A 57,671-nucleotide genomic window follows, 5' to 3' on the forward strand; every position below is an offset into this window, starting at 1 on the left:
ACGTACGCAGCCTACAGGTCGCCGAAGTAATGTTGCAGCAGCGTCAGTGCCACCACCGGGGCGGTTTCGGTGCGCAGGATGCGCGGGCCGAGGGTGAGCGGCTGGAAGCCGGCATGCTGCGCAGCGGCGACCTCGGCGTCGGTGAGGCCGCCTTCGGGGCCGATCAGCAGCGCGGCGCTGTCGACCGCCTCGGCCTGGCGCCAGCTGTCGTCGGTGGCGGGGTGGAGCACCAGACGCAGGCGCTCGTCACGCGCGGCGAGCCAGGCGTCCAGCGTCTGCGGTGGATGCACCGCTGGCACGCTGGCGCGCCCGCACTGCTCGCAGGCGCTGACCGCCACGCCCTGCCAGTGGGCGAGCTTCTTGGCCTCGCGCTCTCCCTTCAAACGCACATCGCCGCGCTCGACGTAGAGCGGGGTGATCGCCGCCACACCCAGCTCCACCGCTTTCTGGATCGCATAATCCATGCGGTCGCCCTTGGAGATCGCCTGCCCCAGATGCACCGCCAGCGGTGACTCGCCGCGGCCGGATGCGAGCGACTCGACGCGCGCGACCACGCGCTTGCGCCCGGCCTCGATCAGGCGGGCGTGGGCTTCGAGCCCGGCACCGTCGAAGAGCTTGAGCGGCGCGCCCTCGCCCAGGCGCAGCACCAGCGCCACGTGGCGCGCGGCCCCCTCGGGCAGAACGACGTCGCCGCCGACCCGGAAGTCGGCGGCGACATGAATACGCGGCATGGCCATGGCGCGCTTACTGCGTGGTGTCGCTGGCCTGAGCGGCGCGCTGCTGCTTCTGGGCGTACATCGCCTCGAAGTTGACCGGCGCCAGCATCAGCGGCGGGAAGCTGCCGCGCCCGACCAGGCTATCGATGCACTCCCGCGCATAGGGGAAGAGCACATTGGGGCAGAAGGCGCCCAGGGTGTGGTCGAGCTGCGCGCCGTCGAGGCCCGCGATACGGAACAGGCCGGCCTGCTCGACCTCGACCAGGAAGGCGGTGGCGTCGTCTTCGTTGTTGGAGACCTGAGCCGTCACCTTGACCACGACCTCGTAGAGATCCTGGCCGACCGACTCGCTGGTGGTGTCCAGATCGAGACCGACCTTGGGCTTGAACGGCTGCTGGAACACGCGCGGGGAGTTGGGGGCCTCGAACGAGATGTCCTTCACGTAGATGCGCTGCAGGGAGAACTGGAGCTGCTGTTCCTGCGTGCCCTGCTGATTGTTGTCTTCCGCCATGGTGCGTTTCCTTTGGATGAGATCGGAGCGGTTGGCGTGTGGCCCGCGGACGGGCGCGTATCGGGTCGGCTCAGCGCTTGACCACCGGCAGGCTGTCGGCCTGCCACTGGGCCATGCCGCCCTTGAGCTTGTAGACCCGCGAGAAGCCCGCCTGGCTCAGCTCGGTGACCGCAGCCGCCGAGCTCTGGCCATGCTTGCAGACCACCACCACGGGCTGGTCCTTGTGCTTCTCCAATTGGCCCAGGCGCTCCTTGAGGCGGGCCTGGGGCACGTTCTTGGCGCCGGCGATATGGCCGGCCTTGAACTCGGCGCTGTCGCGGATATCGATGACGACGCCATCTTCGCGGTTGATCAGCGTGGTCGCTTCGCTGGTGGAGACGCCGGAAGCGCTGCCCCGCTTGGCCTCGAACGCCAGCCACGCGAGCAGCACGACCAGGAAGGCGCTGACCAGCAGCGGATGATTTTCAATGAATTCGAACAACTGATCGATCATGGGTCTGCCGACACTCTCAAAGCGGGAATGCTGGGGCCGGGAAGCGCCGGGCCGCAAGACGCGGCGGCGCGATTCCTGGCGCGCGTGACCAAGCGCTGGCGCGGCACCTGAACCCAGGCAAGAGCACCACGCTGGCTGAAACTCACGGCCCGTTTTCGGGCGCCGGCCATTATACACGAGGCGGCAGCCGAGACGAGGCGCACGCCGGCCGAGCCGATGCCGCGGGTGCGCTATCTCCCGTGGGTGCGCTATGCTGCGAGGCCGGGGCGTGCCCGCCGCGCCGCCCTGCGTATCGTCACCCTGTGTGTTTTTCGTTCATCCGATCTTACCGAGGCTTGTCATGGCAGAGACTTCCACGCCGCGCCCCGTGGCGCTCTTGATTCTCGACGGCTACGGCCAGAACGACGATAGCGCCGCCAATGCGGTCGCCAGGGCCGAGACGCCGGTGATGGATCGGCTCAAGCGCGACTACCCCAATACCCTGATCCACACCGACGGCCCCTATGTCGGTCTGCCCGAGGGGCAGATGGGCAACTCCGAAGTGGGCCACATGAACATCGGCGCCGGGCGCATCGTCTATCAGGACTTCACCCGGATCACCAAGGCGATCGAGGATGGCGAGCTGGGCGAGATCGCGGCGCTGACCACGCCGATCGACGACGCCGTCGCCAATGACCGCGCGGTGCATCTGATGGGGCTGCTCTCGCCGGGTGGCGTACACAGCCACGAAGATCACCTGCTGGCGGTGGCCGAGCTCGCCGCCGCCCGCGGCGCCAAGCGTATCTACCTGCACGCCTTCACCGATGGCCGCGACACTGCGCCCAAGAGCGCCGGCGCCTCGATCGAGCGCGCCAATGCCAAGCTTGCCGAGCTGGTCGGCGGCGACAACGGCTTCGTCGCCTCGCTGGTGGGCCGCTACTACGCCATGGACCGCGACAACCGCTGGGACCGGGTCGAACAAGCCTACCGTCTGGTGGCCCTCGGCGAGGCCGAGCAGGTCGCCGAGAGCGCCGAGGCGGGGCTGGAAGCGGCCTACGACCGCGGCGAGACCGACGAATTCGTCAGCGCCACCGCGGTACGCCCGAACGGTGACAAGCTCGCCATCGCCGAGGGTGACGCCGCGCTGTTCCTCAACTTCCGCGCCGACCGCGCGCGCGAACTGACCCGCGCCTTCGTCAATCCGGATTTCGACGGCTTCGACCGCGGCGAGCGGCTTAAGCTCGCGGGTGAGGGGCTGGTGATGCTGACCCAGTACGCCGACGACATCGATGCGCCGGTCGCCTTCCCGCCCAAGGATCTGGTCAACACCCTGGGCGAAGTCGCCGCCAGCCACGGGCTCAAGCAGCTGCGCATCGCCGAGACCGAGAAGTACGCTCATGTCACCTTCTTCTTCTCCGGCGGCCGCGAGGAGCCGTTCGACGGCGAGGATCGCGAGCTGATCCCCTCGCCCAAGGACGTCAGAACCTACGACGAGAAGCCGGAGATGAGCGCTTATGAGCTGACCGACACCCTGGTCGGCGCGATCGAAAGCGGCAAGTACGACCTGATCATCTGCAACTACGCCAACGGCGACATGGTCGGCCACACCGGCGATCTCGACGCCGCCACCAAAGCGATAGAGGCAGTGGATGTCTGTCTCGGCAGGGTGGTCGAGGCGATCCAGAAGGCCGGCGGCGAGTGCCTGGTCACCGCCGACCACGGCAACGCCGAGCTGATGACCGACCCCAAGACCGGTAACCCGCACACGGCGCATACCACCTTCATGGTGCCGCTGGTCTACGTGCATCGGGATGGCCAGGACGACGCGGCCACGCTGCAGGCGGATGGCCGCCTGTGCGATCTCGCGCCGACGCTGTTGCATATGCTGCACCAGCCGGTTCCCGAGGAGATGACCGGCAACGTGCTGATCAAAGGGGCCTGACGCGGGCATGGCGGCAGTGCAACGTGACACCGCAGGACCCCGGCGCTCGTGACGCGCGGGGGTCTGCGTTTGGGGGTGATCGTGCTGGCCGGCAGCCTGCTGCTGGCCGGCCCGGCGTGGGGTCAGGCCAACCCGCAGGAGGCGCGCGCGCGTCTCGATAGCCTGGCCACCGATATCGAAGCGCTGCAGGGCAAGCTCAAGCAGACCCAGGCGGCGCGCGGCGACGCCCAGAGCCAGCTCGAGACGGTGGAGACCGCGATCGGCGCGATCCACAAGCGCATGGACGCGCTCCAGGACGAGCGCCACGATCTCGACGACCAGGTGGCCACGCTCAGCGCCCAGCGCCAGACCCTGGACGCCGAACGCCACCGCCAGCGCCAGGCCCTGGCGCAGCAGTTCGATGCGCTCTATCGGCTCGGCACCACGCCGCAGCTCAAACTGCTGCTCAATCAGGACGACCCCGCCGAGGTCGATCGTCTGCAGCACTATCTCAATGCGATCTCGCAGGCGCGCCAGGCACGCCTCGACAAGCTGCGCGATCTCAACCGTCAGCTCGACCAGAACCTCGCCGCGATCGACCAGCGCCGCCAGCGTCTCGATCAGGTGCAGCGCGATCTCGACCAGCAGCGCGAACGCCTGGCCACCAGCCTGCGCGAGCGCCAGACGCTGGTCGCCAAGCTCGACTCGCGCTATGCCAGCGAGCAGTCGCGGCTGGAGGATCTCAACCAGGACCGCGCCCACGTCGAGCGGCTGCTCGATCGCATGCAGCAGGAACTGGCCAAGCTCAAGCAGCCGCCGCCCTCGACCGCCATCCGCAAGACCCGAGGCGATCTGCCATGGCCGGTACAGGGGCGCGTGCTCTCGAACTATGGCGACGGTGATGGGGTCGATCGCAACGGTGTGCTGATCGGTGCCGCCGCCGGCAGCGCGGTCAAGGCGGTGCATGCCGGGCGCGTGGTGTTCGCCAACTGGATGCGTGGCTTCGGCAACCTGCTGATCCTCGACCACGGCGATGGCGTGCTCACCCTCTACGCGCATCTGCAGCAGTTCACGGTCACCCCCGGCCAGCAGGTCTCCAACGGCCAGACCGTGGGTGCCGTGGGCGACACCGGCGGCCAGACCCGCCCCGCGCTCTACTTCGAGGTGCGCCAGAACGGCGAGCCGATCAACCCCAACCGCTGGATGGCCAAGCGCTGAGCCACTCCCGTCTTACGCCGCGTTAACATCCGCCCCGGGAGGCGCTATGCTGGGGTTATCAAACGCCGTTCCATCATCCGGCCAGTCGTATTGACTTAGCGCCGGGTGGCAGCCCCTGTCGGCGCCAGCGGCCCCTCATCCAGCCCGAGTCGCGGAGACCGCATGACACCCACCCGCTCGAATGCCCTGGCTCGTCGCCGGTGGCTCGCCCCAGCCGCATGCGCCCTGAGCCTGGCCCTGGCCATCCCCGGTGCGGCGCTGGCCGCCGAACCGGCCGCGACACGCCAGCCCGCCGACGACGACCTGCCGGTCAAGGACGTGCAGACCTTCGCCGAGGTCTTCGAACGTATCAAGCGGGCCTACGTCGAGGAGGTCGATGACAAGACCCTGCTGCGCAACGCCATGCGCGGCATGCTCAGCCAGCTCGACCCACACTCGGAGTATCTGGATGCCGATGCCTTCGAGGCGCTGCGTGAAACCACCGAGGGCGAGTTCAGCGGCGTCGGCATCGAGGTCGGGCTGCGCGACGACCAGCTCACGGTGATCTCGCCAATCGACGACACGCCGGCGGCCAAGGCGGGTATCCAGCCCGGCGACCGTATCGTCGCCATCGACGGCACGCCCACCGAGAACCTGACGCTGCAGGAAGCGGTCGACCTGATGCGCGGCGACCCCGGCAGCCATATCCAGCTGACCATCCTGCGCGACAGCGAGCAGACGCCGCGCACCTTCGACCTGCAGCGCGAGTCGATCCAGTCGGAGAGCGTCACCCAGCGCGAGCTCGAGCCCGGCTACGGCTACCTGCGCATCAGCCAGTTCCAGAGCCGTACCGGCGACCAGACGCGTGAGGCGCTCGCAGCGCTCACCGCCAAGGGGCCGCTCAAGGGGCTGGTGCTGGACCTGCGCAACAACCCCGGCGGCGTGCTCTCCAGCGCCACCGAGGTCGCCGATCAGTTTCTCTCCAGCGGGCTGATCGTCTACACCAAGGGCCGCCTGGTCGACGACGACATGCGCTTCACCGCCCACGCTGCCACCCTGGCGCCGGACGTGCCGCTGGTGGTGCTGATCAACGGCGGCAGCGCCTCGGCGGCGGAGATCGTCGCCGGTGCACTGCAGGATCAGCAGCGGGCGGTCTTGATGGGCACCCAGAGCTTCGGCAAAGGCTCGGTGCAGCAGGTACTGCCGCTGGGCAACGGCGATGGCCTCAAGCTGACCACGGCGCGCTACTACACCCCCAGCGGGCGCTCGATCCAGGCCGAGGGCATCACCCCGGACGTGCGTGTAGTGCGCGGCCGGCTGGAGGTCGACGACACCCCCGGCTTCCAGCTGCGCGAATCCGATCTGCGCGGCCACCTGCAGAACGCCAGCCCCAGCGCGCAGCGCAACGCCCCGGAAACGCCCATCGCCGCCAACGACTATCAGTTGAGCGAAGCGCTCAACCTGCTCAAGGCGCTCAACGTGGTTCACTCGGCCCGCGCGTCGGCCAAACCAAGCGCAGCCGAGCGCGAGACCGCCGACTGAACCGAGCGCTGGCCGAGCGTCGATCGATGAAGGGGAGCGGGAATGGGAACGGGAGTGAGAGTGGGCGTATAAATGGAGTATATAAAGTAACGTAGAGAGCGTCGTGGAGACGGAGGCGTCGACATGAATCGAAGTGAAACACTACGGCGACTACGCGATCATATGCCCACACTGGTGGCAAAGTTCCAGGTCGAGTCGCTGGCGCTGTTCGGGTCTGTCGCTCGCGACCAGGCGGCGGCGGAGAGCGATATCGACATTCTCGTCAGCTTCCAGGGGCCGGCGACCTCGGCGCGCTACTTCGGTCTGCAGTTCTATCTCGAGGATCTGCTGGGCAGGCCCGTGGATCTGGTCACCGACAAGGCGCTTCGCGCTGAACTCAGGCCCCGAGTCGAGCGCGAGGCGGTGCATGTCCCGGCGCACGCCTGAACGTGAATGGCGTTTCTATCTCGATGACATGATCGGTTTCATCGAGAAGATCACGAGCTATACCCAAGGGCTCGACCAGGCGTCATTCGTCGCCAGCGAGCTGACCTACGACGCCACCCTGCACAATCTAGCCCTACTGGGCGAGGCCGCGACTCGCATACCCGATACAGTCCGCCAGCGCCATCCCGAGATCCCCTGGCGCCTTATCGTGGCGACGCGAAATCGCTTGATGCATGCCTATCTCGGCATCGACGACGACACGATCTGGAGCATCGTCCAGGACGAGCTGCCCAAACTGTCGAATCAATTGGCATCGATTCGCGCCGCGCAATCAGCCACTACCGACACCGCTGTGGCACGTCGCCATATTCGCCCAGCGCCTGACGGATCAGCAGGCGCTTGAGCAGCGGCAGCCGGTCGACCCCGGAGAGCCCCCAGTTGCGCGCCAGCCGCAGCGCAGGCTGACGGCTGCCGAAGAGCCGCTGGAAACCCTGCATGGCGGCGAGCATCGCCGCGTTCTCGCCGCGCCGGCGCCGCGCATAGCGGGCCAGAATGCGCGGGTCGCCGGGCTCGGCCCCGCGCTGGCGGGCGCGTATCCACTCCTCGGCCAGCACCGCGGCGTCCATCAGCCCCAGATTGACCCCTTGCCCGGCCAGCGGATGCAGGGTGTGGGCGGCATCGCCGATCAGCGCCAGGCCCTCGGCGACATAGTCACTGGCGTGGCGCTGCACGATGGGGAAATGCGGCGCGGCATCGATCACCTCGAGCCGCCCCAGGCGCCCGTCGATGGCCCGTTCGAGCTCTCCGGCCAGCGCCGCGCGCCCGCTCTCCTGTTCACCCAGCGCGGTGAGCCGGCGGGCCTCCGCCGGCGTGGTCGACCACACGATCGAACAGTGGTGTGCTGCGCCATCGATCGCCAGCGGCAGAAACGCCAGCGGGCCGCTGGGCAGGAAGACCTGACGCGCGGTGCCCGCATGGCCATGCTCGCAGCGTACACTGGTGACCACCGCCGCCTGGCCGGTATCGCGGGCGGAGAGCGCGATGCCCGCCAGGGTGCGCAGCGGCGAGTGGGCTCCATCGGCGCCCACCACCAGCGGCGCGCGCCACTGCTCGCCGCTGTCCAGGGTGACCACCGCCTGCCCCGCCTCGCGGGTGTAGCCGGTCAGGCGCACGCCGCGCAGGCAGGTGACCTGGGGCAGCGCCTCGAGCCTCGCCTCGAGCCCGGCGACCAGTAGATCGTTCTCGACGATATGCCCCAGCGCCTCGACGCCGACGTCATCGGCATCGAAGCCGATCTCGCCACCGCCCTCACCGTCCCACACCTGCATGCGGCGATAGGGCGCGACGCGCCGGGCGGCGACCCAGGGCCAGACGCCGAGCGACACCAGCAGCCGCTGCGAGGCGGCGGTCAGCGCGCTCACCCGCAGGGCCGGCGCGCCCTCGCCCGGCGGCGTCGCCCGTTCGGCGGGCGGCGCGGCATCGAACAGCGCGACCCGCCAGCCGGCCTCGCCCAGCAGCAGCGCCAGCGTGGCGCCGACCATCCCGCCGCCGACGATCAGCACGTCGCTGGTTGGCTGTGTCATGTCGGATCTCCCGTCTTGCTCATCGTCATCTCTCGAGCCCCATGGCTCGTCTCGCCACCATTCGCTTGAGCGGCGCCAGGGCGTTGAGCCCACTCAGCCCCAGCCCGCGCGCCTGCCCCATCAGCGGGTAGTTCAGGCCGAACAGGCGGATCAAGCCGTCGCTGAAGCGCACGATCTGGCGATAGTCGGCACTGCGCCGCGCCTCGAATGCCGCCAGCACGCTGGCATCCCCCGGCGAGCGCCCCTCGGCCCGGGCACGTTGGATCTCGGCGGCCAGGTCCATCACCCCGCGCAGGGCGAGGTTGAAGCCCTGCCCCGCCACCGGGTGCAGCGCATGGGCGGCGTTGCCGAGCACCGCCAGGCCGGGGCGGATCGTCTCGCGCGCGGTGACCAGCGACAGCGGATAGGCGTAACGCTGGCCGACCCGCTGAAAGCGCCCAGCGCGGTCACCGAAGGCGTGTTGCAGCCGGCTCAGAAAAGCATCGTCGGAGAGCGCCAGCGCGGCCTGTTCGGCGCCCTGCTCGAAGGTCCACACGAGTGTCATGCGCCGCCCCGAGAGCGGCAGCAGCGCGATCGGCCCCTCGCGACTGAAGCGCTCGAAGGCCCAGCCCTGGTGCGCCCGGCTGGTCTCGACCGTGGCGATCAGCGCGCTCTGATCGTAGGCGTGGTGCGCGCTCTCGATTCCCAGACGCTCCTTGAGGCCGGAGCGGCCGCCGTCGGCGAGCACGGTCAGCCCGGCATCCAGCCTCTGGCCGTCGTCCAGGGTCAGCCGATAGCCTTCGGGGGTGGCGTCGAGCGCCTCGACCCGGGCCGGACAGTGCCAGTCGAGTGGCAGCTCGGCGAGCCGGCGGTGCAGCACCCGGCCCATCCAGGCATTGGGGATCACATAGCCCAGCGCCTCGCTGCCGACATCCTCGGCGTGCAGCCGGGTCACCCCCAACTGGCCGCGCTCGCTGATATGGATATGGCGGATCGGCGAGGCCTGCGCCGCCATACCTTCGCCCTCGGCGTCAGACCACAGCGCCAGGCGCTCGAAATGACGCCGCGAGCCGTAGGCGATGGCGCTGGCCCGCACGTCGAAGCTCGGCTGCAACGGCGCCGTATCCGTGGCGGGCAGCGGCTGGGCCTCGACGATCGCGATGCGCAGCCCCTCTTCGCGGGCCAGCTCGCCCAGCGCGCAGGCCAGGCTGGCGCCGACCAGGCCACCGCCGATGATCGCCACGTCGACCTGCACCGGTTGTGTCGCTTCACTCATGGGCACTCGTCTCCTCAGCACGGGCCGGTGCGGCCCGGCCTCTTCGTCACGTCCTGGCCGCCGCCATCAGCGCTTCGATCTCGTCGGTGGCCTTGGGCACGCCGGCGGTCAGTACGTCGCCGCCGTCGGCGGTCACCACCACGTCATCCTCGATACGAATGCCGATACCGCGATAGGCCGCGGGGATATCCTCGGCGTCGGGGATATAGAGCCCCGGCTCGATGGTCAGCACCATGCCCGGTTCGAGTGAGCGCGGCTCGCCGTCGACCCGGTAGCTGCCGACATCGTGCACATCGAGCCCCAGCCAGTGCGAGGTGGAGTGGAGATAGAAGCGCCGGTAGGCCTTGGACTCGATGCACGCGTCGAGTTCACCTTCGAGCAGGCCCAGCGCCAGCAGCCCAGCGGTGAGATCGCGCACCACGCCATCGTGGATCGCTTCCAGCGTGGTGCCCGGTGCGACCGCGGCCACGGCGCGCTCTTCCGCCGCCAGGACGACGTCGTAGAGGGCACGCTGGGCCTCGCTGAAGCGGCCGTTGACCGGGAAAGTGCGGGTGATGTCACCGGCGTAAAGATCGAACTCGGCACCGGCATCGATCAGTACCAGATCGCCGTCGGCGAGCCGCGCGGCATTCTCGACATAGTGCAGCACACAGGCGTTGATGCCACCGCCGACGATGGTGCCATAGGCGGGTGCGCGGGCGCCGTGCCAGGCAAACTCGTGCTCGATCGCTGCCTGCAGCTGATACTCGAAGCGCCCCGGGCGGCTTTCGCGCATGGCGCGGCAGTGCGCCTGGGCACTGATCTCGGCGGCATGGCGCATCAGCGCCAGCTCGCTCTCGCTCTTGGTCAGACGCAGTTCGTGGATCAGCGCGCTGACATCGACGAAGCCGCTCGGGGCCGCCGCGCCGCGTCGCGCGCGCGCCTGCAGCCGGGCACGGATGCCGTCGGCCAGGGTCATGGCGTGGCTATCCGCCAGCGGCAGGTAGAGCGTGCGCCGCCCTTCCAGCAGGTCGGCCAGGTCGTCGCGACTGGCGTTGTCGAAGGCCTGATCCATCCCGTAGTCGCGTACCGCCCCTTCGGGGCCGATGCGAATGCCGGTCCAGGCCTCCTTCTCGGGGTCCTTCTCCTGGCAGAACAGCAGCGCCTCGCCGGCCTCGCGGCCGGGCAGCAGCACCAGCAGTGCGTCCGGCTCGGGAAAGCCGCACAGATAGTGGAAGTCGCTGTGCTGGCGGAAGGCGTAGTCGCTGTCGTGGTTGCGGGTCTTGAGCACGGCACCGGGCAGCAGCAACGCTGCGTCCTGTGGCAGCTCGGCCATCAGGCGCTCACGCCGGGCGGCGTACTCTTCCTGGATGATCGGGGCGGGCCCGGGGCGCAGGTCCTCTGTCGTCACGGCGTCTTGTGTCGAACTCGCGGCTGTCGGCATGCTCTCTCCATAGGCGGGGTGTCCATCGCGCCAGGTGTCGTGCTCTTGGCGGTGCTCGTGGTGATGATCGTCATGGGCATCGCGCTGGCAGCTCAATGCAGTGTCGGCGTGTCGTCGTTGGCGCCAGCGTCAGCCGAAGGGTCCTGGTCGCTCTGCTCGACCTTGGGCTGACCGGGGTGCTGCTCGGTATACAGCAGCATCGCCGCCATGCGCGCGTGCTCGGTGAGCGCGAACAGGTCGTTCTCGTTCTCCGGGTCGTCGTCGATCTCGACCTCGATCGCCGCCAGCTGGCCAAGATCCTCGAGCGCTTCGCGTAGCGGGCTCGACCAGCGTTCGTAGGTTTCGCCATCGACTTCGTTGACCACTTCGGTGAAGCCCTGCACCCACTCCTTGAGCCCCTGAGCGCGCTCGCCCAGCGAGCACAGTTCGTCGGGCAGCAGCGGCTCGAAGTTGAGCTCCGATGCCGCCAGCGCGTCCAGGGTCTGGCGCCGCCAGCCCAGCAGCACATCGGCATCTTCGCGGCTCTCCGGCTGCTCGACGTTGAGCGCCAGGCTCACCTCTTCCAGCCAGCGCTCGGCGCTGAGGTCCTCGAGCGCCAGCTCGGCACACAGCCGCCCGTCGAAGAAAGCCGGCGACTGCAGACTGCCGTGGGCCAGAAAGACATTGGCGACGGTGGAGAAATCGAGTTGCTCGTTGATGATCGACATGTCGGCATCCGTAGTGGCACGCCGCCCTGTGGCCCGCGCCGGCAGCGCGTTGACCGGGTGTGGGCGGCTCTCTATAGTGGCTGGTCAATCGCGGCGCCAGCGGTGCCGGCGGCCATCAGCATAGCCGCTGACGTGCGAATCCCCCCATTTTACCCGATCGGTCTTCAAGGCCCACCCCGGAGCGAACCATGAGCGACACGTCTCGCCCGACCACCGAAGTGACCCTCTTGGGCAAACCCTACGTGATCGCCTGCCCGCCGGAAGAGCAGGAACAGTTGAAGCGCGCCGCGCGCTATCTCGACCGCGCCATGCACGGCATCCACTCCCGCGGCAAGGTACTGGGCGCGGAGAAGATCGCGATCATGGCGGCGCTCAACATCACCCACGAGCTGCTCAGTGCCTTGGATGCCAACCGCGCCGGCGAGCAGAACTTGAGCGAGCTGGGGGAGCGTCTGGAGCGTGCCCTGAGCGGTATCGGCAACGACACCTCGCAGGCCTCCCGCTGAGCCGGCAGCCCGGCCGTCGCCCCGTCTGAGTCGATTGCGATTGGGCAACGCCGCCCCCTCTGCTACGATAGTGTCGTTCCCTGGGGTGTGCGCCAGTCGTTACAAGTCCCTCGAGCCTATGCGCAGTACCCAGGGGGCCAATAGCTAGGCAGGCCCGTGTGCATGTCCGCGCGACGGAAAGCCTAACGGCCTGCCTGCGGCCACCCACCTTGAACCAATGGGTTCAAGGGCCAGAACGACAGCGGCACTCTGGGGAACTCTGCTTGTCTTCGACGTCGATCACCAGCGCTCTCGATGACGGGTCCACCGCTGACGGACCCAACGCGCTTGCCCTCTCGGGCGATCGGCGTCGCCTGCGGCGCGATCTGCGCCGCGCCCGCCGCGCGCTGAGCCCACACCAGCAGCGCATCGCCTCGCAGGCGCTGTGCAGGCGCCTGCGCCAGTTGCCGGAGCTCCAGCGCGCCCGCCGCGTGGCGCTCTACCTGCCCAACGATGGTGAAATCGACCCCACGCCGCTGATCGCCTGGCTGCGCCGGCGTGGCGCCGAGGTCTATCTGCCGGTACTGCGCCCGCTGGTCGAGAACCGGCTGTGGTTCGTGCGCTACGACAGCGATACGCGTATGCGCCGCAACCGTTTCGGTATTGCCGAGCCGCACACCCGCTTCGGTGCCAAACGCCAGCGCCGGCTGCCGGCGTGGGCGCTGGATAGCGTGCTGATGCCACTGGTGGGATTCGATGGGGCCGGTGAGCGCATCGGCATGGGCGGCGGCTTCTACGACCGCACCTTCGCCTTCACCCGCCTGCGCCGCCCGGCGCCACGCCTGATCGGTCTGGCCCACGCCTGTCAGCGAGTGACGGCGCTGCCGGTGGCCGCCTGGGACGTGCCGCTGGATGCGATCGTCAGCGACCGCGAGGTCCTCCGCCCGCAGCGCACCAAGGGCAGAAACGACGACGGCCGGTAGCGCTCGAAACGCTACCGGCCATCTTGCGATCAGTGCCCCTCGGGCTGTCACTGATCGGGCGTGTCTGGTCTATCTATTACCGACCTATCTACCACTGCCCTATCTACTACTACTTTAGCTACTACTGCGGTCTATCTACTCATCTGGCCTATCTACTAGCCAACATCTAATAGTTACAGACTACTGACTACTACCTGCGAGTTTACTATCCGCAAAGGCTGACCGCGGCCGTTGCCCGCCGTCTTGCCGTATATTGCTAAAGCCTCAAGCGCCGAGCAGCGTCTGCGCATACCCCGTCGCGACCACACCCACGCCGAAAATCAGTACCAGTGCCATGACCAGGTCGGGCTTGCGTTTCATTTCGACTCCCAGAGATTCGGTTCGGTCTCCGCCCCCGCGGCGACGCGCACGACTATAGGGTTAGGCTAAAAGCTTGACAAGACGCTTGCCAGGCGGACTCACCCCTTTTTTCGTTACCGAAGATTATCGGACGTTACCGAAAAAGGTTTAGCTCGAATTGACCCCGAAAAAGGAGCTATTTCATCATCGCCAAAACGCCGCTGACCTCATGCAGAGGCCAGCGGCGTCAGGGGTGGAGGAAAGCAACCTCGGCGGCGTGCTCAGGCCATGAACAGCCGGTAGGCGGTGTTGTCGGTCTCTTTCCAGTAGCGGTAACCGATCCGATCGAAGTGCTCCTCGGCATGGGCCCGGTCGCCATTGGGCATCTGCAGCCCGACCAGCACTCGCCCGTAGGCGGCACCGTGGTTGCGATAGTGGAACAGCGAGATGTTCCAGTCGGCGGGCAGATGGGTCAGGAAGTTCATCAGCGCGCCGGGGCGCTCGGGGAATTCGAAGCGATAGACCTCTTCCGAGAACTCGACCTTGGGCCGGCCGCCACCGAGGTGGCGAATATGCAGCTTGGCCAGTTCGTTATCGGTGAGATCCTCTACGGGATAGTCCGCGTCGCGCAGCTTTTGAATCACCTCGGCGCGATCCTCGCCACCCGGCTTGACTTGCACACCGACGAAGATATGCGCGCGGTCGGCGTCAGCGTAGCGGTAGTTGAATTCAGTCACCATGCGCCGCCCGATGGCGCGGCAGAACTGCTTGAAGCTGCCCGGCCGCTCGGGGATCTCGACCGCCAGAATCGCTTCACGCTGCTCGCCGAGCTCGGTACGCTCGGCGATATGCTGGAGCCGGTCGAAGTTGATGTTGGCGCCGGAGTTGATGCACAAAAGCGACTGGTCGCGCGCCTGGGTCTGCTGTACATACTTCTTGAGCCCGGCCAGCGACAGCGCGCCGGAGGTCTCGGCGACCGCCCGGGTATCATCGAAGGTGTCCTTGACCGCGGCACACATCTCGTCGGTATTGACGGTGATAACGCCATCCACGGTGTGGCGCAGGATCTCGAACGGTGCCTCGCCGATCTGGGCCACCGCGACCCCCTCGGCGAACACCCCGACCTGCTCCAGCACCACCCGCTCGCCGGCGTCCAACGCTGCCTTGAGGCAGGCCGAATCCTCCGCCTCGACGCCGTAGACCTTGACCTCGGGGCGCAGGTACTTGATGTAGGCAGCGACCCCGGCCAGCAGCCCGCCGCCGCCTACCGGCACGAACACCGCATCCAGCGGCCCGGTGTGCTGACGCAGGATCTCCATCGCCACGGTGCCCTGGCCGGCGATGACGTCGTTGTCGTCATAGGGCGGAATATAGGTGTAGCCGTGCTCGGCGATCAGCGTCTTGGCGTGCGCCAGCGCTTCGCCGAAGGCATCCCCCTTGAGCACCACCTTGGCGCCCCAGCCGCGTACCGCCGCCACCTTGATCTCGGGGGTGACCCGAGGCATCACGATCACCGCCTTGACCCCCATCTGGCGCGCCGCCATCGCCAGCCCCTGGGCGTGGTTGCCGGCCGAGGCGGCGATCACGCCCTTCTCCTTCTGCGTCTCGTCGAGCTGCGCCATCTTGTTGTAGGCCCCGCGAATCTTGAACGAGAACACCGGCTGCAGGTCTTCGCGCTTGATCAGAATGCGGTTGCCGAAGCGGCGCGAGAGCGAGGGCATGGGCGAAATGGGGGTCTCCCGGGCCGCTTCGTAGACGCGGGCCTGGAGGATCTTCTTGACGATGTCTTCGAGTAGCATTGCGGTGTCCTGGCGTATCGCACTGGCGTATCGCACTAAAAGAGGCTGCCTGAGCGCGCCGCGGAGAGCCCGACGGCGGCGATGAACGTGGCGGATCGACATTGTTAACAGACGCCAGCCCCGAGCGTCCAGCGTTAACAGATGCCCGCCCCGCGCGTCAGCGCCATCGGCAGCGCAGGCGGCTTGCTCTATACTGGCGCCTCTCTTTTGCCAGCCTGCCAGAGCCGACATGAACCAGGACGACCTCAAACGCGCGGTGGCCGCCGCGGCGCTCGAAGACATCGATAGCCTGCTGACGCCGGATGCGGTGATCGGCATCGGTACCGGCTCCACCGCCAATCATTTCATCGATCTGCTCGCCGCGCGGCGCCATGACTTTCGCGGTGCCGTGGCCAGTTCCGAGGCCAGCGCGGCCCGTCTGAAGGCCAACGGGATCGACGTGCTCGAGCTCAACCACGTGGGCACGGTGCCGGTGTATGTGGACGGCGCCGACGAGGTCGATGGCCGCCTGCGCATGATCAAGGGCGGCGGGGCCGCGCTCACCCGCGAGAAGATCGTCGCCGCCTGCGCCGAGCGCTTCGTCTGCATCGCCGATGCCAGCAAGCGAGTCGAGGTGCTCGGCGGCTTCCCGCTGCCGATCGAGGTGATCCCCATGGCGCGCTCCTACGTCGCCCGTGAGATGGTCAAGCTCGGCATTACGCCGGTCTACCGCGATGGCGTGCTGACCGACAACGGCAACCGCATCCTGGATGGCTACGACAAACTGTTCGACGAGCCGGAAGCCATGGAAGCGGCCCTCGATGCCATCGTCGGCGTGGTCACCAACGGCCTGTTCGCCAAGCGTCCGGCCGACGTGCTGCTGCTTGGCGGTGCTGCGGGGGTCGAGCGCTTCACCCGCTGAACGCGGTTCAAAGCTGGTTGGGGCAGGCCAGGTCGCGGGCGTAGGCGACCAGGTTGGCGCAGGTGACCTGCGCGATCTCGTCCAGCGCCTCGGCGGTGAAGAAGCCCTGATGGCCGGTGATCAGCACATTGGGGAAGCTGGCCAGGCGGGCGAAGACGTCGTCTTCGATGATCTCCGCCGAGTGGTCGTGGAAGAACAGCTCGCTCTCCTGCTCGTAGACGTCGATCGCCAGCGCGCCGAGCTGGCGCGACTTCAGCGCATCGATCACCGCCGGGGTGTCGATCAGCGCGCCGCGCGAGGTGTTGACCAGCATCGCGCCCGGCTTCATGCCCGCCAGCGCGGCGGCGTCGATCAGATGGTGGGTCGCCTCGTTCAGCGGGCAGTGCAGCGAGACGATGTCCGCGCGTGACAGCAGCGCCGCCAGCGGCACGTTCTCGCCGTAGGCCTCGAAGGCAGCCGCCGGAGAGGGGTCGTAACCCAGCACCTCGCAGCCCAGCCCGTGCAGGATTCGCGCCATGGCCAGGCCGATGCGGCCACTGCCGACCACCCCGGCGGTCTTGCCGTGCAGGGTCACCCCGAGCAGTCCATCGAGGGCGAAATTGCCCTCGCGCACCCGGTTGTAGGCGCGATGGGTCTTGCGGTTGAGCGTCATGATCATGGCCAGCGCGTGTTCGGCCACCGCCTCCGGCGAGTAGGCCGGCACCCGCGCCACGAACAGGCCGAGTCGCCGGGCGGCCTCCAGGTCGACGTTGTTGAAGCCGGCACAGCGCAGCACCACGGCGCCCACGCCCTGGGCGGCCAGGGCCTCGAGCACGGCCGCTTCGAGGGAGTCGTTGACGAATACGCAGACCGCGTCACTGCCCGCCGCCAGCGCCACCGTCTGCCGGGTCAGGGCGACGGGCTGGTAGTGCCACTCGATCCCGGCATCAGCGAAGCGGGTGGCGCCTACCTCGTCGAAAAAGCGACGGTCGTAGGGCTGGGCACTGTAGACGGTGACTCGCATGGCAACGCTCGCACGGCAATCGAAGAGCCCCTATCGTAATCGATCCTCAGGGCCTCACCAGTGACAGGACGCCGCAACCCGTGACCCGGCCCCTCGCCCCGCTACCGCTCATCCACCACCCGGGCGACAGCTGCGCCTGGCCCGAGAGCCACTCCTTTCCCCTGACCGAGCATGATCGCCGGGCGGTTACGATCGCGACCTGAACGCGCTCGCCGGTCGGCACGCCCAGTTGTTCCAGGCTGGACTCGCCACCCTCGACGCCGCGGGGTCGAGCTGACCCGAGAGCGCCAGATACTTGTGCATCACCAATAGCCCCAGCAGCAGCTCCTGACGCGGATCGCGAAACTGGGCGACATGGGCGTTGGCGCGGCGCACGATCGCCTCGGCCTCGGCGGGATGGGCATCGTAGTAGGCCATCTGGGCTTCCATGTCGCTGCAGTCCTCCTTCAGCGGCACATAGTGCACGTAGGGTTCGAGCGTTCCCTCCATGAACCAGGTCTCGAAGCGCGGCGGCGGCATGAAGCAGAGCGAGTTGGAGGCCAGAATCCACTTGAGGTTGGTGGCCACGTCCTTGCCTTCGAGGCTCAGCACGTAGCGATAGCGCAGCTGTTCGCGGATCGACAGGTAGGGTCGATAGTCGCGCTGATCACGGCGCTTGGCATGGCTCTGGCCGATATCCATGCGCGGATGGTCGCAGAACTCACGCAGCACTGCGGCGCGATGCGCGTGGAAGCACTTGCCCCGCCACACCACGCCCGAACGCTTGTCGCGAAACGCCAGACGATCGTCGACGAACTGGAAATGACGCACACTGTTGAGCTTGAGCAGCACGCCGTTGGCGTTGCTGGGCGGCGTGGCGCGACAGATCGGGCGGCTCTTAACCAGCGTGGGCCGCTCCGGCACCCAGGTGACGTCGCCAAAGCGGTAAGCAAAGCGGTGCTGCGGGGCGAAGTGGCGCACGATCTGCTTGGCATCGAGATAGTAGGCGCCGCGCCGCTCGTAGCGGAAGTCGCCGACGGCGACCGCACCTTCGCCGGGATCGAACGCCTCCTCCAGACGGTTGTAGTAGTCGACGCGCGCGGCGAGCCGCTGCCACTCGGCTTCGGGGAGTTGTTCCAACCACTGTATCAGGCGCCGGCGGTAGTACGCATCGGGGATCAGCAGGCGCGCAACACCCGCGGTATAGAAGCGCAGCTTGCGGCTCTTGAAGCGGATATCCATCGGCGGTCACCGGTCGTGATTCCTGGTCGGGGACGATTGTCGGGGTCGGGCATGACAAGCGTTTGACAGGTATCACGGCGCGGTGCCAGCGTGCCTGGCGTCAGCTATCGCCGGTGGCGGTATCCAAAAGATACGTGGCGAGATGCTGGCGCGTGGCGGCGAGCGCGCCGCGGTTGGCCGCGACCACCTGGCGGCCGGCAGCACCCAGCCGCTCGCGCCGCGGGGCATCGTCGAGCAGTGCCGCCACCGTCTGCCCCAGAGCCTCGCCATCGGCGACCTCGCAGCGCGCCTCGTGCTCGGCCAGGGTATCGGCGATCTCGCGCAGGTTGTCGAGGTGGGGCCCGCTCACCACGGCCACGCCGAGGGCGGCCGGCTCGAGCAGGTTGTGGCCGCCGATCGTCACCAGCGAGCCGCCGACGAAGGCAACATCGGCGCAGCCGTAGAGCTTGATCAGATCGCCCATGGTGTCGCCCAGCAGCAGCGTGGTTTCGGCGTCCACCCGAGCGCCGGCGCTGAGCCGCACCAGGCGCTCGCCGGCGGCCTCGCACAGCTCAGCCACGGCCTCGAAGCGCTGGGGATGACGCGGCACCAGGATCAGCAGCGAATCGGGAAGCTGGCGCCGCACCCGAGCGTGGGCGGCGAGCACCTGTTCATCCTCGCCGGGATGGGTGGAGCCGGCGATCCAGACCGGTCGCGGCCCCCAGCGCTGGCGCAGACGCCGGCTGGCCGCCAGCACGCTTTCGTCGACATTGAGATCGAACTTGAGCGCGCCGGTCATCGCCACCGCCTCGGGACGCGCCCCAAGGGTCCGGAAGCGCTCGGCATCGCTGGGCGACTTCGCCCCAATCCAGTCGAGCGGCGCGAGCATGCCGCGACACAGCGCGCCGAGACGCCGATAGAGGCGAAAGGCACCGGGGCTGAGGCGCGCGTTGGCCACCACCACCGGTATGTCGCGACGGTAGCAGGCCGCCAGCAGGTTGGGCCACAGCTCGGTCTCGGCGATGATCGTCAGGCGCGGATTGATGCGCGCGACGAAGCGCCGGGTCGCCCCGGGAAAATCGAGCGGCAGGAAGTGGTGGCGCACGCGGTCGCCGAAGGTCTGCTGCAGCTGCCGGGCGCCGGTGGCGGTCATGGTGGTGACGATCAGAGCGTGATCGGGGTAGTCGTCGAGCAGGGCACGAATCAGCGGCGTCGCCGTGACCACCTCGCCGACCGAGGCCGCGTGCAGCCAGATACAGCGGCGCGCGCCCACCGCGGGTACATAACCCAGCCGCTCGCGGCGCGGGTGAGTGGGTAACCACTCACGCCATACCCGCCACCAGATCAACGGCGAGAGCAGATAGAGCAGCAGCGAGTAGAGCCGCCGCGCCAGCCGGGGAGACATCGCCGCTCAGCGCTCGCGGTCGAGAATGGTATCGATCATGGTGGTGGTCGAAACGCCATCCTCGAATCCCAGCACACGCACCTCACCGCCGTTGGCGATCACCGCCGCGCCGCCGGCGATCTGCTCGGGAAGGTAGTCTCCGCCCTTGACCAGCAGGTCGGGCAGCACCGCCTCGATCAGCCGCGCCGGGGTGTCCTCGGCAAAGCCCACCACCCAGTCGACCGCAGCCAGCCCGGCCAGCACCTGAGCGCGCCGCGCCAAGGTGTTGATCGGCCGCTTGGGGCCCTTGAGGCGGGCCACCGAGGCGTCGTCGTTGACCGCCACGATCAGCCGGTCACCAAGCTTGCGCGCTTGCTCCAGATAAGCCACGTGGCCGGCATGGAGAATGTCGAAGCAGCCGTTGGTCATCACCACCTTCTCACCGCGCGCCTGGGCCGCGCGCACCGCAGCGATCAGCGGCGCTTCGGCAATCACGCCGAACTCGGCCAGCTTGTCGCCGTGCAGTGCGGTGTAGAGCTCGGCCACCGAGAGCACCGCGGTGCCCGGCTTGGCCACCACCAGCCCGGCGGCCAGATTGGCCAGCATCACCGCTTCACCGAAACCGTGCCCGGCGGCCAGGGCCAGCCCCAGCACACCGATCACGGTGTCACCGGCGCCGGTGACGTCATAGACCTCGCGCGCATGGGTCGGCAGGTGCAGCGGCGCGTAGCCTTCGCGGATCAGCGTCATGCCGCGCTCGCTGCGGGTCACCAGCAGCGCTTCCAGGGCCAGCTCGGCGCGCAGACGCTCGCCCTTCTCGGCCAGCTCAGCGTCACTGGCGCAGGGGCCGACGATCGCCTCGAACTCGCCCAGATTGGGGGTGATCACGCTGGCGCCACGGTAGCGGGTGAAGTCGCTGCCCTTGGGGTCCACCAGCACCCGCTTGCCCGCCGCCCGCGCCGTGGCGATCAACTGCTCGACCCGGTTGAGGCTGCCCTTGCCGTAGTCGGAGAGAATCACCACATCGACCTCGGCCAGGGCCTGCTCGACCTGGGCATCGAGCGGCGCGGTATCAACGTTCCACAGCGGGCTCTCGAAGTCGAGCCGGATCAGCTGCTGATTGCGACTCATGACTCGCAGTTTGGTGATCGTGGGCACTTCGGGGCTACGCTGAAAGTAAGTGCTCACATTGGCAGCATCCAGCGCACGTTCGAGGCGCTCGGCGTTGTCATCATCGCCGACCACGCCGGCGAGACTCGCCCGCCCGCCCAGGGCCGCGATGTTGAGCGCCACGTTGGCCGCGCCGCCCGGGCGATCGTCGGCCTCCTCCACCTTGACTACCGGCACCGGTGCCTCGGGCGAAATGCGCGACGTGCCGCCATGCCAGTAGCGGTCGAGCATCACGTCGCCGACCACCAGCAGGCGGGCGTGCTCGAGCTGGGAAAGATCGACTTTCATGCGTTGGGCTCCCTGTCATCCTGAGCCACCGGCCCCTGCTCGGGCCGGTGAGTCTCGCCATCATCCCGGTTCGTGGCGGTCTCCGCCAGCAGCCGATCCAGTTGCCCGACCACGTCGTCGAGGGTGATCAGGCTCATGGCATCGGCATGGCGCACGCGGGTGCCCCAGTTCACCGTCTCCGGGGTCTGGTGCAGATAGTGCGCCAGGGCATCGGGATAGCGGTCGACCACGTGGCGACGCCAGCAGTAAGGCGCGGCGCGATCCGGGTTGGTGGTGGCATAGAGCCCCAGGGTCGGTGTGCCCAGGGCGTTGGCCATGTGCACCGGGCCGGAGTCCGGCGCGATCACCGCGCGGGCGCGGTCGAGCAGCGCCAGCAGGCCCTTGAGCGAGGTGCGGCCGATCGCATCGATGATCTCCACCTGCGGGCATAGGCGCCGAATCTGCTCGCCCATCTCGCGCTCCTGGGGGCTGCCGCCGCCGCTCAACACGCTGACCAGGCCGTGGCGCTCCCAGGCATACGCGATCACCGCGGCATAGCCCTCGGCCGACCAGTTACGGAAATTGCGCAGCCGCGGGTTGGCGCACGGGCTGATCACCAGATAGGGCGCTTCACCGCTGAGGCGGGCGGCCTCGGTATAGGCGGCGTCGGGAATCGGCAGCGACCAGTCGAGCGAAGTGTCCTCGACCCCCAGCAGACGGGCAAAATCCATGAACGACTCGAGCACGTGGGCGCGCGGGTGCGGCGCCAGCTGGCGTTGGGTGAACCAGTGCTGCCAATCCTTGGCCCGCGCCTTGTCGTAACCCACGCGCAGATCGCACTTCAGCCCCAGCGACAGCACGCTGGCCCGCAGCGCCTGCTGCATGTGCAACAGCACGTCGAAACGCGTGCCGCGCAGTTGGCGCCAGATCCGGCGCATGCCGCCGAAGCCGGTGGACTTGTCGTAGACCACGAACTCGACCCCAGAGAGCCCCTCGAGCAGCGCGTGCTCGGTCTTGCCCACGATCCAGGTGATACGCGCATCCGGCCACTGGCGCTGCAGGGCACGCACCGTGGGCACCAGATTGCACACATCGCCCAGCGCCGACAGGCGCAGAATGGCGATATGGCGGGGCGAGCCTTGAGCGGGAAAAAGGGTGTGGGTCATTGATTTGTCGCGGGACGGAAAGCGTGGGAGGGATACTACACTGGGGCTGCCTCGATTTCATGTACTCGGCCCGCGCAGCGGGGCTCTCAGCGCGCACCTGGCGCCCCCGAGCTGAGCTGCTCGCCCCTTTTATCGCGGTGTGATATCTCGACGTTCCATATCTTCCAGGGTCCGTTCCAGCCAGATCTTGCGACGCTGATAGATTGCGGTGGATTGGTGAGCCTTTTTGTAGCTCTCCTTGGATACGACGAAGTTCCCCATCTCACCATGGCTCTCACGATCGGCGTAGCGGTTGTCGGCTGCAAAGAAACGCGCTTTGCACGTTTCACTCCATCGCGTCTCCAAAGCGTCGTTGAAGCAGTATCCAGTGGCGAAATAGGGCACGAAACCATGGCGCTCGGCGTCGCGGATGATCTGCACACCGATCGGGGCTGAACTACGCCCATCGATACCGACCTTCTGTAAGCATTTACGACTGTTGGATACATAGAGTGCCCTTGGTCTCTCACGAAAGAGGTGCGTCACCAGCAGATCGAAGACATGCTGAATGATAGGGTCGCCACGCTGCGCCGCGATGAACCAGACTTCTATTGGACGCGTGACGACTGCTTCCCGGCGAAAGGTGTAGAAACCGAACTCACCGATGAGTGGGGGCATCCATGTCTCGAGAGGCTTCAGACAGAAAAGCGTTGCATCCGCCCAGACCCCGCCAAAGCGACTCAATAGATACAGTCGCAGGACATCGGCCTTAGTCGCCACCTTTAGGCGCACGCGACAGAGTTCAAAAGCAGCCATGAAATCGAACCCCAAGTGCGCCTCCAGCGTGTCATCGCTCAGCAGCCTGACCTCGTAATCTGGATTCATCACCTGCCAGGATCTTACGCTCAGCTGCACGACCTCGGGTGCCTGCTCCAACGGTGCATGCCAGTACATCCAGATGATTTTCGAACAAGCACCCGGACTTTCGCGTGTCTCGGCCGCGCTAAGAATGGCGCTTGCTGCCCGATGAGCATGCCTACCGGCCTGCGCCTTTCCAGAACCGCCAATGCCGTGAACGTAACAATAGCGCTTGTCCAGCCAGGCGCTATGTCGCCTCAGCCAGAAGCCCTTACGCTCGAAAGTTCGACTCGCCAACCACCGATTCAGCATCGAAAACTCATTTGCCGCCTATCGTTTTATCGTCTGCAAAGCGCCTTTGGCATACCGCGCGCAACCAGAGTGGTATTGCATCAGAGCCCTCTTTACACTCAGCTCTCTCATGCTCTGCGATCATCAAGATATGCCAGTTTCAGACGACACCGCCCCGACTATCGCACATCTCGTCAGCCTCAAGAATCTGGGCGGGGTCGAGCGCTATTTCGCACGCTTCTACCGTGCCTATGGGCATCGCCTGACACTGAGTATTCTTCTGCAGACGCAGGACATACATCCATTCATCCGTCCCTCGCTGGCAGATGCGACAGCCCGTATACACAGCATCAAAGGGCCCGGCCACTGGAGGCTACCCGAGCAGTTGGGTCTGCGCGGCGCCTATCAGCGCTCACTTGCCAAGCGGCTGACGCCCGATGCGGTCCTGGTCTGGAACAAGCTGGCGGGTAATCCCATGCCCCTGTTGGAAGGTCAGCGCGTCTTCCACTATGAGCACGGCACCGCCTGGACGGACCAGGAACCAGCGGCCGTCGCAAGCTATCTGGCTCGGATTCGCGGCCTGGTGGCAGTGTCTCGCGCGGCACAGCGCATGCTGGAGATCCGCTGGCAATTGCGGCAGGACCTGCCCGCCCTCGTTCTACACAATGCCATTGCGGTGCCCGAGCAGCAGACCGAGCACCCGGAAGGCCGCTTTCGGCTCGGGTTCGCGGGACGCCTGAAGGGCCTGAAGGCGCCGATGGTAGCACTGGAGACCTTCCGCTGCGTGCAGGCTCGCATCCCGCATGCCGAACTCTGGATTGCCGGGCAGGGGCCGCTGGAGGCCACGCTGCGCGAATGGACACGGCGCTGGGGACTAGAGGAGCGGGTCAAGTTCTGCGGCCTGATCGACGACATGGCCAGTTTCTATACCCATTTGGATGCATTCATCTGCCCGTCCTGGCGCGAGCCGTTCGGGCTGGTGGCACAAGAAGCAATTGCTTATGGCCTGCCAACCGTCGTCAGCAATGTCGATGGGCTGCCGGAAGCGATCATGGATGCTGGTTGCGGTGCCATCGTCGAGCCACGCCGTCCCAAGGCGAGCTTGAGCGTCTACGGCGATGCCTGTGCCGACGGCCCAGACCTGGTTTACTCTCCGGCGAAAGACGATCTGGTAACCGCAAGCGTCGTCGATCCAGAGGAAGCCGCCGAGCCACTGATCGCCTGGGCGCAAGATTCCAGGCTACGACGCGAGATTGGAGACCGGGCCCGAGAACGACTGGCCAGCCAGCAAAACCTTCAACGCTACGGTGACCAATTGATGGCCTTCCTGCGCCAGCACTGTTGAATCGCCCTATCGGCTGAACGCCATTGGCGTTAACGCCGGCAGGCGCACAACAAGACGCTCATTTCACCGAGCCTCTACTCTGCATCAGGGCCTCGAAAGAGCGCTTCAGCTTTTCCGTCTGTCGGCGATAGGAGTAAGCGCTCGCCAACTGCGAAAGCGACTCGCCTAAAGAGGTGCGGTCATCTTGCTCGATCAGCCGCTCAATCCGCTCCACCCAGCCTTGAGTATCTCGGCTATCGAGGATCAGATCGGAGTGCGACTCCTCGAGCAGCTCCGCCGCGCCGGTGGTGCGCGACAGCAGCACGGGTGTACCGCAGGCCATCGCTTCGAGCGAAACCCTGCCGAACTCTTCGATATGTGCCGGCAGCACGAATAGATCCAGCGCGCCATAGAGGGTCTCGACATCGCTGACCGTCGAGCGCCACTCGAAAGCGTCGGCGATGCCGGCGGCTGCGGCCTGCTGGCGGTAGGGAGCGGCATCGTCCTTCCCCACCACCAGAAAGCGACAACGCCCTGGCAGGCGCTGTGTCAGCGCCGTCGCCATCTCGACGAAGCCCGCCACGTTGCGCTTGGTGAAATTACCGGAGGTGATCAAGCCGATCAGGAAGGTGTCGTCATGAGCGCCGAGCGCTTGGCGCCGGGCATGGCGATCTTCGCGCGCACGTTCGATATTGAATGTCTCGGGATCGTAACCGGGATAGCTGATCTCTATCTTGGCGGCGTCGATGCCGTAGCGCGCTTGAAAATCCTCCGCCATCAGGCGCGAGTTGACCGCCACCTGGCGAAACTGGCCGCCGCTGAGCACGTGATCATGGATCGCCGCGACCTCGTGTCCAGCCGGCAGCTCGCGCCCATGAATCAGGCGGCTGGCGAGGTGCACGCAGTTGTGCATGTAGACCGTATCCGGCGTCTCGACGTCGCCGTGACTCACCAGCAGCGCTGGACGCTGACGACGACACCAGGCCTGCACCCGGCGATTGAACCAGAAGCGCCGGAAAGACCCTTTCAGCGGCCAGCGCCATAGGCGAACCAGCTCGGCACCGAAGTGCTCGGCTAGCGCAGGGCGGCCACGCTCGGCCAGAATGACCACGCGGTAGCCCAGGGCCTGCAGGGCGACCGCCTGCTCGAAGGCGTTGCGACTGGCGCCAGTGCTCTTCTCCACCTGGCGAATGGCAATGACCGCCAAGGGCTTGTGTGAATCGCGGGTCACGAGGCTTCCTCATGGATGAAAACGGATAACAACGAACGTCGAGTGCAACGCTATGCGCGGCAGGTGCCTGCACCGAGCCACGCAGCGCGCCTAGGCGCCCACCTTCCGGCACGGGTACAATGCCGCGCGAACAGTGGACGGCGCCTGGCCGTCAGTCAAACCGCCGGCTGAACATGGCGGCGCCAACAGGACCCGGCCATGGCCCTTGCGACCTATCATCACCGCGGCACCCACATCTTATACGATCCGGCCCGCCTCGCTCAGCCCGATCATGCGCTGCTGCCAACTCCAGGCCCGGATTGGCTGAGCCCCGCCGCGTGGCGTGCCAAGGGCCTAGTGGTGGGCTCGGCACCCGGCCGCGGCGCGAGTCAGTTCCTGCAGGTGGAAGACCAAGCCTGGGTACTGCGCCCCTATCGGCGCGGCGGCATGGTCGCCCGCGTCAATGAGCAGCGCTACCTATGGCGGGGTCTCGAGCGCACCCGGGCCTTCCGCGAGATGCGCCTGACCCTGGCGCTCTACGAGCGCGGCCTGCCGGTACCGGCCCCGGTGGCAGCGCTGGTCTGCCGCCAGGGCCCCACCTACCGTGCGGCCCTGCTGACCCAGCGCCTGGCCCACTCGCGCGCGCTGGCCGACTGCCTGGATCCAGACGCGACCGAGCTGCTACCTGACGTGGGGCGAGTCATTCGGCGCTTCCACGACGTTGGCCTCGACCATGTCGATCTCAACGCGCGTAACCTGCTGATATCGACCGATCCGGTTTCAGGCCACGACAAGGTGTGGATGATAGATTTCGACCGCTGCCGCCTGCGCCCAACCGGAGCCTGGCAGCAGCGCAACCTGGCACGTCTGGAACGCTCCCTGGCGCGCTTTTCCCCCGCGAACGCCAGCGCCCTCTTCGCCGCCATCTGTGATGGTTATCACGGCGCCGACGCTTCTGATCAAGGTTAGAGTCCCATGCACGACACCCTGAGACGCCGCTGGCGTACCACGCTGGTCTTCGCCCTGTTGCAGCTACCGCTGGTGTGGCTGATCGCCCTGCGCTACACCCCCTATCTGGCGCTGCCGCACGATGCCATGGGCATCGCCTATCTGGTCCTGACCTGGATCGGACACTTCGGCATGCTGGTGCTGCTCGGCTGGCTGCCGCTGGGCGTACTGGCGCTGGTGCTCAGGTCACGCTGGCTATGGCTGCCAGCCACACTGCTGGGGGCGCTGGGACTGTGCGCGCTGCTGCTCGATACGGTGGTCTACGCCCAGTACCGCTTCCACGTGAATCTGTTCATGGTGTCGCTGTTCTTGAACGACAAGAATGGCGAGATCTTCGACTTCACTACGTCGACCTGGCTGGTGGTCAGCGCCTGTGTCTTCGTGGCACTAGCACTGGAAGCCTGGCTCGCCCGCCGGGTGATCATCGGCGATCGCGGGCGCCGCCTGCCTAAGGGACTGATCTGCGGCGGGATTCTGCTGACGCTGATCGGCAGCCACGTCGTGCACCTGATCGCGGATGCCCGCTACATGCGTAGCGTCACCCAGCAGGTGGGCATCTACCCGCTGCTGTTCCCGGCCACCGCCAAGGACTTCATGGAGAAGCATGGCTGGCTCGACCCGCGTGCGGCGCGCGCCGAGCGCGCCGACATCGACGGCAAGCAGGCGCAGAATCTCGACTGGCCCAAGCACCCGCTGAGCTGCCAGGCAGACTCGCCGCCCAACGTGCTGGTGGTACTGATCGACTCCTGGCGCGCCGATGAATATGGCCCCGAGAATACGCCCAATCTCTACGCCGCGCTCGACGCCGACGGCCGACGCTATCTCGATCACTTCAGCGGCGGCAACGCCACCCGCAACGGCACCATGAGCCTGTTCTACGGCCTGACCGGCAACTACTACGCCTATCTGGACAATACCCAGACCCCGGCGCTGTTGATCACGCAGATGCAGAAGCAGGGCTACGCCATGGGCATCTTTGCCTCGGCCAGCCTCAACGGTATCGGCTTCGATCGCACCATCTTCTCCTCGATCGACTCGCTGCGTCTGCGCACCGAGGGGCCGACACCTGCCGCGCGCGACCGCCAGATGACCGACGACTGGCTGGCCTGGCTATCGCAGCAGGAGCAGTCAGACACGCAGCCGTGGTTCGGCATGCTGTTCTACGATGCACCCCACGGCTACGACGTGCCGGCGGACGCAGCCCAGCCCTACCAGCCCTCGATCCAGGATATGAACTATCTGAAGCTGGGGCCGGATACCGACCCGACGCCCTACTTCAACCGCCACCGCAATGCCGTGCACTACGATGACACCCTGCTCGGCGAGGTGATCGACGATCTCAAGGCCAAGGGTGAGTGGGACAATACCCTGCTGGTAGTCACCGCCGATCACGGCCAGTCGTTCAACGACTTCGGCAAGAACTACTGGGGCCACAACAGCAACTTCGCCGCCCCCCAGACCCACGTCCCAATGATCGTGCACGGCCCTGGCGTCGACCCCGGCACGGTCGACGGCATGACCAGCCATCTCGACGTGGCACCGATGCTGATGCGCCATGCCCTCGGCTGCACCAACCCGCTATCCGACTACGCCCAGGGCATCGATCTGCTCACCCCGGGTATCGATCAGCCCTGGGTTCAGGCCAGCAGCTATCTGGACTACGGCATCATCGAGCCGTCGCGGATCACCGTGATCGACGGTGCCGGCCAGTGGCAGATTCTCGACCACCGCCTCGACCCGATCCCCGGTGCCGAGTTCTCGCCCGCGGTGTTTCAGGCGATGCAGACTTTCCGTCAGTTCTATCGCTAGGGCATCGACGGCTACAATGGACGCCGCCCAGCCCCGGGCGCGCGTCCATCGATGACTCAGGATACAGCCATGGCTAATATCAGCGGCGTGGTGATCACGCTCAACGAAGCGGACAACATCGAAGCCTGCCTGGCCTCGCTGGGACGCGTGTGCCAGGAGCTGATCGTGGTCGACTCCGGCTCGCACGATGCCACCGTGGCCCTGGCCGAGGCCTGCGGCGCACGTGTCATCAGTCAGCCCTATCTGGGTGACGGCCCACAGAAGAACGTCGGCCCGGCGGCCGCCAGCCATCGCTGGGTGCTGTCACTGGACGCCGACGAGCGTCTCACCGACGCGGCGGTGGCCAAGATCGGCGCACTCGATCTCGAGAACACGCCGCACGACGCCTTCGCCCTGCGCCGGCGCAACTTCATCGGCAGCCGCTGGGTGAAGCGCTGTGGCTGGTACCCGGACTACTGCCTGCGACTCTACGATCGCCAGCGCTGCGCCTTCTCCGACTCGCGTCAGCACGCCTCGGTGCAGGCACGCCAGCCGCACCGGCTCGATGCCGATCTCGAGCACTACTCCTTCGCCAACCTGGGGGAGCTGTTCGGCAAGGCCAGCGGGCGCTTCTCCAACCGCGCCGCCAAGATCATGTATCTGAAGGGCAAGCGCGCCAACGCCGGCTCGCCGGCGCTGCACGGTGCCAACGCCTTCATGCGTAAATACCTGTTCCAGGGCGGCATACTGGGCGGGCTGGACGGCCTCTCGGTCTCACTCTCCGCGGCAGTCAACGCCTATCTCAAGTACGCCAAGCTGCTCGAACTCCAGCGCGACGCCCGGGTGCGCGACACCGAAGATTTCGACAAGGTGTGGTGAACGCATGCCGGCCGCTCCCCTGCATATCCGTCACGTCAATCTGGCCCGCGGCTTTCGTGGCGGCGAGCGTCAGACGCTGCTGCTGATCGAGGCACTGGCAAAGCTCGGCCAGGGCATCACCCAGAGCTTGGTATGCCGGCGCGATTCACCGCTGCGTACCCAGTTGACCACTCCGGAGGTGCAGCTGATCGATGCCGATCACGCCCTGGCCGGACACCTGCGTGGGCCGCGCCCCAGTCTGGTCCACGCCCACGAGGCCAAGGCGGTGCACTGGGCCTGGCTCGAGCGGCGCCTGCGCGGTACACCCTATCTGCTCACCCGACGCGTGCCCCAGCCGGTCAAGGACAAGCCCTTCAACCGCCTGACCTATGGTGCTGCGGCCCGCGCCGTGGCGATCTCCTCGGTGATCGAGACCCACTTGCGCCAGCGCGCCTGGTGCCCGGTCGAGCGTATCCCCAGCGTACTTTCCGGTCAGTCCAGCGACCCGGCGAAGGTGGCGGCGCTACGCCAGCGTTTCGCCGGTCACCCGGTGATCGGCCACATCGGCGCGCTGGTCGACCGCCACAAGGGCCAGCGGATCCTGCTCGACGCCGCCCGCCGCCTGCGCGAGAGCCACCCCGAGGTGCGCTTCCTGCTGCTCGGCGAGGGCGAAGATGGGGCGGCACTCGCGGTCGAGAGCCGGGATCTAGACAACGTGATCTGGGAAGGTTTTCAGCCCAACGTCGGCGACTACCTCGAGATAATGACGCTATTCGCCTTCCCCTCGCGCAACGAAGGCCTGGGCTCGACGCTGCTCGACGCCATGGATCATGGCGTGCCGATCGTGGCCAGCCGGGTCGACGGCATCCCGGATCTGATCGAGGATGGGGTCAGCGGCGTGCTAGTGCCACCCGCCGACGGCGCCGCCCTGAGCGCGGCGCTGGCACGGCTGCTCGACGATCCGGTACAGCGCCGAGCGCTGGCCACGGCGGCCAGTGCGCGTTTGGCAGCCTTCACGCCCGCGGCCATGGGCAGAGCCTACCTGGCTTGCTATCGCAGTATCCTCGACGAGCACGAGCCAAAGTCGCCCGGTAACTGACGTCAGGCCGGCCGGGGCATGCTCGGGCTCGCTGCCACCAATAGAATAATGAGCGGACGGCGGGCACCACAAACCGCCAGCACCAAAGACAAGACCATGAAACTACTCATCACCGGCATGGCCGGTTTCATCGGCCACGCCGTGGCCAGTCAGCTGGCCCCGCGCGGGATCGAGATCGTCGGCATCGACAATCTCAACGACTACTACGACGTGGGGCTCAAGCGCGCGCGCCTCGCCGATCTCGAACCCTATGCCAACGTGCGTTTCGTCGCCTGCGATCTGACCGATCGCGACGGCATGCAGGCGCTGTTCGCGCGCGAACGCTTCACCCGGGTGATCCATCTGGCTGCCCAGGCCGGCGTGCGCTATTCGCTCGAGAATCCCCACGCCTACACCGACAGCAATGTAACTGGCCACCTCAACGTGCTCGAGTGCTGCGCGCATCACGCCATCGAGCACCTGGTCTACGCCTCCTCCAGCTCGGTCTACGGCATGAATCCCAAGGTGCCGTTCTCGACCCAGGACAGCGTCGATCAGCCGATCAGCCTCTATGCGGCCACCAAGAAGGCCAACGAGCTGATGGCCTATACCTACGCCCACCTGCATCGTCTACCGGTGACGGGGCTGCGCTTCTTCACCGTCTACGGCCCCTGGGGGCGACCCGACATGGCGCCGTTCAAGTTCACCCGGGCGCTGCTGGCGGGCGAACCGATTCAGGTCTTCAACCACGGTGACATGCAGCGTGACTTCACCTATATCGACGACATCGTGGCCGGAGTGACACGCATTCTAGAGGTGATACCGCTGGCAGGCAGTCTCGATGCCGACCCCGGCAGCCAGCGCCCGCCCTACGCGCTCTATAACATCGGTCACGGCAGCCCGGTGGCGCTGATGGATTTTATTCACGCCCTCGAGAAGGCGACCGGTCGCCAGGCACGCTGCGACTTCCAACCGATGCAGCCGGGCGACGTGCCACGTACCTGGGCGGACACCGAAGCCTTCTTCGCCGCCACCGGCTACCGCCCCCGAATCGGCGTGGAGGAAGGCGTGGCACGCTTCGTCGACTGGTATCGGCGCTTCTATCGCGTCTGACATCATCAGGCACCGCTGCCATGGTCACCCCGGGCAGCGCAATGGACGGCGACGTGGCATCATGGCGCGCAGGATGGCGCCCCAGGCGCTCACCAGATCTATCAGCGGAGCGGTGGCATGAGCAAAATTCGGGTCGGGGTGATCTGCGGCGGCAAGTCGGCGGAGCACGAAGTCTCTCTGCAGTCGGCGAAGAACATCGTCGACGCGCTGGACCGCGAGCGCTTCGCGGTGAGCGTCATCGGTATCGACAAGCAGGGGCAGTGGCATCTCAATGCGGCCGATGACTTCCTGCGCCATGCCGATGATCCGCGGCGTATCGCACTCAACCCATCGGCGGGCGATCTCGCCCTGGTGCCGGGCCGCGCCAGCTCACAGCTGATCGCCGCCGACGACGCGCGCCAGATCCTCGACCAGCTCGATGTGATCTTCCCCATCGTCCACGGCACCCTGGGCGAGGATGGCTCACTACAGGGGCTGCTGCGCATGGCCAACCTACCGTTCGTCGGCTCCGGCGTACTCGGCTCCGCCGTGGGCATGGACAAGGACGTGGCCAAGCGGCTGCTGCGCGATGCCGGTATCCCGGTTGCCCCCTTCGTCACCTATACCCGTCACAGCGCCCGCGAAGCGAACTTCGAGGCCCTGCGCGAGACCCTGGGCACGCCGATGTTCGTCAAGCCCGCCAATCAGGGCTCCTCGGTCGGCGTCAGCCGGGTCGAGAGTGCCGCGGCGTTCACCGAGGCCCTGGACCTGGCCCTGGCGTTCGATCACAAGGTGCTGGTCGAGGCCGCCATCGACGGTCGCGAGATCGAGTGCGCGGTACTCGGCAACGAACACCCCGAGGCTAGCGTCTGCGGCGAGATCGTGGTGTCCCAGGGTTTCTACTCCTACGACACCAAGTATATCGACGACGGCGCGACCATCGCCGTGCCGGCGGACATCGAAGAGGCGGCGAGCGAGCGTATCCGAGCGCTCGCGGTGCGCGCCTTCCAGGTGCTGGAGTGCGCCGGCCTGGCCCGGGTGGATGTCTTCCTGACGCCGGCGGGCGAGGTGGTGATCAACGAGATCAATACCCTGCCTGGCTTCACCCGTATCAGCATGTACCCCAAGCTGTGGCAGGCAAGCGGGGTGACCTATCCCGCCCTGGTGACGCGCTTGATCGAACTGGCACTGGCGCGTCACGCCGCCGATGGGGAGTTGCGTAGCTCGCGCGACTGAGATTTTTTGCGCAAAGTCGGCGAGGAAGCCGGTCACCGAACGGTCATGATAAAGTCACCCTGACCCGCCGCAAGCCGGCACGCTCGAGCAGCGGCACTCAGGCGGTACCCGGGATGGGTGCCGCGCCTCAGCGGACGTTCACGGATCGAAAACGTCATGACTCTCTCCCGCAATATGCGACGTTGGTTTGTACTCACTTACATCGGACTCTGCATCGGCTATGCGGTCATGGTGATGTGGGTACTGCCCTGGTGGACCCCGGCGCTGATCGCGCTGGCCTGGCTGGTACCGGCCCATCGCTTCGGCTGGGGCGCCCCCGAGCAACGTGCGGCGCGGCGCCGGGCGTGGCCCTGGTCGCTGCTGCCGCTGGCCCTGTGGTGGGTCTATATCTATCTCGACGACAGCTTCGGCAAGCTCGATCTCGGCGCAGTGATATTCCATCTCCAGGCCGGCATCGAAGAGAACGGCAGCACCGACCGCCAGATCGCCGGCGCGATCTACACCCTCGCCGCCATCCTCATGCTGGTATGCGTGACCTGGCTAGTGCGCGCAGACCACCGCTGGCGCCTGTGGGAGCGCGTGCTGAGTCTGTTTCTGCTCGCTTTCAACCCGCTGCTGTTCGGACTCTCGCTACGTGGCGCCTCAGTGATCGACGACAACGCCTCGTGGCTCGCCGATCGCTATCGTCCGCCGCAGATCGTCTCCGCTCCGAAGCAACCGCCCAATCTGATCTATCTCTATCTGGAGAGCACCGAGCGCACCTACGCCGATACCCAGCGCTTCGGTAACGCCTATGAAGACCTGGCCGCGCTGGGCCGACGCGGCGTGGTCTTCCACGGCGTTCAGCAGCTCGACAACACCGGCTGGACCATGGCCGGCATGGTTGCCAGCCAGTGCGGCGTCCCGCTGATGCCGGCGGGGCTGATGCACGACAACCAGTTCGAGCCGCTCTCCGACGTGCTTCCCGGCGTCGACTGCCTGGGCGACCTGCTCAAGGCCAGAGGCTACGCGCTGACCTTCATGGGTGGCGCCAGCACCAAGTTCGCCGGCAAGGCGAAGTTCTATCGCGGCCACGGCTTCGATACCGTGCTGGGCAAGGACGAGCTGCTGGATCGGGCCCCCAAGGACTATCTCAACGACTGGGGGCTCTATGACGACACCCTGCTGGGCCTGGCCGAGGCGCGCATCCGCCGCCTGCACGACGCCCACAAGCCCTACGCCTTCTTCGGTCTGACCCTGGCTGCGCATCCGCCGTTCGGCCATCCGTCGCAAACCTGCCGCGACAGTCAGGGGCCGTTCGACGGCACCGACATTCTCTATTCGGTGAAGTGTACCGGCTGGCTGGTCAAGAACTTCATCGCGCGGCTCGATGCCGATGGTTTGCTCGACAACACGCTGGTGGTGGTGTCCAGCGATCACCTGTCGATGAAGAACTCGGCCTGGGAGCAGCTGATCGCGGGGCCGCGTGAGGACACCCTGATCCTGTTGGGCAAGCACCAACGCCCTCGTATCGTCGAGCGCCAGGCCAGTATGGTCGACGTCCTGCCGACGGTGCTCGAGGCGATGGGTTTTGGCATACCCGACCATCGCGCCGGCCTGGGTGTCTCGCTGCTGTCGCCACAACCAACGCTGGTCGAGCGCTACTCGCTGGAGGAGCTGAACCGACGCATGCGCAGCGAAAATCGGCTGCAGGAAGAGCTATGGAATGGCGTCAACTAGCACGCCGTTCTGTCGCGTTGCTCTTGATGCCCTTCGCCGCTGGCATGCGCCCGCTCCTCTCCACAAAGCGCCCAAGAGGCGGCACGCATGGGTGATGGACACGCCGTCGGCCGCTGCCTGCGCGGCGCCGGCCAACTGAAGGGCTCCTCGCGACGGGTTGGATCCAGATCACCCGGCTCACGCGCCGGCAGGCACCCTGGCAGCGCCGCGGCGACCCGGGCCAGCGCCTGTTCGCCCCGCGCGCCCTGGACCACACGCGCCCACCACTGCCGATGGACGGCGCGCACCACCACCGGAATCGACGGCAGGCCCAGCCGCTGAGCCATTGCCAGCCGGTGCAACCCGCGATTGATCTTGAGCAGCGTGCCGTCACGGGTCACCGCCACCCCCAACGCATCCTTGCCCAGGCTGGCATCGAAGCCATGGGTAGCCATATGGTCGAGATAGCCCAGGTAGGTGCGCAGATAGGCCAGGATCTTCTCTTCGGAGTCGAGCACCAGGCCCTGGCTACGCGAGCGCCAGGGGTTCCCCGCCGCCAGCCGAGAGCGATACTGGCGAAAGCGTTCGGTGCGGGTGAGATCGTCGCGATTCTCATCCAGATCGCTGATGAAGCGATAGCGTGAACCGAAGCGCAGGTCTCCCCGGCTACGGTCCCAATCGCCATCCCAGATGAACGCGGACGACGGATTCTTCTTGCCGCCCACGCCCGCGGCGTTGCGATCGCGAATCAGCTGACGCGGATCGATCTCGACCACCAGCGCAGCGCTCAGTCGCGCATCGACCACCCGGCGTGGCAGGCCTCGCCGGGCCACAAGGTCACCGCCCGGCCAACCCCGTTGCCAGTAGCTGAAGAGAGCGGTTTCCAACGGCCGCACGACGCCCTGCTGGACGGCACCACGCAGCCGTATCACCCTGCGTGTGTGGGGCCCTTGATCCGCTCGCTTCGACGCGCTCGAGCACGCTCGCCCGGACCCATAGCAAGAGTCCTGTGTCTCGGCTATCGGCGCTGGGGAGCAGGAGATACGGCACATGGCTAACTCGAGAGGTAGATTGCAGCGGTTTCATGAGGTGCTGCTCAGAAAAACAATAGCACCCTAATAAGGATGCTATTAAATTACACTCAGGATAGCAGGTCGCGCATTATAGTCCAGGCGTTATCGTTGGTAACACGATAGTGACATAGCCTCATCAATGGTGTGGTCCATCAGGGCGTGGTGGGCAGATCCAGAAACTGCTGCATGATGCGGGTATCACGATAGCGCTCGACCAGCTCCGGGTCGCTCGCCAGATCGGGCGGCTGGCTCAGCCCTTCGCGAATCTTCTGCGCCAGACTAGCAACACTTTCATCGGCGATCAGACGTGCCTGATCGTGTACGAGCACGTTGCGCACTCCGCCGGGGCAGCCGATCGCCGCACAGGGTGTACCGCAGATCAGGCTCTCCGCCAGCACGATACCGAAGGCTTCGCTGTGCGAGCTCAGGACGAACAGTCGAGCGTGTTTCATCCACGGATAAGGATTGGTCTGGCTGCCCACGAAGTGAACGCGCTGGCGCAGCCCCAATTCGTCGACGAGCGCCTCGAGCTCTGGCCGCTTGGCGCCGTCACCGACGATGACCAGATCCTCTTCGATCTGCGCTTCACGATAGGCACGGATCAGCCAATCTTGCCGCTTGACCCGAGAAAGCCGAGATACATGTACGATGAAGGATCGCGATGGTAGTTCGATCGGCGCCTCGGCCTGACGTCGTACGCTCTCGATATCACACAGATTGGGGATGATCACGCTGTGCGCTGGCGTGATGCCATGGCGCTGCCACAGGACCTCGAGCTGCCGGGCCACGAAGTCGCTAACGCTGATCACCCGCTTGCCTTGATAGAGGCACGCCAGATAGCGCCCTCTCAACCAGCCGCGGTGCTCTCCCGGCCACGACTCGGTGACCTGCCATAGCCGCGGATCGCGCCACGACCAGGCGGTCTCGAAAGCTCCCTGGCCCCGAATCACGATCAGATCCAGGCGGCCACATTCACGCTCCAGGCGCTGTACGAAACGCTTCAGATAGCGCCCGCCATACCAGCCACGCCAGACGAAACCCGACCCCGGCAGCAGCGGCTTGAGCAGTGCCCGGGTGAACAGGTCGTAGAGCAGGCCGATACCGGTTCTGCGGAAGTCCTTGTCGAAGTCGACCCGATGTACCACGACACCGGGCGCCGGCTCCAGCTCATGGCCGCCCTTGAGTACGAGCACGTGTACCTCGTGCCCCTCGCGCACCAGCACACTGGCCAGATCCAGAGTGGCGCGCTCGATGCCACCGATCTTGAGCTTGCGTAATACCAGCAGCACGCGCTGAGACATGAACATCACTCCTGGAGGCAATCGTCGGCGGAGACTCGGGGGGTCACTGCATCGCCCGCAGCACCAGTGACGGCGTCAGCTGGCGCAGGCAGTCGTGGTGGCCCAGCGGGCAGGTACGCTGGAAGCAGGGCGAACAGGAGAGCGCCAGATAGTGGATCTGGGCATCATCGCTCAGCGGCGGCGTGTAGGCCGGCGAAGAAGAGCCGTAGAGCGCCTGGATACGCGTGCCGACCGCGGCGGCGACGTGCATCAGCCCGGAGTCGTTGGTGACCACCTGCTCGCAGGCCGCGAGCAGGTCCACCGCATCGGCGAGACGGGTCTTGCCGCACAGGTTGCGGGCGTGTTCGAGCCCGTCGACGATCGTCTCCCCGGCCTCGACATCCTTGGGGCCACCGAGTATCCACACCGTGTAGCCCTGGCTGACCAGCGTCTGGGCCAGCTCACGGAAGTAGGCCAGCGGCCACTGCTTGGCCGGGCCGTACTCGGCCCCCGGCATCATGCCGATGGGCGGGCGCGTGCCGAGGTCCAGCGTTTCGCGCAGGCTCGCCTGGCGTTCGGCGTCGACGCGCAGTCGCGGATGCGGCAGGGGGAAGTCGCCCTGCGCCGCAGTCTGCGCATCGAGGCCCAGCGCCACGAAGCGTTTGACGGTCTGATCGAGCACGCCCTTGTCGAGCCGGCGACGATCGTTGATCAGCCAGTAGCGCTGCTCACCGGTGAAGCCGGTGCGCTTGGGGATACGTGCCAGAAACGGAACCAGCGCCGACTTCAGCGAACGCGGCAGCACGATGGCGTGATCGAAGCGGCCCTGGAGTTGGCGCGCGAGTTCGCGGCGGGTACTCCAGCCGAATTCACCGTGCTTTACATCGAGGGCAATGGCCTCGTCGACCTCCGGCATGCGCTCGAGAATCGGCAGCGACCACCCCGGCGCCACCACCCCCAGCATGGCGCCGGGATGGCGCTGCTTGAGAGTGATGAACAGACTCTGCGCCATGACCATGTCGCCGACCCAGGAGGGGCCAACGACCAGAATCCGCGGCGCGCGGCTCGCCGTCTCAGCCATTCAGCCATTCCAGATAGGCGGTGACGCCCTCGCGCACGGTCTTGAACTCGCCGCGATAACCCGCCTCGCGCAGGCGCCCGATATCGGCCCGGGTGTAGCTCTGATAGCGCCCCTTGAGCTCATCGGGAAAGGCGATGTATTCGATCTCGCCCTGGGCCCCGCCATGGCGTGCATGAAAGTCGATCACCGTCTCGGCGATCGCCTTGAACGGCTCGGCGCGGCCGGTGCCCAGGTTGAAGATGCCGGAGACCTCCGGGTTGTCGAGGAACCACAGGTTGACGTCGACCACGTCGCCCACATAGACGAAGTCGCGGCTCTGCATGCCGGCCTCGAAGCCATCCCAGGCGCCGAAGAGTTTCGGATTCTCGCCACGCTGGACCTGGTTGTGATGGTGAAAGGCGACACTCGCCATCTTGCCCTTGTGCTGCTCGCGCGGGCCGTAGACGTTGAAGTAGCGAAAGCCCACCACCTGGGTCTCGAAGCTGTCCCAGCGCGCGCGCACGTACTGATCGAACAGCAGCTTGGAGTAGCCGTAGACGTTGAGCGGCTTCTCGTGCTCCGGCGCCTCGACGAACACCTCGCTGCCGCCGTAGGTCGCCGCCGAGGAGGCATAAAGAAACGGGATGCGCTTGGCCTGACAGTAGCGCAGCAGCGTCTTGGAGTACTCGAAGTTGTTCTCGAGCATGAAGCGCCCGTCCCACTCGGTGGTATCCGAGCAGGCGCCTTCATGAAAGATCGCCTCGATCGGCGGCAGACCACCGATCTCGCCGCGCAGTTCGGCCTGGACCCGGGCCAGGAAGTCATCCTTGTCGAGATAGTCGCCCAGCGTGCAGTCGGCCAGGTTGACGAACTTGGTGCCGTCGCTGAGGTCATCGACCACCATCACGTCCTGGCGGCCGCGCGCGTTGAGTGCCTTGACCAGATTGGCCCCGATGAAGCCGGCCCCGCCGGTGACTACGATCATGTCGCTATCCTCTCTGTCTCGACTCGGCCATGCCGACAGCGGCCCGAGGACGCCGCCCTCGGTCGATTGCTGCCGGTGCCTATAACCGATTGAGCGCTAATTGTATACTTGGCGGCTTACGAATTCATGGGCAACGGTACGCAGTCAATGACAGAGTCGACGGCAGATGCGAAAACCTTTCAGGGGCTGATCCTCGCCCTACAGCAATACTGGGCGGAACAGGGCTGCGTCGTGCTGCAGCCGCTCGATATGGAAGTGGGCGCCGGCACCTTCCATCCGGCCACCTTTCTGCGCTCGATCGGTCCGGAAAGCTGGAACGCCGCCTACGTCCAGCCTTCGCGCCGCCCCACCGACGGGCGCTATGGCGAGAACCCCAACCGCCTGCAGCACTACTATCAGTTCCAGGTGGTGATGAAGCCCTCGCCGGAAGACTTCCAGGCGCTCTATCTCGGCTCGCTCGAGCGCCTGGGCATCGACCCCAAGGTCCACGACATCCGCTTCGTCGAGGACAACTGGGAGTCGCCGACACTGGGGGCCTGGGGCCTGGGCTGGGAGATCTGGCTCAACGGCATGGAGGTGACCCAGTTCACCTACTTCCAGCAGGCCGGCGGCCTGGAGTGCTACCCGGTCACCGGCGAGCTGACCTACGGTCTCGAGCGCATCGCCATGTACCTGCAGGACGTCGACAGCGTCTACGACCTGGTGTGGACGATCGCCCCGGACGGCACCCGCGTCACCTACGGTGACGTCTACCTGCAGAACGAGCGCGAGCAGTCGGCCTACAACTTCGAGCACGCCGACGTACCTTACCTGTTCGAGGCCTTCGATCACTGCGAGGGCGAGTGCAACAAGCTGCTCGCGGCCAATCTGCCGCTGCCCGCCTACGAGCAGGTCCTCAAGGCCTCGCACACCTTCAACCTGCTGGACGCCCGCCACGCCATCTCGGTGACCGAGCGTCAGCGCTATATCCTGCGCGTGCGCACGCTGGCGCGCGACGTGGCCCACGCCTACTACGCCTCGCGCGAGGCGGCCGGCTTCCCGCTGGCACCGGAAGCGCTGCGGCGCGACTTGCTGGCGCAGACATCGCAAACCACTCAGGGAGACGCATGAGCATGGCAGCCAACACCCTACTGATCGAACTGGGCGTCGAGGAGCTGCCACCCGGAGCCCTGCGCGATCTCGCCCAGGCCCTGCGTGACGGCGTGACCAAGGGGCTCGCCGAGGCCGAAGTTCCCATGGCCAGCGCCACCGCCCTGGCCTCTCCCCGCCGCCTCGCCGTGCGCGTCGAAGCGCTCGCCGACAAGCAGCCCGATCGTGAGGTCGAAAAGCGCGGCCCGGCCCTCGCCGCCGCCTTCAAGGACGGCCAGCCGACCAAGGCAGCCGAGGGCTTTGCCCGCTCCTGCGGCGTGAGCGTCGACGAGCTGATCCACCTGGAGACCGACAAGGGCACCTGGCTCGGCTACCGCGAGCAGCAGCAGGGAGAGTCCATCGACGCCCTGCTCCCAGCCATCGTCGCCAACGCGGTCAACGCCCTGCCGGTGCCCAAGAACATGCGCTGGGGCGCTTCGCGCATCGAGTTCTCGCGCCCGGTGCACTGGCTGGTCCTGCTCTACGGCGATCGCGTCATCGATGCCGAGGTGCTGGGTCTGCACGCTGGACGCACCACCCGCGGCCACCGCTTCCATGCCCCCGAGGCGTTCGAACTGGCCCACGCCGACGACTACCAGGCGGCGCTGGAAAACGCCTATGTGCTGGTCGACATGGACCGCCGGCGCACGCGCATTCGCGAGCAGGTGCTGGCGGAGGCCGAGGTCCACGATGGGCAGGCGGTCATCGATGACGCCCTGCTCGAAGAGGTCAACGGCCTGGTGGAATGGCCGGTGGCGCTGACCGGAAGCTTCGACGAGCGCTTCCTCGAGGTCCCCGCGGAGTGCCTGATCTCCTCGATGAAGGCCAATCAGAAGTACTTCCACCTGCTCGATGACAACGGCAAGCTCATGCCGCAGTTCATCACCGTGGCCAATATCGAAAGCGAAGATCCGCAGCAGGTGATCTACGGCAACGAGAAGGTGATCCGCCCACGCCTGGCCGATGCCGTCTTCTTCTTCGAGACCGATCGCAAACAGACGCTGGCCTCACGCCAAGCCTCACTGGCCAACGTGGTGTTCCAGCGCGAGCTCGGCAGCCTGGCCGACAAGGCGGCACGCAGCGAGGTGGTGGCGCGCTTCATCGCCGAGAAGATCGGTGGCGACAGCAGCGCCGCGGCGCGCGCGGCCCAGCTGGCCAAGTGCGACCTGGTCACCGAGATGGTGCTCGAGTTCCCCGAGCTCCAGGGCATCATGGGCACCTACTACGCGCGTCACGACGGCGAACCCGATGCGGTCGCCGATGCGCTGCACGAGCAGTACCTGCCGCGTTTCGCCGGCGATGAGATTCCGCGTACGCCGACCGGCATGGCGATCGCCCTGGCCGATCGTCTGGATACGCTCACCGGCATCTTCGGTATCGGCCAGCGCCCTACCGGGGCCAAAGACCCGTTCGCCCTGCGCCGCGCCACCATCGGTGTGCTCAACATCCTGATCAAGGGCGAGCTGGACCTGGACCTGCGCGAGCTGCTCGAACTCGCCGCCTCCCAGCACCGCGACCTGCCCAAGGCGGACGGCCTGGTAGATGACGTCCTCACCTACATGCTCGATCGCTTCCGCGCCTGGGCTCAGGACGAAGGTCTGCCCGTGGATGTCTACCTTGCCGTACGCGCACGCCCGGTGACGCGTCCGCTCGACTTCGCCCGTCGCCTGCGCGCGGTGCATCGCTTCGAGCAGCGCGAGGAAGCCGCCGCCCTGGCGGCCGCCAACAAGCGCGTGGCCAACATCCTCTCCAAGCAGCAGCACCATGCCGGCGCCGAGGTCGACGCTTCGTTGTTGAGCGAAGAAGCGGAGATCGCCCTGGCGCGTGCCGTCACCGACTGCCGCGATCAGGTGGAGCCGCTGTTCCGTCAGGCCGACTACGCCCAGGCGCTGGATATTCTGGCCACGCTGCGCGCGCCGGTGGATCGCTTCTTCGACGAGGTCATGGTGGCGGTCGATGACGACGCCGTGCGCACCAACCGCCTGGCACTCCTGGCCAGCCTGCAAGGGCTGTTCCTCGCCGTGGCGGACATCTCCGAGCTGCAGCAGTAACGTTTCACGTGAAACATTCCCCGCCCGGAACATTCGGGCGGGTCCCTTCTCTCCCGGTATCACCCCGAGTCTCTAGCCTCCGCACGCCCCTTCCGCCCCTGTCGCCCCATCATCGCCTCACTGGCCAAGCACACCGCAATAGCCAGATTGTTCCACGTGAAACATCACAGGACCGAGTTGGCGCCAGAGCGCGGCAGCGCGATAATGCATCGACATTCGCCTCGAACCAGGCCGCGCCATGCAGAAACTGGTCATCCTCGACCGCGACGGCGTCATCAACGAAGATTCCGACGCCTATATCAAGTCCCTCGACGAGTGGCACCCCTACCCCAGCGCTATCGAAGCCATCGCCACGCTTACGCAGGCAGGCTGGCAAGTGGCCATCGCCACCAACCAATCGGGTATTGGCCGCGGCTACTACGATCGCAACACTCTGGATGCCATTCACGCACGGCTGCGCGCGCTAGTGCATCAGGGCGGCGGCGAGATCGTGCATATCGCTTACTGCCCCCATCTGCCGCAAGATGAGTGCGACTGTCGCAAACCCAAGCCGGGCCTACTGTTGCAGATCCAGCAGGCCCTGGGGCTGCCGACACTGACAGGCAGCTGGATGGTGGGCGATAGCCTGCGTGACATCGAGGCAGGCATCGCGGCCGGCGTGCAGACCGCACTGGTCAGCACGGGCAAGGGGGGCCGCTACGCCCGTGACGTCGCCCGCGAGCATCCGGAGACCTGGCACTGCGACGATCTCGCAAAATTCGTTGAACGCCTGTTGTTGGCAGCGGACTGAGTCGAGCTCGACCTTTTCGCCGAGAAAGCGAACGAACTCTCTCAACGACTGTGGTGATCGCCGCCAATGCTCTGCGCTGAATCCTGAGTGAGCCCTGAGACCGGCATGTTTCACGTGAAACATATTAACCCGACCGCAGGCTTGGCCTGGCAACGTTACGTCACAAACGCTACGTGAAGACTCGGCTATTCTTGGGACAACAAGCCCAAGGGATGGGACAGGGTCATGACAACGGGGAAGAAGATCGGCCTTTCACTACTGGCCTTCGTGCTGGTAGTCGTTATCGCACTGGTCATTGTGGTGCTGACATTCGACTGGAATCGTCTCAAGCCCACGCTCAACCAGCGGGTCTCGGCGGCCATTCACCGCCCTTTCGCCATCGAGGGCGACCTCGATCTCTCCTGGGAGAGACCGAAGGATGTCGACGGCTGGCGCGGCTGGGTGCCCTGGCCGCATCTGCACGCCGAGCAGATTCGTGTCGGTAGCCCTGAGTCCATCACCGATGCCGATCTCGCCAGGCTGCGCGCGCTGGACTTGACGCTGGCGCCGCTATCGCTGCTCGAGCGCCGCGTGACGATCCCGCGCATAGCGCTCAGCGGCGGTGAAGCCACCCTGGTCAAGCGGCAGGATGGCAACAACAACTGGACCTTCGATCTCGGCGATACAGCCGACGATGCCGATACGACCGACACCCAGCCCGGCTGGACCGTGGATATCGGCGATATCACCTTCGACCCCATCGCCCTCCACTATCGCGACCCGACCCTGGATGCCGATGTCGATGCCACCCTGAGTCTGCTGGGCCAACCCATCGCCTTCAGCGAGCTGAGCGGCGAAGTGCCTGTGACGAACAGCGGCACTGATCGACCAGTCGCCGACTACGCCTTTGGCTGGCAGGCCAGCGGCACCTATCGGGGCCAGCAAATCCGTGGTGAAGGCAAGCTGGGCAGTCTGACAGCGCTGCGCCAGCCGGGCGCACCCTACCCGTTGCAGGCCGATGTCACCGCAGGCCAGACGCGCGTGAGCGTCGCCGGCACGCTGACCGATCCGCTGGCGCCCAAGCGGATCGATCTCGATCTCACCTTCGCTGGCCAGAATCTGGGCGACCTCTACCGGGTGATTGGCGTCACACTGCCGGATACGCCACCGTACTCGACGCGGGGCCATCTGAGCGCCGACCTGGCGACGCGGGACGCGCTCACCTTTCGCTACCGGGACTTCGACGGTCAGGTTGGCGACAGCGATATCCATGGCGACCTGACCTACACCCTGGGCAAACCCCGCCCGTCCCTTACCGGAGAGGTCGTCTCGCGCCAGCTGCGTTTCGCCGATCTGGCACCATTGATCGGTGCCGATAGCAGCGGCGATGATGGCGAATCCCAGCAGGAAGCGCCGCAGCAGCCAACCGACAAAGTACTGCCGGTGGCGGAGTTCCAGACCGAGCAGTGGCGCGCCATGGACGCCGACGTCAAGTTCACTGCCCAGCGTATCGAGCATGGCGACTCGCTACCGCTGGAAGACCTGTATACCCACGTCCGGCTCGACAATGGTGAGGTCCTGCTCGACCCGCTGCGCTTCGGCGTCGCCGGCGGCAACCTCAACACCACGCTGCGTCTGGATGGCAGCCAGACACCGCTTCAGGCGAGAGTCGACCTGCATATCCGGCGCCTGCTGCTCAGTCGCCTGTTCCCTGAGGTCGAGTTGATGCAGAACAGTCGTGGCGAGCTCAATGGAGACGCCTCGCTCAGCGGCCATGGCAACTCGATTGCCGCCCTCCTGGGTAGCAGCAACGGTGACCTCGGCATGATCGTCAGCGATGGCCTCATCAGCCGCAATCTGATGGAGCTGGCCGGGCTCAACGTAGGCAACTACCTGGTGGGCAAGCTGTTCGGAGACGAGCAGGTTCGTATCAACTGCGCCGCCACCAGCCTGGAAGTCGACGATGGCCTGGCACGTCCGCGCTTCTTCGTCATCGACACCGAGAACGCGCTGATCAAGATCGACGGCAGTATCAACTTCGCCAACGAAAGGCTCGATCTCAACATCGTGCCTGAGAGTAAGGGCGCTCGGGTATTCACCCTACGCTCGCCGCTCTATGTTCACGGCACTTTTGCCAACCCCTCGCCAGGGGTGGATGCCAGCTCACTACTGGCACGCGGCGCGGTGGGTGCCTTCCTCGGTACCGTCGCCGCGCCCGCCGCTGCGCTGCTAGCCCTGGTCTCGCCGAGCGCCGGAGAGACCACGCCGTGCAATGACTTCCTGAGCCAGATTCAGACCCGGCCGTGATGCCTGATTGTTTCACGTGGAACATTGCCGGCGTTGCATAGCAGTGGTTGCTGCCACGCCTCGTGGGAGCGGCAGCCGAGGGGCTCGCCCTCTCTGGCTCGGATGCCGCCCGCTTCCCAGATACGTGGGTTTTGCGGCTCCGGTGGCTGTCCCCATTCTGCCCCCGCCATCGACGATTGATCGCCACTCGATCAGCACGGCGAATCTTGTGAGGGCGCATCAGGCGTGCGGATCAACGGTCGCAGGCCTTGTTCCACGTGAAACACCTCGCAGACGATCTCATCATCCATACTCATGAATGCGTCCGACGAGTATCAGTGGCTCGGGAAAACGCACACAGAGAAGGAGCTACTTGCAGCGATCCACGCATAAAAGAGGCCCGCCCTGGTCTTGAAACGACACAGTGGCGGGCCGGGAGGCAACTCGTGTGGAAGGTCAGTCGCGGGACGCGGTATTGCCACCTTGGGCATCGTGATGAGCCGCGCTGTCGGTATCAGCGCTATCACGATAGTGGCGGCCCAGGGATGCCAAGGCGTCGATCAGCTTGTCGATCTCGCTGCTGAAGCGCTGCTGCTGCTGAGCGTAGAAGTGGCGGGTATAGGAGGAGCCCTTGTGCTTCTTGACCAACGAATCGAACTGCTCGCCCAACTGCTGGGTATGGAAGCGCAAACGCTCGGTCAGGAACTCGGCATGCCCTTGGTGACAGGCCACATCCATCAGCGCCCTCACCTGCACGGTGAGCAGGTAGAGCTGCATGACATTGCGCTCCTGTACCTCCTTCTGCGTGGAGACGCTGTCATCGAGCAGATTGATCGCACTCATCTCGCAGCAGTCCGTTGCCTCCGACATCGGACGCTGCTCGCGGCGTTCCTGCGTCTGCATCATGATGACCTCCTCGGCTACGGTGCGTGCAATACCTTCAGTCTAAGCAGCGCCGGGGCTTAACTCCCTCAGCCATTAGTCGAAAGCGTCAATGCGCCGCAGGCCGGTTCGAACGGGACGACATCACGCGCCCATCCACGCGATGCGAAAATCTGACTTTCAGGGTGGCCTGGGCATTCGATGAGAGTGCTCCGGTCAACATCACACACGCTCTCGTCTCATGCGCGATCCGCACGCGTGGTTGCCTGGGGCGCGGCCGCCGAGATCAGTTCGGCGAAGCGTTGCAGATCGACGTTGCCCCCGGAGAGCATGATCCCGACACGCTGTCCCTTGATCCCTACGCGGCCCGAAAAAGCCGCCGCGGCCGCCAGGCAACCGGTCGGCTCGACCAACTGCTTCATGCGGCCGGCGAGAAAGCTCATGGTCTCGACCAGCTCAGCGTCAGTGACGGTGACGATCTCATCGACGCACTGCTGCAGCACCGGGAACGTCAGGCAGCCCAGTGCCTGGGTCTGAGCGCCATCGGCGATCGTGCGCGGCGTGGCAATCGTGACGATCTCGCCACTGGCCAGGCTTCTCTGGGCGTCGTTGCCGGCTTCCGGCTCGACGCCGATGATCCGGCAGCGCGGATAGCGCGCCCTGGCAACCGTGGCACAGCCTGACAGTAGCCCACCGCCGCCCAGCGGCACGATCAGCGTATCCAGCTCGCCCACATCGTCGAACAGCTCCTTGGCCGCAGTTCCCTGCCCCGCCATGACGTGGGGATGATCGAACGGCGGGATCAGGGTCAAGCCTTCGGCCTCGGCCAGTTCCCGGCCCAACGTCTCGCGGTCCTGGGTATAGCGATCATAGAGCACCACCTCGGCACCATAGCCCCGCGTGGCCGCTATCTTGATCGCAGGCGCATCCTCGGGCATCACGATGACGGCACGAATGCCGTGCAGTCTGGCCGAGAGCGCAATCGCCTGAGCATGATTGCCCGAAGAAAAGGCGATCACCCCCGAAGCCTTCTGGCCATGATCGAACTGACTGAGGGCGTTATAGCCACCCCGAAACTTGAAGGCGCCGACGCGCTGGAGATGCTCGGCCTTGAAGTACAGCGCGGCGCCGCTGCGCGCATCGGCTGTCGCCGAGCGCAGCACGGGCGTATGGTGGGCGATGCCCGCCAACCGCCGGTGTGCCGCCACCACATCGTCATAATCGATCGCCAAACGGCTCATGCGCTCTCTCCTGTCACCTATCACCTCACCCATAACCTGTCCCCTGGCACGGCCGTCCCTGACACCCGTTGGCGGGCTGCGTAATATGCCAGTGATAGTTTCACGCGCAACGACCACCCAAGGAAAGTGACAGATGACGACATACGACTGGCGCTGGTACCGCGGCGAACAGCTCGATACTCACACCCTATACGCCCTGCTGGCGCTGCGCACAGCGGTATTCGTGGTCGAGCAGCAGTGTGCTTACCAGGAGCTGGACGGTCACGATCTGAGTGCCACGACAGACCATCTCGCGGTGTGGGCGGATGGCACCTTGGCCGCATCACTACGCCTGCTGGCGCCGGTATCGATCCGCGAGCCGGTGACCATCGGGCGCGTGGTGATCGCGCCCGATCATCGCGGCGCGGGCCTGGGTCATCGGCTGATGACGGCAGCGCTCGAACATCTCGCCGAGCGCTGGCCGGGTCGCGATGCCTACCTCTCCGCCCAGGCCCACCTGCAGAACTACTACGCAAGCCACGGTTTCATCGCGGTGACAGAGACTTACCTGGAGGACGATATCCCGCATATCGGTATGCATCGCCAGGCTGGGTGACCTTGCATACCTGCGTATCGGTAACGGCACTCCGCCCTGACTCGCCTTGGCGTAAAGATTCGTCCGCGCTCACCGTTAAGTCTCAGTGGCGCCCCGCCTATTCCTGCTACGGAGATCCGCGATGTCATCCCCCGTGCCACACTCCATCGATCAGTTGTTGGCACCGGTTTACATCCGCGCCAATCGTCTGATGACCCTGGTCGTCGTGCTGCTGTTCCTCTCCTCAATGGGCCTGGCTGGCGTGCATCAACGCTGGCTGGCGGCGCTCGCCGTCGGCCTGCCGCTGATGGCGCTCGCGCTCGCAGCAATTCGGCTGGCCCCGACGACGCTCTGTACCCGCCTGCTGGTGTCCACCGTGCTGATGGGATTTGCCGGGCTGCAGATCCATCTTCTCGCCGGCATGATCGAGGCCCACTTCGCAGTGTTCATCCTGCTGTCGCTGGTGCTGCTCTATCGCGACTGGCGCCCGGCGGTAATGGCCGCCGGGGTGATCGCCGCCCACCACCTGCTGTTCGGCTTCTGGCAGAGCCGTGGCGGTGCGGTCGACGTAATGCCGACTCATCATCTCGCCCAGGGTCAGATCATGGCGATGGTCATCTTGCATGCGGCTTACGTGGTGGTCGAAACCGCCATGCTCGTCGCCATGTCCCGGCTGATGCGCCGCGAAGCGATCATGGGCGTCGAACTCGGTGCCATGGGCAGTCATATCGGGCGCGAGCCGGGGCAGTTCGATCTGGCCTTCGACGAGCGCCACATGTGGAGCCCGCTGGGCGGCAGTTTCCGTCGCACCATGCTCGCAGTTCGTTCCACGCTGAGCGAGGTCGTGGATAGCCTGCTGGCGCTGTCGCGCACCGGCGAGACGATCGCCGGCGCCAACGACCAGCTCGCCGCGCGCACCCGCGAAGCCTCGGATGCGCTCGAGCGGGCCACCGCCTCGCTGGCCCAGTTGGGCGAGCGGGGGCGCGACAACGCCGCCAGCGCGGATACCGCCAGCGAGCGCATGCGTCAGGCGGACACCCTGATGACCCAGGGCAACGAGCGGGTCGCCCGGCTGACGGAGACCATGCGCGGCATGCGCGACAGCGCCGGCCGCATTGCCGACATCACCTCGTTGATCGACGGTATCGCTTTCCAGACTCATATCCTCTCGCTCAACGCCTCGGTCGAGGCGGCGCGGGCCGGAGAGAGCGGCCGCGGTTTCGCCGTAGTGGCCAAGGAAGTGGGCGTGCTGGCCCAGCAGAGCGCCGACGCCTCGCGCCAGATCGCCGGAGTGATCGAGGCCACGCAGCAGCAGGTCAACGAGAGCAGCCAGCGCGCCGAAGAGGTGACCACGACCATGGCCAACATCGGCGAGCAGGTCCGCCAGGTCAACGCGCTGATGGACGAAATCCGTCATGCCAGTGAAGCACAGCGCCAGGCCGGCACACAGATCGATGAAGAGATCCGCGCCATCAGTCGCGGTGCCAGAGGCAACGGTGCGCTGGTCGATGGCCTGAGCGAGAGCGTCGAGTCCCTACGCCACCAGTCGCGGCGCCTGCGCGATGCCCTCGATGTTTTCACCCTGGAGCAAGCCAGCTCACGGGGAAATAGCGCGACGCCCCGTGCACTCCACGCCGGTCTCGAACTGGCACCACCGGCGAACTATTGAGGCCAGGCGCCGACGGCCTGCGCTAGTCGCCAGACATAAAAAAACCGGCACCCGAGGGTGCCGGTCGCATGCGTCACGACGCCGTTCAGGCGCCGAATTCACTCAGCATGGCCTCGATCAGGTCCAGCCCCTCTTCCAGCACCGCGTCACTGATGGTGACCGGCATCAGGAAGCGGATGGTGTTGCCGTAGAGGCCGCAGGAGAGCAGGATCAGCCCGCGCTCGCGCGCGGTCTTGCACAGCTTGGCCGCCAGCTCGGTGTTGGGCTGCGCGCTCTTCTTGTCGCTGACCAGGTCGAACGCCGCCATGGCACCCAGGTTGCGCGCGTTGGCGACCGAGGCGTAGTCCTGCTGCCACTTGTCGAAGCGCGCCCGCAGTTTCTCACCCAGCGCCTGGCTCTTCTCCAGGATGCGCTCCTCCTCGAACACCTCAAGCACCGCCAGCACCGCGGCACACGACACCGGGCTGCCGGTATAGGTGCCACCCAGCGAGTTGCCGCCGGAAGCATCCATGACCTTGTCGGTGCCTACCACGGCGGAGATCGGCATGCCGTCGGCCATGCTCTTGGCCATGGTCATGATGTCCGGCTCGACGCCCGAGTGCTCGATCGCGAACAGCTTGCCGGTACGTCCGAAACCCGACTGCACTTCGTCGACGATCATCAGAATGCCGTGCTCGTCGCAGATCTCGCGGATCGCCTCGAGGAAGCTTTTGGGCGCGGCGTGGAAACCGCCCTCGCCGAGCACCGGCTCGATCACGATCGCCGCGGTATCGCGCGGATTGGCGTCGGTCTTGAGCACCATCTTGAGGTGGCGCAGGGCCTCTTCTTCACTGACACCGATCGACTCGACCGGATAGGGCGCACGGTAGACCTGCCCCGGCATCGGGCCGAAGTCATTGCGGTAGGGAGCGACCTTACCGTTCATCGCCATGGTCATGAAGGTGCGCCCGTGATAGCCGCCAGTGAAGCAGATCACACTGGAGCGCCCGGTGGCCGCCCGCGCCACCTTGACCGCATTCTCCAGCGCCTCGGCGCCGGAGTTGGCCAGCATCACCTTCGCGTGGCCACGCACCGGTGTGACTTCGCTCAGCTTCTGCGCCACGCGCACGTAGCCCTCGTAGGGCATCACCGTCTGACAGGTATGCATGACGCGGTCGAGCTGCGCCTTGACCGCCTCGACCACCTTGGGATGGCGGTGACCGATATTGAGCACGCCGATGCCGCCGGCGAAGTCGATGAAGCGCTTGCCGTCCTCGTCCCACAGCTCGGCGTTCTCTGCCCGCGCGGCGAATTCGACCGCCGGGCTGGCCGCACCGCTGGCCACGTAGCGCTGTTTGAGTTCATTGAGTTCTGCGTTGGTCATGCAACTCTCCTCCTGAAACGGCGCGCGCCATGGCGCCGATGAGCCGTCCCGGACGTCCGCACGGGTGTCGACGGGACGAAAGTGACTGTCACGATTTCGTGTAAGAGGCACGGATGAGACGATCGCCTACCTCTCGACCGTAGCGCTGTCGCGCCCACACGTACAGCAGCAATCCGGCGATCATCCAGCCGCCGAACACCACCCACTCCACCGGCACCAGCGCCGACGGGCTGCCCGGCAGGTAGAGAAATACCATGCCCAGCGAGAGCAGGACCGCGAGCACACCGACCAGACCGCCGGCCTTGACCCGGTAGGGGCGCGCCATCTCCGGCTCGCGCCGGCGCAGGATCAGAAACGACAGCGATACGAACAGATAGGCGATGACGATCCCCAGGCCGCCGGCATCGACCAGCCAGACCAGCGCCGGGCGGCCGAAGAACGGCGCCAGGGTGGAGAGCACGCCGATCAGGATGATGGCATTGGTGGGCGTCTTGTAGCGCGGGTGCAGCTTGCCGAGAAACGCCGGCAGCATGCCCGAGTGGGCGAGCGCGTAGATCGCCCGCGAGCCGCCGATATAGAAGGCGTTCCAACTGGTGATGATCCCGGCGATCCCGGCCAGCACCATCAGATTGCCGGCCCAGGCGCCATCGAACACCGCCTGCATGGCATCGGGCACGCTCAGGGTACTGCCGCCCAGGGCGTCGTTGTCGAGCATCAGGCTGGTGCCCAGCACGATCAGGGTGTACCAGGCCACCGCCATGAGTACCGACAGCACCAGCACCTTGCCGATATCGCGGAACGGGAGATCGATCTCCTCCGCCGCCTGGGGGATGACGTCGAAACCGACGAACAGGAAGGGCACCAGCACCAGCACCGCGACGATACCGCCGAAGGCGCCATGTTCGCCGCTGGCGAACAGCGGCTGCATGTTGCCGGTGTCACCGCTGAACAGCGAACCGGTGACGAACATCACCCCGGCGATCAGGATCAGACCGGTGACCACCTTCTGCAGCAGCGCCGCCGTCGAGATCCCCAGATAGTTGATCACCATCATCACCAGCGAGCCGATCACCCCGACCGCCACCCAGCTGGCCTTGACCTCCCAGCCGGCGATGGTCCACAGATCACCCACGGCATAGCCGGGGAACAGGTGCTCGACCACCGTGGGCAGCGCCACCGCCTCGAACGAGGCGACGCTGACATAGCCGAGCACGATGCTCCAGGTACAGACGAAGGAGGCAAAATGCCCCAGCGCGCGATAGCTGTAGACGTGCTCGCCGCCGACCTGCGGCATCGCCGCCGCCAGCTCGGCGTAGGTCAGGCCGACCAGCAGCACCGCGATGCCGCCGATGATGAAGGCGATGATCGCCCCCAGGCTGCCGCCGTCGAGGATGGCGCCGCCGGTGAGCACAATCCAGCCCCAGCCGATCATCGCGCCGAAGGCGAGCGCCAGCACATCGGCCCGTGCCAGCACGCGCACGAACTCGGTGGGTTGAGAAGCGTTGGACATAGCAAGATCTCTTGACGTTGTTGTTGATGAAGCGTGTCGATGACGCGTGGTAGCCGAAGCATCGTCGACGAGTCGCTATTGGGGCGACCCTGGTGCCACGCTATCACCGCCGCCGGCAGCGATGAGTAGACCACTCCTGCTACTCAGATAGACCACTTGAGCGGCAAGCGCCATAATTCCATCGTCACTGCCTGCCCCGGAGGCACCCATGGAAGATCGCCGCCGGGCGCTGACCCGGATCGAGAGCGGCTACCACGCCCAGCCCGCCCATCTGACCAAGCACCAGCGCCTGGAGCAGACCCTGCTGTGGCTGATCGAACGCCACTGGCAGAAAGGTCAGCGTCTGCCCGGGCACCGCGATTTGTGCGCGTCGCTGGGCGTGGCCCGCAATACCCTGGCCGGGGTGATCGAGCGGCTGGTACAGCAGGGCCACCTAATCACCGACCACGGCCGCGGTACCTGGGTCCACAAGCCCGCGCCCCCCGAAATCAGCGCGCCCGCCACCGGGCCGATCTCCCGACGTGCTCACCGGCTCCTGGGCGATGTCGGCGCCAGCCCGGTACAGAGCGGCGCCTTCGTCCCCGGGGTGCCGGATATCGTGCACTTCCCGCTGGCCCGCTGGCGTCAGCTCTACTCGCGCGTCTCCGTGCCGCACAACACCCTGCTGCTCGCCTACGCCTCGGGCGGCTACGGCCCGCTCAAGCGTGCGATCGCCGGCTTCCTCGCCCGCTGGCGCGGCATCCACTGCGAGCTCGATCAGATCGTGATCACCGAAGGCGCCCACCACGGTCTGCAGCTTTGCGCCCTGGCGCTCGCCGACGAGGGTGACCGGGCGGTGATGGACTCCCCCTTCTACTGGGGCGCACGCAACGTCTTCCAGGCCTGCGGCCTGAGTGTCGATCACGCCATCTGGGACCCTCGCCACGGCTATCGTCAGCCGCTGCCGCCCCCTGCGCCGCGCCTGGTCTACTTCACCGGCTCGCACCACTATCCGCTGGGTGTACAGTCAGTGATCGCTCACAAACAGGCATTGATCCAGCATCTCGCACCCGAGTGGATTCTCGAGGATGACTACGAGTTCGGGGACGGCGACCGCCAGCCCCTGGCGTTCGACCCGCGCAGCGGCAACCGCATCCTGATCGGCTCCTTCTCCAAGCTGATGTTCCCTGGACTGCGACTGGGCTACCTGGTAGTGCCCAGCGCTCTCAGCCATACCCTCAACCGGGTGCGCACCGGAGTCTTTCGCGAAGGCCGGCTACTGGACCAGGCGGTGCTCGCCGCCTTCATCGATGCCGGCGATCTGGATCGCTGGTGCCACCGAATCGCCGCCGACTACCTGGGCCGCCAGCGCGAGCTCCACGCCCTGCTGGCAGAGACGCCTGGCGTGATCGCCGTCTCCCCGCCGGCACCCAATATCAGCTTGAGCGTCGAGCTCTCCCCCACCCTCGACGACGAACGCCTGTCGCACTACCTGCTCAACCGCCACCACCTGGTGGCACGGCCGCTGAGCCGGGTGTGCGCACCCGGCGACACGCGTCGCGGTCTGGTGCTCGGGGTGGGCATGGCCGAAGGGGAGGCGCTGACACGCCAGGGTCGGCAGCTGGCGGCGGCGATCCGCACTTTCGTCGAGCAGCAGGCGTGAAGCCTCGCCAGTCTCGACAGCGCCAGGGTCCGTCGCGCGGCGTAGAGCGTTGTTTCGAGAAGCGTTGTTTTTAGAAACCCTGTTATCAAAAGACGCCGCCTCGAAAAGCGCTGTCTCTAAGAGTGCCTTTTACAACCGCTGGACGACGTGGGCTTATCCGGCGGCAGGGCGTCGCGAGGGCGCTGTGAACCCCTCCCTGGGCGCTACCTTTGCCATCCGTGGCAAAGGACCCTCGCTTTGCCCTGCCCCCGGCGCCCATCGTCAGAGGGTTGGAAAATGGCCTCTAAAAGCGTTGTTTCTAAAAACTGGGTTTCTAAAAACCATCCCTGAACGCAAAAACGGCCCGCCCCCGGTCGGGGACGGGCCGTCGGCTGGCCTGCCAGCGTCGCGGACGCGCTCAGATATCCAGATTGGCCACCAGCGCGAAGCGCTCGATGAAGTCGCGGCGCGGCTCCACCTCGTCGCCCATCAGGGTGTTGAACATCTGGTCGGCGGCCACCGCGTCCTCTATCGAGACCCGCAGCATGCGCCGCGACTGCGGGTCCATGGTGGTCTCCCACAGCTGGTCCGGGTTCATCTCGCCCAGCCCCTTGTAGCGCTGGATCGAGAGCCCACGCTGGGCCTCGAGCATCAGCCACTCCAGCGCATCGTAGAAGGTCTCGATCGGCTTCTGGCGCTCGCCACGGGCGATGTAGGCGCCCTCCTCGACCAGCCCGTCGAGGGTCTCGCCGAGGCCCGCCAGCGCGCGGTAGTCGGCGCTACGGAAGAAATCGATACCCCACACGTAGTCGGTGGTGACACCGTGGGCGGTGAGCGACACGCTCGGCAGCCATAGACCGCGCTCGGTATCCTCCTGCAGCTGGAAGGTGTAGCGCGGGCCGCCCTCGTGGGCGATCAGCGAATCCATCTCCACCTGCAGCGCCTCGATCCACTGCTGCAGGGTGCCGCGATCGCTCAGGTTGGCCTCCTCCAGCTTGGCGGCGTGGACCATCTTGCGCAGCACCGCATTGGGATAGACCCGCGACAACCGGTCGATGCGCTTCATCACGTCACGATACTGGCTCACCAGCGCCTCGAGCTGTTCGCCGGCGATCCCCGGTGCGTCGGCATTGACACACAGGCGGGCGCCGTCCAGCGCGGTGGTGGTGAGATAGTCGGTCATCGCCTGCTCGTCCTTCAGGTACATCTCCTGCTTGCCGCGCTTGATCTTGTACAGCGGCGGCTGGGCGATGAACACGTGACCGCGCTCGATCAGCTCCGGCATCTGCCGGAAGAAGAAGGTCAGCAGCAGGGTACGGATGTGCGAACCGTCGACGTCGGCATCGGTCATGATGATGATCGAGTGGTAGCGCAGCTTGTCCGGATTGAACTCCTCGCGCCCGATGCCGCAGCCCAGCGCGGTGATCAGGGTGCCCACCTCGGCCGAGGAGAGCATCTTGTCGAAGCGCGCCTTCTCGACGTTGAGGATCTTGCCCTTGAGCGGCAGGATCGCCTGGGTGCGGCGGTCACGGCCCTGCTTGGCGCTGCCGCCGGCGGAGTCACCCTCGACCAGATAGAGCTCGGAGAGGCTGGGGTCCTTCTCCTGGCAGTCGGCCAGCTTGCCCGGCAGCCCGGCGATATCCAGCGCGCCCTTGCGCCGGGTCATGTCGCGTGCCTTGCGTGCCGCCTCGCGGGCACGCGCAGCGTCGATCATCTTGTTGACGATCGCCTTGGCATCCGCGGGATGCTCGATCAGATAGTCGGAGAAGTGCCGGCTCAGCTCCTGCTCGACCGCGGTCTTGACCTCCGAGGAGACCAGCTTGTCCTTGGTCTGCGAGGAGAACTTGGGATCCGGCACCTTGACCGAGATGATCGCGGTGAGACCCTCGCGGGCATCATCGCCGGAGGTCGCCACCTTGGCCTTCTTCTGGATGTCCTCGGCCTCGATGTAGCTGTTGAGGCTGCGCGTCAGCGCCGCGCGGAAGCCGGCCATGTGGGTGCCGCCATCGCGCTGCGGGATGTTGTTGGTGTAGCAGAAGACGTTCTCGGCGAAGGTGTCGTTCCACTGCATCGCCACCTCGACACCGATACCGTCCTCGCGCTGCATCTCGAAGTGGAAGACCGGGTTGAGCGCGGTGCGGTTGGTGTTGAGATGGTCGACGAAGGCGCGCAGACCGCCCTCGTAGTGGAACAGCTCCTCGCGGCCGTCACGTTCGTCGACCAGACGGATCGCCACCCCGGAGTTGAGGAACGACAGCTCGCGCAGGCGCTTGGCGAGAATGTCGTAATGGAACTCGATGTTGGCGAAGGTATCGCTGGACGGCTTGAAGTTGATCTGGGTACCCGACTTCTCGGTCTCGCCGACCACCGCCAGCGGCGCCTGCGGCACGCCGTGGTGATAGACCTGCTCGTGGACCTTGTGGTTACGCCAGATGGTCAGCTTGAGCTGCTCGGAGAGCGCATTGACCACCGACACCCCGACCCCGTGCAGGCCGCCGGAGACCTTGTAGGAGTTGTCGTCGAACTTACCCCCGGCGTGGAGCACGGTCATGATGACCTCGGCGGCGGAGACCCCTTCGGCGTGGATGTCGGTGGGGATGCCGCGGCCGTCGTCGGAGACGGTGATCGACTCGTCGGGGTGGATGACGATGCGGATCTCGCTGCAATGGCCGGCCAGCGCTTCGTCGATCGAGTTGTCGACGATCTCGAACACCATGTGGTGCAGGCCGGTGCCGTCATCGGTGTCGCCGATGTACATGCCCGGGCGCTTGCGCACCGCGTCCAGCCCCTTGAGGACCTTGATGCTCGATGAATCGTAGGCCTGTTCGCTCATTGCTCACTCCATGGTGAAATCATTCCGAATGCAGCCGTCCGCCGGCGATACACGATGCCACGACATCCGTGTCCGGCTGCCAGACGTCGGCCAGCGCCGAGCGCTCGACGCTGGTGATGAAGACCTGACAGTCGAGCGTCTCGAGCCACCGGCAGAAGATGCGCTGGTGTTCGCCGTCGAGCTCCGCCGGCAGGTCGTCGATCAGATAGAGGCAGGTCTGCCCGCTCAGCTGCTCGAGCAGGCGCCCCTGGGCCAGTTTCATGGCGCTGACCACCAGCTTCTGCTGCCCGCGGGAGAGCACCTCCACCGCGGCGTGGCGCCCGACCCGAATGCGCAGGTCAGCGCGCTGTGGCCCCTGCTGGGTGAAACCCATCTGGCGATCGGTGTCGCGACCGCTCTCGAACACCTCGAGCAGGGCGCGCTGGCGATCCCAGCCGCGCGAGTAGCGCAGACTCAGATCCGGCAGCGGCAGCAGT

48 protein-coding genes and 1 other RNA gene (1 of these 49 running past the window's edge) are annotated in these 57,671 nt (G+C 66.1%); 24 read left to right on the forward strand and 25 right to left on the reverse strand.

What is annotated here, in order from left to right:
• Positions 1-11: 11 nt before the first annotated feature.
• The 3 genes from J0A90_RS12635 to J0A90_RS12645 all read right to left on the reverse strand — a co-directional run bounded on the left by J0A90_RS12635 (position 12) and on the right by J0A90_RS12645 (position 1,720).
• Complete coding sequence (locus tag J0A90_RS12635) at positions 12-737, reverse strand: 16S rRNA (uracil(1498)-N(3))-methyltransferase (RefSeq protein WP_207036458.1); 726 nt, start codon at positions 735-737, stop codon at positions 12-14.
• A 7-nt stretch (positions 738-744) separates the two neighbouring features.
• Positions 745-1,227 carry a protein-export chaperone SecB gene (secB, locus tag J0A90_RS12640; protein ID WP_035469782.1) on the reverse strand — a complete coding sequence of 161 codons (483 nt, stop codon included), beginning with the start codon at positions 1,225-1,227 and terminating at the stop codon, positions 745-747.
• Between the two features lie 70 nt (positions 1,228-1,297).
• A complete protein-coding gene (locus tag J0A90_RS12645; RefSeq protein WP_035469780.1) occupies positions 1,298-1,720 on the reverse strand; it encodes a rhodanese-like domain-containing protein in 423 nt (140 codons plus the stop codon).
• Positions 1,721-2,060: 340 nt separating this feature from the next.
• Here J0A90_RS12645 and gpmI point away from each other — a divergent pair, with 340 nt between their 5' ends.
• From gpmI to J0A90_RS12670, 5 genes are all read left to right on the forward strand, one after another.
• A complete protein-coding gene (gpmI, locus tag J0A90_RS12650; RefSeq protein WP_207036460.1) occupies positions 2,061-3,641 on the forward strand; it encodes a 2,3-bisphosphoglycerate-independent phosphoglycerate mutase in 1,581 nt (526 codons plus the stop codon).
• A 48-nt stretch (positions 3,642-3,689) separates the two neighbouring features.
• A complete protein-coding gene (locus J0A90_RS12655; RefSeq protein WP_233076747.1) occupies positions 3,690-4,838 on the forward strand; it encodes a peptidoglycan DD-metalloendopeptidase family protein in 1,149 nt (382 codons plus the stop codon).
• Positions 4,839-5,000: 162 nt separating this feature from the next.
• Entirely contained in the window at positions 5,001-6,359 is a 1,359-nt protein-coding gene (locus tag J0A90_RS12660) for a S41 family peptidase (protein ID WP_207036461.1), read from the forward strand.
• A gap of 162 nt (positions 6,360-6,521) precedes the next feature.
• Positions 6,522-6,785 carry a nucleotidyltransferase family protein gene (locus tag J0A90_RS12665; protein ID WP_233076748.1) on the forward strand — a complete coding sequence of 88 codons (264 nt, stop codon included), beginning with the start codon at positions 6,522-6,524 and terminating at the stop codon, positions 6,783-6,785.
• Positions 6,766-7,188 carry a DUF86 domain-containing protein gene (locus J0A90_RS12670; RefSeq protein WP_207036465.1) on the forward strand — a complete coding sequence of 141 codons (423 nt, stop codon included), beginning with the start codon at positions 6,766-6,768 and terminating at the stop codon, positions 7,186-7,188. The genes J0A90_RS12665 and J0A90_RS12670 overlap by 20 nt, the downstream gene beginning before the upstream one ends.
• Here J0A90_RS12670 and J0A90_RS12675 read toward each other — a convergent pair.
• The 4 genes from J0A90_RS12675 to J0A90_RS12690 form a co-directional block, all read right to left on the reverse strand.
• On the reverse strand, positions 7,124-8,368 hold the full coding sequence (locus tag J0A90_RS12675; protein WP_207036467.1) for a UbiH/UbiF/VisC/COQ6 family ubiquinone biosynthesis hydroxylase: 1,245 nt from the start codon (positions 8,366-8,368) through the stop codon (positions 7,124-7,126). The genes J0A90_RS12670 and J0A90_RS12675 overlap by 65 nt on opposite strands.
• Before the next feature lie 25 nt (positions 8,369-8,393).
• Entirely contained in the window at positions 8,394-9,623 is a 1,230-nt protein-coding gene (gene ubiH / locus J0A90_RS12680; RefSeq protein WP_207036469.1) for a 2-octaprenyl-6-methoxyphenyl hydroxylase, read from the reverse strand.
• A gap of 46 nt (positions 9,624-9,669) precedes the next feature.
• Complete coding sequence (gene pepP / locus J0A90_RS12685; protein WP_233076749.1) at positions 9,670-11,013, reverse strand: Xaa-Pro aminopeptidase; 1,344 nt, start codon at positions 11,011-11,013, stop codon at positions 9,670-9,672.
• Positions 11,014-11,138: 125 nt separating this feature from the next.
• The gene (locus J0A90_RS12690; RefSeq protein ID WP_207036473.1) at positions 11,139-11,753 is read right to left on the reverse strand and encodes a UPF0149 family protein; all 615 of its coding nucleotides are present in this window, start codon (positions 11,751-11,753) and stop codon (positions 11,139-11,141) included.
• 188 nt (positions 11,754-11,941) lie between these two features.
• Here J0A90_RS12690 and J0A90_RS12695 point away from each other — a divergent pair, with 188 nt between their 5' ends.
• From J0A90_RS12695 to J0A90_RS12705, 3 genes are all read left to right on the forward strand, one after another.
• Positions 11,942-12,259: a cell division protein ZapA gene (locus tag J0A90_RS12695; RefSeq protein WP_207036474.1), complete on the forward strand. Its 318-nt coding sequence runs from the start codon at positions 11,942-11,944 to the stop codon at positions 12,257-12,259.
• Positions 12,260-12,333: 74 nt separating this feature from the next.
• Positions 12,334-12,519, forward strand: a non-coding RNA gene (gene ssrS / locus J0A90_RS12700) — 6S RNA.
• A 93-nt stretch (positions 12,520-12,612) separates the two neighbouring features.
• A complete protein-coding gene (locus J0A90_RS12705; RefSeq protein WP_233076804.1) occupies positions 12,613-13,221 on the forward strand; it encodes a 5-formyltetrahydrofolate cyclo-ligase in 609 nt (202 codons plus the stop codon).
• 620 nt (positions 13,222-13,841) lie between these two features.
• Here the strand turns inward: J0A90_RS12705 and ilvA are convergent.
• A complete protein-coding gene (gene ilvA, locus J0A90_RS12710) occupies positions 13,842-15,677 on the reverse strand; it encodes a threonine ammonia-lyase, biosynthetic (RefSeq protein WP_370635782.1) in 1,836 nt (611 codons plus the stop codon).
• Between ilvA and rpiA the strand changes: the two genes are divergently transcribed.
• A complete protein-coding gene (gene rpiA / locus J0A90_RS12715) occupies positions 15,589-16,260 on the forward strand; it encodes a ribose-5-phosphate isomerase RpiA (protein WP_207036476.1) in 672 nt (223 codons plus the stop codon). The genes ilvA and rpiA overlap by 89 nt on opposite strands.
• A gap of 7 nt (positions 16,261-16,267) precedes the next feature.
• Here rpiA and J0A90_RS12720 read toward each other — a convergent pair whose 3' ends face one another.
• From J0A90_RS12720 to J0A90_RS12745, 6 genes are all read right to left on the reverse strand, one after another.
• On the reverse strand, positions 16,268-17,263 hold the full coding sequence (locus J0A90_RS12720) for a 2-hydroxyacid dehydrogenase (RefSeq protein ID WP_207036478.1): 996 nt from the start codon (positions 17,261-17,263) through the stop codon (positions 16,268-16,270).
• A gap of 186 nt (positions 17,264-17,449) precedes the next feature.
• Positions 17,450-18,484, reverse strand: coding sequence for a glycosyl transferase family 90 (locus J0A90_RS12725; RefSeq protein WP_207036480.1), 1,035 nt, complete (start codon positions 18,482-18,484; stop codon positions 17,450-17,452).
• 100 nt (positions 18,485-18,584) lie between these two features.
• Complete coding sequence (waaA, locus tag J0A90_RS12730) at positions 18,585-19,868, reverse strand: lipid IV(A) 3-deoxy-D-manno-octulosonic acid transferase (protein ID WP_207036482.1); 1,284 nt, start codon at positions 19,866-19,868, stop codon at positions 18,585-18,587.
• A 6-nt stretch (positions 19,869-19,874) separates the two neighbouring features.
• Positions 19,875-21,305, reverse strand: a complete 1,431-nt coding sequence (gene hldE, locus J0A90_RS12735; protein WP_233076753.1) for a bifunctional D-glycero-beta-D-manno-heptose-7-phosphate kinase/D-glycero-beta-D-manno-heptose 1-phosphate adenylyltransferase HldE — start codon at positions 21,303-21,305, stop codon at positions 19,875-19,877.
• A complete protein-coding gene (locus J0A90_RS12740; protein WP_207036484.1) occupies positions 21,302-22,450 on the reverse strand; it encodes a glycosyltransferase family 9 protein in 1,149 nt (382 codons plus the stop codon). Before J0A90_RS12740 ends, hldE begins: the two co-directional genes overlap by 4 nt.
• A gap of 129 nt (positions 22,451-22,579) precedes the next feature.
• Positions 22,580-23,599, reverse strand: a complete 1,020-nt coding sequence (locus J0A90_RS12745) for a capsular polysaccharide synthesis protein (protein ID WP_207036486.1) — start codon at positions 23,597-23,599, stop codon at positions 22,580-22,582.
• A gap of 130 nt (positions 23,600-23,729) precedes the next feature.
• Between J0A90_RS12745 and J0A90_RS12750 the strand changes: the two genes are divergently transcribed.
• Positions 23,730-24,923: a glycosyltransferase family 4 protein gene (locus J0A90_RS12750; RefSeq protein ID WP_207036488.1), complete on the forward strand. Its 1,194-nt coding sequence runs from the start codon at positions 23,730-23,732 to the stop codon at positions 24,921-24,923.
• 58 nt (positions 24,924-24,981) lie between these two features.
• Here J0A90_RS12750 and J0A90_RS12755 read toward each other — a convergent pair whose 3' ends face one another.
• Positions 24,982-26,133 carry a glycosyltransferase family 4 protein gene (locus J0A90_RS12755; RefSeq protein ID WP_207036490.1) on the reverse strand — a complete coding sequence of 384 codons (1,152 nt, stop codon included), beginning with the start codon at positions 26,131-26,133 and terminating at the stop codon, positions 24,982-24,984.
• Between the two features lie 198 nt (positions 26,134-26,331).
• On the opposite strand from J0A90_RS12755, the gene J0A90_RS12760 reads away from it, so the two are divergent.
• From J0A90_RS12760 to J0A90_RS12790, 7 genes are all read left to right on the forward strand, one after another.
• Positions 26,332-27,081, forward strand: coding sequence for a 3-deoxy-D-manno-octulosonic acid kinase (locus tag J0A90_RS12760; RefSeq protein WP_207036492.1), 750 nt, complete (start codon positions 26,332-26,334; stop codon positions 27,079-27,081).
• Positions 27,082-27,087: 6 nt separating this feature from the next.
• Entirely contained in the window at positions 27,088-28,929 is a 1,842-nt protein-coding gene (locus J0A90_RS12765; protein ID WP_207036494.1) for a DUF3413 domain-containing protein, read from the forward strand.
• A 69-nt stretch (positions 28,930-28,998) separates the two neighbouring features.
• Entirely contained in the window at positions 28,999-29,787 is a 789-nt protein-coding gene (locus J0A90_RS12770) for a glycosyltransferase family 2 protein (RefSeq protein WP_207036496.1), read from the forward strand.
• Positions 29,788-29,791: 4 nt separating this feature from the next.
• Complete coding sequence (locus J0A90_RS12775; protein WP_207036498.1) at positions 29,792-30,865, forward strand: glycosyltransferase; 1,074 nt, start codon at positions 29,792-29,794, stop codon at positions 30,863-30,865.
• 96 nt (positions 30,866-30,961) lie between these two features.
• Complete coding sequence (locus J0A90_RS12780; protein WP_207036500.1) at positions 30,962-31,957, forward strand: NAD-dependent epimerase; 996 nt, start codon at positions 30,962-30,964, stop codon at positions 31,955-31,957.
• A gap of 117 nt (positions 31,958-32,074) precedes the next feature.
• Positions 32,075-33,172 (forward strand): D-alanine--D-alanine ligase, encoded by a 1,098-nt coding sequence (ddlA, locus tag J0A90_RS12785; RefSeq protein WP_207036502.1) that lies wholly within the window; start codon positions 32,075-32,077, stop codon positions 33,170-33,172.
• Positions 33,173-33,346: 174 nt separating this feature from the next.
• Complete coding sequence (locus tag J0A90_RS12790) at positions 33,347-34,891, forward strand: sulfatase-like hydrolase/transferase (RefSeq protein ID WP_233076755.1); 1,545 nt, start codon at positions 33,347-33,349, stop codon at positions 34,889-34,891.
• Here J0A90_RS12790 and J0A90_RS12795 read toward each other — a convergent pair.
• From J0A90_RS12795 to rfaD, 4 genes are all read right to left on the reverse strand, one after another.
• Complete coding sequence (locus tag J0A90_RS12795; RefSeq protein WP_207036503.1) at positions 34,888-35,703, reverse strand: hypothetical protein; 816 nt, start codon at positions 35,701-35,703, stop codon at positions 34,888-34,890. The two genes, J0A90_RS12790 and J0A90_RS12795, sit on opposite strands and share 4 nt — an antisense overlap.
• A gap of 392 nt (positions 35,704-36,095) precedes the next feature.
• Positions 36,096-37,244, reverse strand: a complete 1,149-nt coding sequence (locus J0A90_RS12800) for a glycosyltransferase (protein WP_207036505.1) — start codon at positions 37,242-37,244, stop codon at positions 36,096-36,098.
• Positions 37,245-37,287: 43 nt separating this feature from the next.
• Positions 37,288-38,304 (reverse strand): lipopolysaccharide heptosyltransferase II, encoded by a 1,017-nt coding sequence (waaF, locus tag J0A90_RS12805; protein ID WP_233076756.1) that lies wholly within the window; start codon positions 38,302-38,304, stop codon positions 37,288-37,290.
• Positions 38,297-39,268 carry an ADP-glyceromanno-heptose 6-epimerase gene (gene rfaD / locus J0A90_RS12810; protein ID WP_207036506.1) on the reverse strand — a complete coding sequence of 324 codons (972 nt, stop codon included), beginning with the start codon at positions 39,266-39,268 and terminating at the stop codon, positions 38,297-38,299. Before rfaD ends, waaF begins: the two co-directional genes overlap by 8 nt.
• A gap of 147 nt (positions 39,269-39,415) precedes the next feature.
• Between rfaD and glyQ the strand changes: the two genes are divergently transcribed.
• The 4 genes from glyQ (at position 39,416) to J0A90_RS12830 (ending at position 45,523) form a co-directional block, all read left to right on the forward strand.
• Positions 39,416-40,378 (forward strand): glycine--tRNA ligase subunit alpha, encoded by a 963-nt coding sequence (glyQ, locus tag J0A90_RS12815; RefSeq protein ID WP_207036508.1) that lies wholly within the window; start codon positions 39,416-39,418, stop codon positions 40,376-40,378.
• Positions 40,379-40,380: 2 nt separating this feature from the next.
• Positions 40,381-42,447 carry a glycine--tRNA ligase subunit beta gene (glyS, locus tag J0A90_RS12820; protein WP_207036510.1) on the forward strand — a complete coding sequence of 689 codons (2,067 nt, stop codon included), beginning with the start codon at positions 40,381-40,383 and terminating at the stop codon, positions 42,445-42,447.
• Between the two features lie 238 nt (positions 42,448-42,685).
• Positions 42,686-43,237 (forward strand): D-glycero-beta-D-manno-heptose 1,7-bisphosphate 7-phosphatase, encoded by a 552-nt coding sequence (gmhB, locus tag J0A90_RS12825; RefSeq protein ID WP_207036512.1) that lies wholly within the window; start codon positions 42,686-42,688, stop codon positions 43,235-43,237.
• A 225-nt stretch (positions 43,238-43,462) separates the two neighbouring features.
• Positions 43,463-45,523, forward strand: a complete 2,061-nt coding sequence (locus J0A90_RS12830) for an AsmA family protein (protein WP_207036514.1) — start codon at positions 43,463-43,465, stop codon at positions 45,521-45,523.
• 435 nt (positions 45,524-45,958) lie between these two features.
• Here the strand turns inward: J0A90_RS12830 and J0A90_RS12835 are convergent, their stop codons facing one another.
• Together J0A90_RS12835 and J0A90_RS12840 are read right to left on the reverse strand one after the other, a co-directional pair.
• Positions 45,959-46,408: a hypothetical protein gene (locus J0A90_RS12835; RefSeq protein ID WP_035474969.1), complete on the reverse strand. Its 450-nt coding sequence runs from the start codon at positions 46,406-46,408 to the stop codon at positions 45,959-45,961.
• A gap of 215 nt (positions 46,409-46,623) precedes the next feature.
• Positions 46,624-47,625 (reverse strand): threo-3-hydroxy-L-aspartate ammonia-lyase, encoded by a 1,002-nt coding sequence (locus tag J0A90_RS12840; RefSeq protein ID WP_207036515.1) that lies wholly within the window; start codon positions 47,623-47,625, stop codon positions 46,624-46,626.
• A 133-nt stretch (positions 47,626-47,758) separates the two neighbouring features.
• On the opposite strand from J0A90_RS12840, the gene J0A90_RS12845 reads away from it, so the two are divergent.
• Together J0A90_RS12845 and J0A90_RS12850 are read left to right on the forward strand one after the other, a co-directional pair.
• Entirely contained in the window at positions 47,759-48,220 is a 462-nt protein-coding gene (locus J0A90_RS12845; protein WP_207036517.1) for a GNAT family N-acetyltransferase, read from the forward strand.
• A gap of 121 nt (positions 48,221-48,341) precedes the next feature.
• Complete coding sequence (locus J0A90_RS12850; protein ID WP_207036519.1) at positions 48,342-49,868, forward strand: methyl-accepting chemotaxis protein; 1,527 nt, start codon at positions 48,342-48,344, stop codon at positions 49,866-49,868.
• Between the two features lie 85 nt (positions 49,869-49,953).
• On the opposite strand, the gene gabT is transcribed toward J0A90_RS12850, so the two are convergent.
• Together gabT and J0A90_RS12860 are read right to left on the reverse strand one after the other, a co-directional pair.
• On the reverse strand, positions 49,954-51,231 hold the full coding sequence (gene gabT / locus J0A90_RS12855; RefSeq protein WP_207036521.1) for a 4-aminobutyrate--2-oxoglutarate transaminase: 1,278 nt from the start codon (positions 51,229-51,231) through the stop codon (positions 49,954-49,956).
• Between the two features lie 88 nt (positions 51,232-51,319).
• Positions 51,320-52,741, reverse strand: coding sequence for an APC family permease (locus J0A90_RS12860; RefSeq protein ID WP_207036524.1), 1,422 nt, complete (start codon positions 52,739-52,741; stop codon positions 51,320-51,322).
• 208 nt (positions 52,742-52,949) lie between these two features.
• Between J0A90_RS12860 and J0A90_RS12865 the strand changes: the two genes are divergently transcribed.
• Complete coding sequence (locus J0A90_RS12865; protein ID WP_207036525.1) at positions 52,950-54,383, forward strand: PLP-dependent aminotransferase family protein; 1,434 nt, start codon at positions 52,950-52,952, stop codon at positions 54,381-54,383.
• A gap of 397 nt (positions 54,384-54,780) precedes the next feature.
• Here J0A90_RS12865 and gyrB read toward each other — a convergent pair whose 3' ends face one another.
• Positions 54,781-57,195 carry a DNA topoisomerase (ATP-hydrolyzing) subunit B gene (gene gyrB / locus J0A90_RS12870; RefSeq protein ID WP_207036526.1) on the reverse strand — a complete coding sequence of 805 codons (2,415 nt, stop codon included), beginning with the start codon at positions 57,193-57,195 and terminating at the stop codon, positions 54,781-54,783.
• A gap of 19 nt (positions 57,196-57,214) precedes the next feature.
• Positions 57,215-57,671: the end of a DNA replication/repair protein RecF gene (gene recF, locus J0A90_RS12875; protein WP_207036527.1), read on the reverse strand. The gene runs 629 nt beyond the window's last position; 457 of the gene's 1,086 nt are visible here — the last part of the coding sequence; the start codon falls outside the window, past its right edge — the gene reads right to left on this strand; it ends in the stop codon at positions 57,215-57,217.

The sequence above is a fragment of the Salinicola sp. DM10 genome (assembly GCF_017306975.2).
Taxonomy (GTDB): domain Bacteria; phylum Pseudomonadota; class Gammaproteobacteria; order Pseudomonadales; family Halomonadaceae; genus Salinicola.

Bases quoted from the DNA above. Each gene is read 5' to 3' on its own strand.
- J0A90_RS12635 (WP_207036458.1), bottom strand. From the start codon at position 737: ATGGCCATGCCGCGTATTCATGTCGCCGCCGACTTCCGGGTCGGCGGC.
- secB (WP_035469782.1), bottom strand. From the start codon at position 1,227: ATGGCGGAAGACAACAATCAGCAGGGCACGCAGGAACAGCAGCTCCAG.
- J0A90_RS12645 (WP_035469780.1), bottom strand. From the start codon at position 1,720: ATGATCGATCAGTTGTTCGAATTCATTGAAAATCATCCGCTGCTGGTC.
- gpmI (WP_207036460.1), top strand. From the start codon at position 2,061: ATGGCAGAGACTTCCACGCCGCGCCCCGTGGCGCTCTTGATTCTCGAC.
- J0A90_RS12660 (WP_207036461.1), top strand. From the start codon at position 5,001: ATGACACCCACCCGCTCGAATGCCCTGGCTCGTCGCCGGTGGCTCGCC.
- J0A90_RS12665 (WP_233076748.1), top strand. From the start codon at position 6,522: ATGCCCACACTGGTGGCAAAGTTCCAGGTCGAGTCGCTGGCGCTGTTC.
- J0A90_RS12670 (WP_207036465.1), top strand. From the start codon at position 6,766: ATGTCCCGGCGCACGCCTGAACGTGAATGGCGTTTCTATCTCGATGAC.
- J0A90_RS12675 (WP_207036467.1), bottom strand. From the start codon at position 8,368: ATGACACAGCCAACCAGCGACGTGCTGATCGTCGGCGGCGGGATGGTC.
- ubiH (WP_207036469.1), bottom strand. From the start codon at position 9,623: ATGAGTGAAGCGACACAACCGGTGCAGGTCGACGTGGCGATCATCGGC.
- J0A90_RS12690 (WP_207036473.1), bottom strand. From the start codon at position 11,753: ATGTCGATCATCAACGAGCAACTCGATTTCTCCACCGTCGCCAATGTC.
- J0A90_RS12695 (WP_207036474.1), top strand. From the start codon at position 11,942: ATGAGCGACACGTCTCGCCCGACCACCGAAGTGACCCTCTTGGGCAAA.
- rpiA (WP_207036476.1), top strand. From the start codon at position 15,589: ATGAACCAGGACGACCTCAAACGCGCGGTGGCCGCCGCGGCGCTCGAA.
- ilvA (WP_370635782.1), bottom strand. From the start codon at position 15,677: ATGCCGATCACCGCATCCGGCGTCAGCAGGCTATCGATGTCTTCGAGC.
- J0A90_RS12720 (WP_207036478.1), bottom strand. From the start codon at position 17,263: ATGCGAGTCACCGTCTACAGTGCCCAGCCCTACGACCGTCGCTTTTTC.
- J0A90_RS12725 (WP_207036480.1), bottom strand. From the start codon at position 18,484: ATGGATATCCGCTTCAAGAGCCGCAAGCTGCGCTTCTATACCGCGGGT.
- waaA (WP_207036482.1), bottom strand. From the start codon at position 19,868: ATGTCTCCCCGGCTGGCGCGGCGGCTCTACTCGCTGCTGCTCTATCTG.
- hldE (WP_233076753.1), bottom strand. From the start codon at position 21,305: ATGAAAGTCGATCTTTCCCAGCTCGAGCACGCCCGCCTGCTGGTGGTC.
- J0A90_RS12740 (WP_207036484.1), bottom strand. From the start codon at position 22,450: ATGACCCACACCCTTTTTCCCGCTCAAGGCTCGCCCCGCCATATCGCC.
- J0A90_RS12745 (WP_207036486.1), bottom strand. From the start codon at position 23,599: ATGCTGAATCGGTGGTTGGCGAGTCGAACTTTCGAGCGTAAGGGCTTC.
- J0A90_RS12750 (WP_207036488.1), top strand. From the start codon at position 23,730: ATGCCAGTTTCAGACGACACCGCCCCGACTATCGCACATCTCGTCAGC.
- J0A90_RS12760 (WP_207036492.1), top strand. From the start codon at position 26,332: ATGGCCCTTGCGACCTATCATCACCGCGGCACCCACATCTTATACGAT.
- J0A90_RS12765 (WP_207036494.1), top strand. From the start codon at position 27,088: ATGCACGACACCCTGAGACGCCGCTGGCGTACCACGCTGGTCTTCGCC.
- J0A90_RS12770 (WP_207036496.1), top strand. From the start codon at position 28,999: ATGGCTAATATCAGCGGCGTGGTGATCACGCTCAACGAAGCGGACAAC.
- J0A90_RS12775 (WP_207036498.1), top strand. From the start codon at position 29,792: ATGCCGGCCGCTCCCCTGCATATCCGTCACGTCAATCTGGCCCGCGGC.
- J0A90_RS12780 (WP_207036500.1), top strand. From the start codon at position 30,962: ATGAAACTACTCATCACCGGCATGGCCGGTTTCATCGGCCACGCCGTG.
- ddlA (WP_207036502.1), top strand. From the start codon at position 32,075: ATGAGCAAAATTCGGGTCGGGGTGATCTGCGGCGGCAAGTCGGCGGAG.
- J0A90_RS12790 (WP_233076755.1), top strand. From the start codon at position 33,347: ATGCGACGTTGGTTTGTACTCACTTACATCGGACTCTGCATCGGCTAT.
- J0A90_RS12800 (WP_207036505.1), bottom strand. From the start codon at position 37,244: ATGTCTCAGCGCGTGCTGCTGGTATTACGCAAGCTCAAGATCGGTGGC.
- waaF (WP_233076756.1), bottom strand. From the start codon at position 38,304: ATGGCTGAGACGGCGAGCCGCGCGCCGCGGATTCTGGTCGTTGGCCCC.
- rfaD (WP_207036506.1), bottom strand. From the start codon at position 39,268: ATGATCGTAGTCACCGGCGGGGCCGGCTTCATCGGGGCCAATCTGGTC.
- glyQ (WP_207036508.1), top strand. From the start codon at position 39,416: ATGACAGAGTCGACGGCAGATGCGAAAACCTTTCAGGGGCTGATCCTC.
- glyS (WP_207036510.1), top strand. From the start codon at position 40,381: ATGGCAGCCAACACCCTACTGATCGAACTGGGCGTCGAGGAGCTGCCA.
- gmhB (WP_207036512.1), top strand. From the start codon at position 42,686: ATGCAGAAACTGGTCATCCTCGACCGCGACGGCGTCATCAACGAAGAT.
- J0A90_RS12830 (WP_207036514.1), top strand. From the start codon at position 43,463: ATGACAACGGGGAAGAAGATCGGCCTTTCACTACTGGCCTTCGTGCTG.
- J0A90_RS12835 (WP_035474969.1), bottom strand. From the start codon at position 46,408: ATGATGCAGACGCAGGAACGCCGCGAGCAGCGTCCGATGTCGGAGGCA.
- J0A90_RS12840 (WP_207036515.1), bottom strand. From the start codon at position 47,625: ATGAGCCGTTTGGCGATCGATTATGACGATGTGGTGGCGGCACACCGG.
- J0A90_RS12845 (WP_207036517.1), top strand. From the start codon at position 47,759: ATGACGACATACGACTGGCGCTGGTACCGCGGCGAACAGCTCGATACT.
- J0A90_RS12850 (WP_207036519.1), top strand. From the start codon at position 48,342: ATGTCATCCCCCGTGCCACACTCCATCGATCAGTTGTTGGCACCGGTT.
- gabT (WP_207036521.1), bottom strand. From the start codon at position 51,231: ATGACCAACGCAGAACTCAATGAACTCAAACAGCGCTACGTGGCCAGC.
- J0A90_RS12860 (WP_207036524.1), bottom strand. From the start codon at position 52,741: ATGTCCAACGCTTCTCAACCCACCGAGTTCGTGCGCGTGCTGGCACGG.
- J0A90_RS12865 (WP_207036525.1), top strand. From the start codon at position 52,950: ATGGAAGATCGCCGCCGGGCGCTGACCCGGATCGAGAGCGGCTACCAC.
- gyrB (WP_207036526.1), bottom strand. From the start codon at position 57,195: ATGAGCGAACAGGCCTACGATTCATCGAGCATCAAGGTCCTCAAGGGG.